Annotated in this window: 56 protein-coding genes (1 of these 56 cut by a window edge); 29 read left to right on the plus strand and 27 right to left on the minus strand. The window is 71.8% G+C overall.

All coding sequences use genetic code 11. The annotated features are described in order from the left end of the window. Positions 1-290: 290 nt before the first annotated feature. From hisS to VP06_RS21715, 3 genes are all read right to left on the minus strand, one after another. Positions 291-1,826 carry a histidine--tRNA ligase gene (gene hisS / locus VP06_RS21705; protein WP_048465871.1) on the minus strand — a complete coding sequence of 512 codons (1,536 nt, stop codon included), beginning with the start codon at positions 1,824-1,826 and terminating at the stop codon, positions 291-293. A gap of 129 nt (positions 1,827-1,955) precedes the next feature. Then, positions 1,956-3,191, minus strand: a complete 1,236-nt coding sequence (locus tag VP06_RS21710) for an O-antigen ligase family protein (RefSeq protein ID WP_048465872.1) — start codon at positions 3,189-3,191, stop codon at positions 1,956-1,958. Positions 3,192-3,489: 298 nt separating this feature from the next. After that, positions 3,490-4,524, minus strand: coding sequence for a bile acid:sodium symporter family protein (locus tag VP06_RS21715; protein ID WP_048465918.1), 1,035 nt, complete (start codon positions 4,522-4,524; stop codon positions 3,490-3,492). Positions 4,525-4,672: 148 nt separating this feature from the next. On the opposite strand from VP06_RS21715, the gene VP06_RS21720 reads away from it, so the two are divergent. Next, complete coding sequence (locus VP06_RS21720) at positions 4,673-5,524, plus strand: LysR family transcriptional regulator (protein ID WP_156295709.1); 852 nt, start codon at positions 4,673-4,675, stop codon at positions 5,522-5,524. Positions 5,525-5,546: 22 nt separating this feature from the next. Here the strand turns inward: VP06_RS21720 and VP06_RS21725 are convergent, their stop codons facing one another. Continuing rightward, positions 5,547-5,861, minus strand: coding sequence for a hypothetical protein (locus VP06_RS21725; protein WP_425350938.1), 315 nt, complete (start codon positions 5,859-5,861; stop codon positions 5,547-5,549). A gap of 422 nt (positions 5,862-6,283) precedes the next feature. Between VP06_RS21725 and VP06_RS21730 the strand changes: the two genes are divergently transcribed. From VP06_RS21730 to VP06_RS21745, 4 genes are all read left to right on the plus strand, one after another. After that, positions 6,284-6,733, plus strand: coding sequence for a DUF2948 family protein (locus tag VP06_RS21730; RefSeq protein ID WP_048465875.1), 450 nt, complete (start codon positions 6,284-6,286; stop codon positions 6,731-6,733). 79 nt (positions 6,734-6,812) lie between these two features. Beyond that, the gene (gene hisD, locus VP06_RS21735) at positions 6,813-8,102 is read left to right on the plus strand and encodes a histidinol dehydrogenase (RefSeq protein WP_048465876.1); all 1,290 of its coding nucleotides are present in this window, start codon (positions 6,813-6,815) and stop codon (positions 8,100-8,102) included. Between the two features lie 105 nt (positions 8,103-8,207). Further along, complete coding sequence (locus tag VP06_RS21740; RefSeq protein ID WP_048465877.1) at positions 8,208-8,696, plus strand: UPF0262 family protein; 489 nt, start codon at positions 8,208-8,210, stop codon at positions 8,694-8,696. 88 nt (positions 8,697-8,784) lie between these two features. Further along, complete coding sequence (locus tag VP06_RS21745; RefSeq protein WP_048465878.1) at positions 8,785-9,207, plus strand: arsenate-mycothiol transferase ArsC; 423 nt, start codon at positions 8,785-8,787, stop codon at positions 9,205-9,207. A gap of 114 nt (positions 9,208-9,321) precedes the next feature. Here the strand turns inward: VP06_RS21745 and VP06_RS36550 are convergent, their stop codons facing one another. The 4 genes from VP06_RS36550 to VP06_RS21765 all read right to left on the minus strand — a co-directional run bounded on the left by VP06_RS36550 (position 9,322) and on the right by VP06_RS21765 (position 11,170). Next, complete coding sequence (locus VP06_RS36550) at positions 9,322-9,459, minus strand: hypothetical protein (RefSeq protein WP_156295710.1); 138 nt, start codon at positions 9,457-9,459, stop codon at positions 9,322-9,324. Between the two features lie 176 nt (positions 9,460-9,635). After that, entirely contained in the window at positions 9,636-9,956 is a 321-nt protein-coding gene (locus VP06_RS21755; protein WP_053081977.1) for an AzlD family protein, read from the minus strand. After that, positions 9,953-10,669, minus strand: a complete 717-nt coding sequence (locus VP06_RS21760; RefSeq protein ID WP_048465880.1) for an AzlC family ABC transporter permease — start codon at positions 10,667-10,669, stop codon at positions 9,953-9,955. The genes VP06_RS21755 and VP06_RS21760 overlap by 4 nt, the downstream gene beginning before the upstream one ends. Positions 10,670-10,783: 114 nt before the next feature. Beyond that, complete coding sequence (locus VP06_RS21765) at positions 10,784-11,170, minus strand: hypothetical protein (RefSeq protein ID WP_048465881.1); 387 nt, start codon at positions 11,168-11,170, stop codon at positions 10,784-10,786. Between the two features lie 485 nt (positions 11,171-11,655). Here VP06_RS21765 and VP06_RS21770 point away from each other — a divergent pair, with 485 nt between their 5' ends. Both VP06_RS21770 and VP06_RS21775 read left to right on the plus strand, forming a co-directional pair. Next, entirely contained in the window at positions 11,656-11,922 is a 267-nt protein-coding gene (locus tag VP06_RS21770) for a hypothetical protein (RefSeq protein ID WP_156295711.1), read from the plus strand. Between the two features lie 6 nt (positions 11,923-11,928). Next, a complete protein-coding gene (locus VP06_RS21775) occupies positions 11,929-12,204 on the plus strand; it encodes a hypothetical protein (protein ID WP_048465883.1) in 276 nt (91 codons plus the stop codon). A gap of 129 nt (positions 12,205-12,333) precedes the next feature. Here VP06_RS21775 and VP06_RS21780 read toward each other — a convergent pair whose 3' ends face one another. From VP06_RS21780 to VP06_RS21790, 3 genes are all read right to left on the minus strand, one after another. Beyond that, on the minus strand, positions 12,334-12,594 hold the full coding sequence (locus VP06_RS21780; RefSeq protein ID WP_048465884.1) for a hypothetical protein: 261 nt from the start codon (positions 12,592-12,594) through the stop codon (positions 12,334-12,336). Between the two features lie 99 nt (positions 12,595-12,693). Further along, positions 12,694-13,443 carry a hypothetical protein gene (locus tag VP06_RS21785; protein ID WP_048465885.1) on the minus strand — a complete coding sequence of 250 codons (750 nt, stop codon included), beginning with the start codon at positions 13,441-13,443 and terminating at the stop codon, positions 12,694-12,696. Further along, entirely contained in the window at positions 13,440-13,802 is a 363-nt protein-coding gene (locus tag VP06_RS21790; RefSeq protein ID WP_156295712.1) for a hypothetical protein, read from the minus strand. Before VP06_RS21790 ends, VP06_RS21785 begins: the two co-directional genes overlap by 4 nt. Before the next feature lie 374 nt (positions 13,803-14,176). On the opposite strand from VP06_RS21790, the gene VP06_RS21795 reads away from it, so the two are divergent. Then, positions 14,177-16,999 carry a phosphoenolpyruvate carboxylase gene (locus VP06_RS21795; RefSeq protein ID WP_048465887.1) on the plus strand — a complete coding sequence of 941 codons (2,823 nt, stop codon included), beginning with the start codon at positions 14,177-14,179 and terminating at the stop codon, positions 16,997-16,999. A gap of 56 nt (positions 17,000-17,055) precedes the next feature. On the opposite strand, the gene VP06_RS21800 is transcribed toward VP06_RS21795, so the two are convergent. Then, the gene (locus VP06_RS21800; protein ID WP_048465888.1) at positions 17,056-17,397 is read right to left on the minus strand and encodes a hypothetical protein; all 342 of its coding nucleotides are present in this window, start codon (positions 17,395-17,397) and stop codon (positions 17,056-17,058) included. A 172-nt stretch (positions 17,398-17,569) separates the two neighbouring features. Next, complete coding sequence (locus VP06_RS21805; RefSeq protein WP_156295713.1) at positions 17,570-17,905, minus strand: hypothetical protein; 336 nt, start codon at positions 17,903-17,905, stop codon at positions 17,570-17,572. Between the two features lie 331 nt (positions 17,906-18,236). Here VP06_RS21805 and VP06_RS21810 point away from each other — a divergent pair, with 331 nt between their 5' ends. Next, complete coding sequence (locus VP06_RS21810) at positions 18,237-19,319, plus strand: helix-turn-helix transcriptional regulator (protein ID WP_048465890.1); 1,083 nt, start codon at positions 18,237-18,239, stop codon at positions 19,317-19,319. 10 nt (positions 19,320-19,329) lie between these two features. Here the strand turns inward: VP06_RS21810 and VP06_RS21815 are convergent, their stop codons facing one another. Further along, positions 19,330-20,454, minus strand: coding sequence for a thermonuclease family protein (locus VP06_RS21815; RefSeq protein ID WP_048465891.1), 1,125 nt, complete (start codon positions 20,452-20,454; stop codon positions 19,330-19,332). A gap of 126 nt (positions 20,455-20,580) precedes the next feature. Further along, positions 20,581-21,402: a hypothetical protein gene (locus tag VP06_RS21820; RefSeq protein ID WP_048465892.1), complete on the minus strand. Its 822-nt coding sequence runs from the start codon at positions 21,400-21,402 to the stop codon at positions 20,581-20,583. A 421-nt stretch (positions 21,403-21,823) separates the two neighbouring features. On the opposite strand from VP06_RS21820, the gene VP06_RS21825 reads away from it, so the two are divergent. Both VP06_RS21825 and VP06_RS21830 read left to right on the plus strand, forming a co-directional pair. Further along, positions 21,824-22,798: a lipid kinase gene (locus tag VP06_RS21825; RefSeq protein ID WP_082167543.1), complete on the plus strand. Its 975-nt coding sequence runs from the start codon at positions 21,824-21,826 to the stop codon at positions 22,796-22,798. A gap of 16 nt (positions 22,799-22,814) precedes the next feature. Next, positions 22,815-23,555 carry a TerC family protein gene (locus tag VP06_RS21830; protein ID WP_048465893.1) on the plus strand — a complete coding sequence of 247 codons (741 nt, stop codon included), beginning with the start codon at positions 22,815-22,817 and terminating at the stop codon, positions 23,553-23,555. Positions 23,556-24,078: 523 nt separating this feature from the next. Here the strand turns inward: VP06_RS21830 and VP06_RS33840 are convergent. The 9 genes from VP06_RS33840 to hemE all read right to left on the minus strand — a co-directional run bounded on the left by VP06_RS33840 (position 24,079) and on the right by hemE (position 32,554). Further along, entirely contained in the window at positions 24,079-24,927 is an 849-nt protein-coding gene (locus tag VP06_RS33840; RefSeq protein WP_425350939.1) for a sensor histidine kinase, read from the minus strand. A gap of 266 nt (positions 24,928-25,193) precedes the next feature. Continuing rightward, positions 25,194-25,718 (minus strand): Rab family GTPase, encoded by a 525-nt coding sequence (locus VP06_RS21840; RefSeq protein ID WP_156295714.1) that lies wholly within the window; start codon positions 25,716-25,718, stop codon positions 25,194-25,196. A 4-nt stretch (positions 25,719-25,722) separates the two neighbouring features. Next, on the minus strand, positions 25,723-27,960 hold the full coding sequence (locus VP06_RS21845; RefSeq protein WP_048465894.1) for an OmpA family protein: 2,238 nt from the start codon (positions 27,958-27,960) through the stop codon (positions 25,723-25,725). Positions 27,961-27,979: 19 nt separating this feature from the next. After that, entirely contained in the window at positions 27,980-28,315 is a 336-nt protein-coding gene (locus tag VP06_RS21850) for a hypothetical protein (RefSeq protein WP_048465895.1), read from the minus strand. Then, complete coding sequence (locus VP06_RS21855) at positions 28,312-28,815, minus strand: response regulator (protein ID WP_048465896.1); 504 nt, start codon at positions 28,813-28,815, stop codon at positions 28,312-28,314. Before VP06_RS21855 ends, VP06_RS21850 begins: the two co-directional genes overlap by 4 nt. A gap of 293 nt (positions 28,816-29,108) precedes the next feature. Continuing rightward, entirely contained in the window at positions 29,109-29,858 is a 750-nt protein-coding gene (locus VP06_RS21860) for an acid phosphatase (RefSeq protein WP_048465897.1), read from the minus strand. Positions 29,859-29,862: 4 nt separating this feature from the next. Further along, positions 29,863-30,741 carry an alpha/beta fold hydrolase gene (locus VP06_RS21865; RefSeq protein WP_197093251.1) on the minus strand — a complete coding sequence of 293 codons (879 nt, stop codon included), beginning with the start codon at positions 30,739-30,741 and terminating at the stop codon, positions 29,863-29,865. A 28-nt stretch (positions 30,742-30,769) separates the two neighbouring features. Further along, the gene (gene hemJ / locus VP06_RS21870) at positions 30,770-31,192 is read right to left on the minus strand and encodes a protoporphyrinogen oxidase HemJ (protein ID WP_082167544.1); all 423 of its coding nucleotides are present in this window, start codon (positions 31,190-31,192) and stop codon (positions 30,770-30,772) included. A 273-nt stretch (positions 31,193-31,465) separates the two neighbouring features. After that, a complete protein-coding gene (gene hemE, locus VP06_RS21875; RefSeq protein WP_048465898.1) occupies positions 31,466-32,554 on the minus strand; it encodes a uroporphyrinogen decarboxylase in 1,089 nt (362 codons plus the stop codon). 532 nt (positions 32,555-33,086) lie between these two features. Between hemE and VP06_RS21880 the strand changes: the two genes are divergently transcribed. From VP06_RS21880 to VP06_RS21910, 7 genes are read left to right on the plus strand one after another with little or no spacing between them, the layout of a single operon-like run. Beyond that, the gene (locus tag VP06_RS21880) at positions 33,087-33,917 is read left to right on the plus strand and encodes a pyruvate, water dikinase regulatory protein (RefSeq protein ID WP_048465899.1); all 831 of its coding nucleotides are present in this window, start codon (positions 33,087-33,089) and stop codon (positions 33,915-33,917) included. A 5-nt stretch (positions 33,918-33,922) separates the two neighbouring features. Further along, positions 33,923-34,546, plus strand: coding sequence for a Maf family protein (locus VP06_RS21885; protein ID WP_048465900.1), 624 nt, complete (start codon positions 33,923-33,925; stop codon positions 34,544-34,546). A gap of 12 nt (positions 34,547-34,558) precedes the next feature. Continuing rightward, positions 34,559-35,422 carry a shikimate dehydrogenase gene (locus VP06_RS21890; RefSeq protein ID WP_048465901.1) on the plus strand — a complete coding sequence of 288 codons (864 nt, stop codon included), beginning with the start codon at positions 34,559-34,561 and terminating at the stop codon, positions 35,420-35,422. Then, positions 35,419-36,024: a dephospho-CoA kinase gene (coaE, locus tag VP06_RS21895; protein WP_048465902.1), complete on the plus strand. Its 606-nt coding sequence runs from the start codon at positions 35,419-35,421 to the stop codon at positions 36,022-36,024. Before VP06_RS21890 ends, coaE begins: the two co-directional genes overlap by 4 nt. Positions 36,025-36,072: 48 nt before the next feature. Further along, positions 36,073-36,792, plus strand: a complete 720-nt coding sequence (dnaQ, locus tag VP06_RS21900; RefSeq protein WP_048465903.1) for a DNA polymerase III subunit epsilon — start codon at positions 36,073-36,075, stop codon at positions 36,790-36,792. Between the two features lie 57 nt (positions 36,793-36,849). Further along, a complete protein-coding gene (locus tag VP06_RS21905; RefSeq protein ID WP_048465904.1) occupies positions 36,850-37,179 on the plus strand; it encodes a type II toxin-antitoxin system RelE/ParE family toxin in 330 nt (109 codons plus the stop codon). Next, a complete protein-coding gene (locus VP06_RS21910; protein WP_048465905.1) occupies positions 37,176-37,457 on the plus strand; it encodes a helix-turn-helix domain-containing protein in 282 nt (93 codons plus the stop codon). The genes VP06_RS21905 and VP06_RS21910 overlap by 4 nt, the downstream gene beginning before the upstream one ends. 46 nt (positions 37,458-37,503) lie before the next feature. On the opposite strand, the gene gcvP is transcribed toward VP06_RS21910, so the two are convergent. The 3 genes from gcvP to gcvT all read right to left on the minus strand — a co-directional run bounded on the left by gcvP (position 37,504) and on the right by gcvT (position 42,177). Then, positions 37,504-40,353, minus strand: a complete 2,850-nt coding sequence (gcvP, locus tag VP06_RS21915; protein ID WP_048465906.1) for an aminomethyl-transferring glycine dehydrogenase — start codon at positions 40,351-40,353, stop codon at positions 37,504-37,506. Between the two features lie 282 nt (positions 40,354-40,635). Continuing rightward, positions 40,636-40,998 carry a glycine cleavage system protein GcvH gene (gcvH, locus tag VP06_RS21920; RefSeq protein ID WP_048465925.1) on the minus strand — a complete coding sequence of 121 codons (363 nt, stop codon included), beginning with the start codon at positions 40,996-40,998 and terminating at the stop codon, positions 40,636-40,638. A 15-nt stretch (positions 40,999-41,013) separates the two neighbouring features. Further along, positions 41,014-42,177: a glycine cleavage system aminomethyltransferase GcvT gene (gene gcvT, locus VP06_RS21925; RefSeq protein WP_048465907.1), complete on the minus strand. Its 1,164-nt coding sequence runs from the start codon at positions 42,175-42,177 to the stop codon at positions 41,014-41,016. 351 nt (positions 42,178-42,528) lie between these two features. Here gcvT and mdeB point away from each other — a divergent pair, with 351 nt between their 5' ends. The 11 genes from mdeB to VP06_RS21980 form a co-directional block, all read left to right on the plus strand. Beyond that, positions 42,529-45,261: an alpha-ketoglutarate dehydrogenase gene (mdeB, locus tag VP06_RS21930; protein ID WP_048465908.1), complete on the plus strand. Its 2,733-nt coding sequence runs from the start codon at positions 42,529-42,531 to the stop codon at positions 45,259-45,261. Positions 45,262-45,780: 519 nt separating this feature from the next. Next, complete coding sequence (locus VP06_RS21935; RefSeq protein ID WP_048465909.1) at positions 45,781-46,803, plus strand: AAA family ATPase; 1,023 nt, start codon at positions 45,781-45,783, stop codon at positions 46,801-46,803. A 99-nt stretch (positions 46,804-46,902) separates the two neighbouring features. After that, positions 46,903-47,748 (plus strand): DUF58 domain-containing protein, encoded by an 846-nt coding sequence (locus VP06_RS21940; RefSeq protein ID WP_082167546.1) that lies wholly within the window; start codon positions 46,903-46,905, stop codon positions 47,746-47,748. Next, a complete protein-coding gene (locus VP06_RS21945) occupies positions 47,735-48,169 on the plus strand; it encodes a DUF4381 family protein (RefSeq protein WP_048465911.1) in 435 nt (144 codons plus the stop codon). Before VP06_RS21940 ends, VP06_RS21945 begins: the two co-directional genes overlap by 14 nt. Positions 48,170-48,175: 6 nt before the next feature. Next, complete coding sequence (locus VP06_RS21950; protein WP_048465912.1) at positions 48,176-49,144, plus strand: VWA domain-containing protein; 969 nt, start codon at positions 48,176-48,178, stop codon at positions 49,142-49,144. After that, on the plus strand, positions 49,141-50,061 hold the full coding sequence (locus VP06_RS21955) for a vWA domain-containing protein (RefSeq protein ID WP_048465913.1): 921 nt from the start codon (positions 49,141-49,143) through the stop codon (positions 50,059-50,061). The genes VP06_RS21950 and VP06_RS21955 overlap by 4 nt, the downstream gene beginning before the upstream one ends. Beyond that, positions 50,061-50,885 (plus strand): tetratricopeptide repeat protein, encoded by an 825-nt coding sequence (locus VP06_RS21960; protein ID WP_048465914.1) that lies wholly within the window; start codon positions 50,061-50,063, stop codon positions 50,883-50,885. Before VP06_RS21955 ends, VP06_RS21960 begins: the two co-directional genes overlap by 1 nt. Further along, positions 50,879-52,234: a BatD family protein gene (locus VP06_RS21965; RefSeq protein ID WP_082167545.1), complete on the plus strand. Its 1,356-nt coding sequence runs from the start codon at positions 50,879-50,881 to the stop codon at positions 52,232-52,234. The genes VP06_RS21960 and VP06_RS21965 overlap by 7 nt, the downstream gene beginning before the upstream one ends. An 89-nt stretch (positions 52,235-52,323) precedes the next feature. Continuing rightward, positions 52,324-53,568, plus strand: a complete 1,245-nt coding sequence (locus tag VP06_RS21970) for an allantoate amidohydrolase (RefSeq protein ID WP_048465915.1) — start codon at positions 52,324-52,326, stop codon at positions 53,566-53,568. A gap of 133 nt (positions 53,569-53,701) precedes the next feature. After that, the gene (locus VP06_RS21975; RefSeq protein WP_048465916.1) at positions 53,702-54,976 is read left to right on the plus strand and encodes an NAD(P)/FAD-dependent oxidoreductase; all 1,275 of its coding nucleotides are present in this window, start codon (positions 53,702-53,704) and stop codon (positions 54,974-54,976) included. A gap of 64 nt (positions 54,977-55,040) precedes the next feature. Continuing rightward, positions 55,041-55,150 carry part of the coding region annotated (locus VP06_RS21980; protein WP_048465917.1) for a DUF429 domain-containing protein on the plus strand (this coding region is incomplete at its 3' end). 196 nt of the annotated region lie beyond the right edge of the window, so 110 of the 306 annotated nt are shown.

Consider the following 55,150-nt stretch of genomic DNA (forward strand, 5'->3'; position numbering starts at 1 on the left):
CGGGTTCTCTCCTCTCCCCGCGGGCGGGGAGAGGGATGGGTCCCCGTTCAGGGGACACATCGAGCCCGAAGGGCGGGGGGTGAGGGGGCATCTCCGGTTGTGGCTCCTCCGGACCCACCCCCTCACCCTCGCTCCGGCTTTCGCCTGCGCTTGCCGCATCCCCGACAAGGGGGATGCGGCCCTCTCCCCGCCCGCGGGGAGAGGGGAGAGGCCGCGCCATTCATTTTTTTTCCCGGACAGCCCTACGCCCGGGTAGAGGCGATACGATGGGTTGCGGCCGGGAAAGGCCCTCACCCAGCATAATGCCGCCCCAGCACCTCGCGCACCCGCGCCACCATCTCGTCCACCGGCACCGAGAACTGGGCCGGGCGGGCGGCCTTCCACTCGGCATTGCTGCCGATGGCATCCGCCGCCTTGGCGCCTTCGATCAGGTCCTTGATCTGGACTTCGCCCTTCTCCCGCTCGTCGCTGCCCTGGATGACGACGCAAGGCGCGCCGCGGCGGTCGGCGTACTTCATCTGGGCCTTCATGCCGGAGGCGCCGAGATACAGCTCCGAGCGGATGCCGGCCTGGCGCAGACCCGCCACCAGCGCCTGGTAGGCGGCGGTCTCCTCGCGGTCGAGCACCAGCACCACCACCGGACCGGGGGCGGCCTGGCCCGACACGATCGGGCTGCGGACCACCTGGAGGGCGGAGAACAGGCGCGAGACGCCGACCGAGAACCCGGTCGCCGGGACCGGCTCGGAGCGGAAGCGGCCGACGAGGCCGTCATAGCGCCCGCCGCCGGCCACCGAGCCGAAGCGCACGGTCTGGCCGTCCTCGTTGACGACCGGGAAGGTCAGCTCGGCCTCGAAGACCGGGCCGGTATAGTATTCGAGGCCGCGCACCACCGAGGGATCGGCCCGCACCCGGTCGTGGCCGTAGCCCGCCGCCTCGCACAGCGTCATGATGGTGTGCAGCTCGGCGATGCCCTGGCGCCCGGTCTCGGACGCCCCGACGACCTCGCTCCAGCCGCCGAAGAAGTTTTCCCAGAAGGCGAGGCGGTCGCCGCCCTCGGTGGGGCTCGCCTGGAACGAGACGTAGCGCAGGATGCGCTCGATCGCCTCATCCGAGAGGCCGGCGCCCTTGGTGAAGTCGCCGCTCTCGTCCTTGCGGCCGGGGCCGAGCAGCAGGCTCACGCCGTCGGCACCCAGGCGGTCGAGCTTGTCGATCGCCCGCAGCACGGTGAGGCGCCGGCCGGCCTGGTCGTCGCCGCCGAGCCCGATCGCCTCCATCACGCCGTCGAGGACCTTGCGGTTGTTGACCTTCACCACGTAGTCGCCGCGGCCGATGCCGACCTTCTCCAGGGTGTCGGCGGCCATCATGCAGATCTCGGCATCCGCCGCGACGGTCGGGGCGCCGACGATGTCGGCGTCGAACTGCATGAACTGGCGGAAGCGGCCCGGGCCCGGCTTCTCGTTGCGGAAGACGTAGCCGGCGCGGTAGCTGCGATAGGGTTTGGGCAAGGCGTCGAAATGCTCGGCGACGTAGCGGGCGAGCGGCGCCGTCAGGTCGTAGCGCAGGGACAGCCAGGACTCGTCGTCGTCCTGGAACGAGAACACGCCCTCGTTCGGCCGGTCGAGGTCGGGCAGGAACTTGCCGAGCGCCTCGGTGTACTCGATGAACGGGGTCTCCACCGCCTCGAAGCCGTAGAGTTCGAAGCTCTCGCGGATCTTGTCCAGCATCCGGTTGGTGGCGGCGATCTCGGCCGGCCCGCGGTCGACGAGGCCGCGCGGCAGGCGGGGCTTGAGGGTGGCGGCCTTCTCGGCCTTCGCGGACTTGGACATCGGGTCTCGCAAGGACAGGAACGGGTCCGGCGCGGCCAGCTCCGTCACGGGGACGGGCACGGCGGGACGCGGACGCAGGTTTCGCCGGGCTCTAGCCCATTTGCCGGCGGCTGCAAACCGATGCCTGCCTCACGCCTCCCGGGTCGCCAGCCAGCGCACCCGCGCCGCCTCCAGCCCCCACACGATGCCGAGCATCATGTAGACGTGGCGCCACTTCTCGATGTCGATCTGCACCGCCTGGAGAAAGAACATCAGCAGGGCCGGAAACACGATCTGGGCGTGGCGCCGGTAGGGCGTGTCCTGGCTCATCAGCCTAAAACCCACCCGGCTCGTCATCAGCACCAGGAACACGAAGGTGACGCCGCCGATCCAGCCGCCATTGGAGAAGGCGCCGATATAGGAATTGTGCGGCTCGAGGTTGAAGGTCCGGCGCCAGCGCAGCGGGCCCATGCCGAGGGGGTCCTCGATCAGCATGCCGATGCCGCGCAGCTGGTTGCCGAAGCGGCCGGTCTCGCCCTCGTCGTAATCCTGGGTGACGGCGGCGCGCTTGGCGAAGGTCTCGCCGACGCTGCCGACGGAGAGGAGCCCGACCAGGGCCACCGCGCCGAACCCCGCCGTGAGGGCGGCGAGCAGCACGATGCGGCGGCGTAAGCGCGGGGCGCTGGTGCGGTAGAGCATCAGCACCATCAGGCCGCTCACCACCAGGGTGCCGCCCCAGGAGCCGCGGGAGAACGACAGGAACACGCCGGCGAGCAGGATGAACAGGCCGAGGCCCGACAGGAGCGGGCGCCGGGCGCGGCCGGTGAGCAGGTTGTGCATCAGGTAGAGCGCGCCGAGGGTCAGAAACGACCCGAACACGTTCGGATCCTGGAACGTGCCCGAGGCGCGGCCATACATGCTGAACAGCTTCTCGTTGCCGATCAGCTCGAGGTAGCCGCCGATGCCGAGGATGGCGCAGAACAGCGTGCTGGCGGTGTAGACCTTGAGGGCGGCCTCGACCCGGCGGTCGCTGTCGTCGGAGAAGAACAGCGTGAAGAAGATGCCCGTGACCGCGAGGTAGCCGAGTTGCACCGTCCAGACCGCCGGCAGGTCCTCGTCGAGATAGGGGATCAGCGCGACCACCGTCGCCGCGACGAAGGCGAGGAGAATGATGACGACGGGGATCGCGCCCCGGTACAGCCGCACGCCGAGCAGGACCCAGAGCACGATCGTCGGGATCGCCACGATGTCGTAGGGCGAGGTGTCCGAGAAGGCGAAGCAGGCGAAGAAGATGAACGCCGCCATCAGGACATGGCCGAAGCCGCGCAGCAGATGGAGGAACGGCACCGCCGCGAGGTCGCGGCGCGGCAGGACGAACGTGGCCATCGGGCGCCTCTTCGGGTGACGACGCCCGGGAGATTAGCGGCGGATGGTGTGCGCGGGCTGAAGCGACATGGTGAACGAAGTCGAAACGGACTGATCGGATCGTATCACCAAAGTGCCCGGCCCGTCCGGGGCCTGGACCGGCTGCGTCACCATGCTGTCGATCGGGCAGGCCCCAAAACAGCGCGGCCCCGCCGCGGAACGCACGACGGGGCCGGATACTCGGGAGAGCCGGTACGCAACTTGGCTCCCCAGGAGAATGGCGCGACGACATGAATCCTTCGTCAACGCCGCCGGCGGATCAGCGTGCCGCCAGCTTCGCGGCGGGCGCGAGGCCGGTCCTGGCCGTCCCCTCCCCGTCGGCGGGCCGCGCCGGGGGGCGGGCGGCGTAGCGGCGGGCAAGCGCGGCGCAGGCCATGAGCTGAACCTGGTGGAACAGCATCAGGGGCAGCAGGATGCCGCCGACATCCTGGCCGTCGAAGATCACGTTCGCCATCGGCACGCCCGAGGCCAGGCTCTTCTTCGAGCCGCAGAACACGATGGTGATCTCGTCCTCCTTCGCGAAGCCGAGGAGGCGGCTCGCCGCGGTCGTGATCGACAGCACGGTGGCGAGGAGCACGAGGTCGACGACCAGCATGGTGGCCAAAGCCGGCAGGGGCGTGCGGCTCCACAATCCTGTCGTCACCGCATGGCTGAAGGCGATGTAGACGATGAGCAGGATCGAGCCGCGATCGACCACCATGGTCAGGGGCTTGTGCCGGCTCAGCCACGGGCCGAGGCGCGGTTGCAGCAGCTGGCCGACCGCGAAGGGCAGCAGCAGCTGGGCCATGATCTTGCCGACCGCCCCCCAGTCGAAGCCGTGATGCTGGCCCTGCGTGCTGAGCAGCACCGTGAGGAGCAGCGGCGTGATGAACATGCCGAGGATGTTCGAGGCCGAGGCCGAGCAGATCGCCGCCGGCACGTTGCCGCCCGCCACCGACGTGAAGGCGATGGAGGATTGCACGGTCGAGGGCAGCACGCAGAGGAAGAGGACGCCCGCGGCGAGCGCCGGGGTCAGCAGGGCCGGGCTGAGCAGGCCGGCGGCGAGGCCGAGGATCGGGAACAGCACGAAGGTCGAGGCGAAGACCACGAGGTGCAGGCGCCAATGCACCAGGCCGGCGAGCGCCGTCTGCCGGTCGATGCGGGCGCCGTGCAGGAAGAACAGGAGCGCGATCATGCCGTCGGCGAAGACGCCGAGCCACTCGGCCGCCCGGTCCTGGACCGGCAGGACGCTGCCGAGGATCAGGGCGCCGACGATCATCAGCGTGAAGGTGTCGGGTCGGAAGCGGGAGAGCATGGCGGGCCGGAGGGTCTGCAAGGGTCTCTGGAAGGGTCCGGTCTCCCTAACCGGCCGGCGCCCGGATGGGTACGCAAGGCGCCAGGATTACAGTTATCGTGAAATGCGATAGCCTGATCATCGCTCATGCAGGATGCGGAGGGCCGGAGTGACACGCCTGATCGATCCCGTGCTGCTGCGCACCCTGGCGGCGGTGGTGCGCAGCCGCAGCTTCAGCCGGGCGGCCGAGCAGCTCGGCCTCGGCCAGTCGACGGTGAGCCAGCACATCCAGCGCCTGGAGGCGCAGACCGGCCATCGGCTCGTGGCCCGGGACACCCATTCGGTGGCGCTGACCCCGGAGGGCGAGACGGTCCTAGGGTTCGCCCGCACGGTGCTCGACGCGCATGAGCGGCTGGAGCGGGCGCTGTCCGGCGGCCCGGTGCGGGGCAAGGTGCGGTTCGGCGCCTCGGAGGATTTCGTGCAGAGCCGGCTGTCGGAGGTCTTACGCGATTTCCGCGAGTCCTATCCGTCGGTGGACCTGGAACTGAGCGTGGCGCTCACGGGCTTCCTCCACGACGCGCTGGCGCGGGGCGAACTCGACCTCGTGCTCGGCAAGCGCCATGTCGGCGAGACGCAAGGGATGCTGGTGCGGCGCGACCGGCTGGTCTGGGTCGGGCTCCCCACCGCCCTGCCGGAGCGGGGCGAGCCGGTGGCGCTGGCGAGCTTCCCGGCCCCCAGCATCACCCGGGCGGTGGCGCTGGCGGCGCTGACGCAGGAGGGCCGGGCCTTCCGCATCACCTGCACTTGCGCCAGCCTCAGCGGCCTGCGGGCCGCGGCTTTGGCCGGCGTCGGCCTGATGGCGCAGCCCCGCAGCCTGATCCCGGACGGGTTGCAGGAACTGGCGCATCCCGACCTGCCGCGGCTGGCCGATGTCGAGTTCGTGCTGTCCGGCCCGGGGCTCCACCGGGAGCCGAGCCGGGCGCTGGCGCACCAGATCCTGAACGCGGACATCTGGGATTGATGCCGTGCCCGGATGATGGGGGTCAGTACCCGATGGCGCCGCGCTTGAAGCCGAAGCCCGGGATCTCGCAGCCGCAGGAGCTGTTGAGGGGAGCCGGCCGGGTCGGGCAGTTGCCGCGGGCGGTGACGCAGACCCGGCCGATGCGGCCGCCATACTCGCGGTAGCCCGGCCGGTCGTAATCGTGGCGGCGGGACCGCGGGCGCTCGTCGTCGTAGCGCTCCTCGTAGCGGCGGCGCGGGCGCTCGTCGTCATAGCCGTAGCCGTACTGCGCGAAGGCGGGCGCGACGCCGAGGCCGAGGGTCAGGGCGGCCAGGGCCGCGGTCATCACGGTTCTCACGAATCTCTCCGTCGTTTCGGACGATGTGCCGGATCATTTCCGCCGGTCACGCTAGGCGTCCGCACATGAACGCCGGCTGAGGCGCTGCGGTGCCGTTGCGGCATATCGGAAATGCTGGGGAAATCCGACCCTGCCCGCGATCCTCGCGGCGATCCTCGGGGCGATCCCGGCCGCGCGACGGTTGCCGTCGGCGGGGAGCGTCGCCACTTATACCAACGGCCGAAGATGCTGACGCATCCGGCCGTTGGCTCAATCTCGAATTTTCGATGCCAAGCCAGAGGCTTGGCGAAAATTCGAGAACGGCACCAAAGGTCGTTTCCAACGACCGTTGGTATTACGCCCAGTATCCATCCGACAGCGCGGGCCGGCCGCTCGACGGACCGGCCCCAAGCACAGGGACGCCGACAGTGAAGGACGCGGAGATGGAGCTGCTGAAGCTCGCTGCCCTCGACGCCGACGATCTCGCGGTCATCTCGACTCACCTCCAGGATGCGGTCCTTCGGACCGGAGACCTCGCCTACCTGCCCCGGGAGCGCCGCTTCGCTCTGGTGGCGCGGCGCTTCGACTGGGAATGCCCCGACGGTGCCCCGCCACGGCGGCGGCTGACCGGCCTGCATTTCGAGCGGGTGCTCGCCGTGCGCTGCCGCAACATTTCTCGCGACGAGCCCGATGCGCCGCTCGAACTCCTCGCCATCACCTTCGAGCCGGGCGAGGCGCCCTCCGGCACCGCCACCCTGGTCTTCTCCGGCGGCGGCGCGATCCGGCTCGACCTCGAATGCATCGAGGCGGCGATGAAGGACCTGGGTCCGGTCTGGCAGGCCGAGAGCAAGCCGGTTCATGCCGCCCTGGACTTGCCCCTCGACGCGGCGTGAATTTTTTGGCAGTCGGCGGGCCTCGGATCGCTCCCTGAGATCGACCCTCCGTTCCGCCGACCACGAGACCGGACACAGCATGCAGCGCCTCGATTCCCGCGACCCCGATTTCGAGGCCCGGTTCACCCGCCTGCTTTCGGTCAAGCGCGAGGTGGCGGAGGATGTCGACACGGCGGTGCGCGACATCATCCGGGACGTGGTGGAGCGCGGCGACGCGGCGCTGATCGACTTCACGACGCGCTTCGACCGGCTCGCCCTCACCCCCGACACCATCCGGGTCTCGCCCGACGAGATCGACGCCGCGACCGCCGCCTGCTCGGGCGAAGCCCTCGACGCCCTGGTGCTGGCGAAGGAGCGGATTGAGACCTATCACCGCGCCCAGGTGCCGGCGGACCACCGCGAGACCGATGCCCTCGGGGTGACGCTGGGCTGGCGCTGGACCGCGCTCGAATCGGTCGGGCTCTACGTGCCCGGGGGCACCGCGAGCTATCCCTCCTCGGTGCTGATGAACGCGGTGCCGGCCAAGGTGGCGGGCGTGCCGCGGATCGCCATGGTGGTGCCGACGCCGGACGGGGTCACCAACCCGCTGGTGCTGGCCGCCGCGAAGCTCGCCGGCATCGACGAGGTGTTCCGGGTCGGCGGCGCGCAAGGAGTGGCGGCTCTCGCCTACGGCACGGCGACGATCAGGCCGGTCGCCAAGATCGTCGGGCCGGGCAACGCCTATGTGGCGGCGGCCAAGCGCCGGGTCTTCGGCCAGGTCGGCATCGACATGATCGCCGGCCCGTCCGAGGTGCTGATCCTGGCGGACGCCTGCGCCAACCCCGACTGGGTCGCCGCGGACCTGCTCGCCCAGGCCGAGCACGACACGGCCGCGCAAGCCATCCTGGTCACCGACAGCGATGCGCTGGCGGATGCCGTTGCGGCAGCTGTCGAGGGGCAGCTCAGGACCCTGCCGCGCACCGCGATCGCCACGGCGAGCTGGCGCGATTACGGCGCGATCGTGCGGGTCGAGCGGCTCGCCGACGCGATCCCGCTCGTCGACCGCCTCGCCCCCGAGCACCTGGAGATCGAATCGGCCGACGCCGAGGATCTGGCGGCGCGGGTGCGCAATGCCGGGGCGATCTTCCTCGGCGCCCACACGCCGGAGGCGATCGGCGACTATGTCGGCGGCCCCAACCACGTCCTGCCGACCGCCCGCTCGGCCCGGTTCTCCTCCGGCCTCGGCGTGCTCGACTTCATGAAGCGGACCTCGCTCCTCTCCTGCACGCCGGAAGCCCTGCGGGCCTTGGGGCCCGCCGCGATCGCGCTCGGCCGCTCGGAGGGGCTGGACGGGCATGCCCGCTCGGTGGCGATCCGCCTGAACCTTTAACCGATCCGAGTCACCCTGCCCTAGGTCCGGCTTGCGCGCGTGGCCGCGCTCGCCTCTGCTGCACGTCCTGTAAACGTCCGCGAGACGACTCGGGGAGGAGATCCGATGGCGAGCGAGGCTCCCGATCCGCGACAGCGCCTGGCGGCGGTGACGCTCGACGAGGATTCGATCGGGCGCGGCAACCCCGACCAGGAGCACGAGCGCGCCATCGCGATCTACGACATCCTGGAATCGAACCGCTTTCGCGTGGCCAATCACGAGGGCGGGCCCTACGCGCTGGCGCTCGGCCTCGTCGAGAACAAGCTGTCCTTCGCGATCTCGACCGCCGACGGCCAGCCGGTGATGACCCATCTCCTGTCGCTGACGCCATTCCGAGGCGTGATCCGCGACTACGAGATGATCTGCGACAGCTACTTCAAGGCGATCCGCACCGCCTCGCCGAGCCAGATCGAGGCGATCGACATGGGCCGGCGCGGGGTCCACAACGAGGCGTCGGATCTGCTGCGCCAGCGCCTGGAGGGCAAGGTCGAGATCGACCACGACACCGCCCGCCGGCTGTTCACCCTGATCTTTGCCCTCCACTGGAAGGGCTGACCCGGTGTCCGGAAGCCCCCTTCCGGACAGCGCCGCTCCCGCCGGGGCCGGCCCTTCGAAGCCGGACCCGGCGAAACCGGGCCGGCGGGTGCAGTCGGTGCTGTTCGTCTGCAACTTCAACGCCGTGCGCTCGGCCTGCGCCGAGGCGCTGGCCCGGCACTATTTCGGCAAGTCGGTCTACGTGCAGTCCGCCGGCGTCCGCAGCGGCGAGCCCACCGACCCGTTCATGATTTCCGCCCTCGACGAGATCGGCATCGACGCCTCGCGCCACCGCCCCCGCACCCTGGAGGAGCTGGAGGAATGGGAGGGCCTGAACTTCGATCTGATCGTCTCGCTCTCGCCGGAGGCGCACCACGCCGCCCTCGAGCTGACCCGGACGGTGGCCGCCGATGTCGAGTACTGGCCGACGCCGGACCCGACCGTGTCGCAGGGCTCGCGCGAGCAGCGCCTCGACGCCTATCGCGACGTGCGGGACGGGCTGGGGTTTCGCATCCGGCAGCGGTTGCGCTGACAAGACTTGATCGTCAACCGGAGGCCGGTACGTCCGCGTTGCTGGATTTTCCTTTCGGAAGGCCCGACTATCCCCCGAGACGGGGCATGAGCCCACGCGGGATGCCTTGGGGAATCAGGTGATGCCGTTACGGAATTTACGGGTGGTGATCCTCGGCGCGACGGTCTTTGGCATGGCGGTCCTTGGCGCGACGGGCGAGGCCCGCGCCCAGGCCAGGCTGTGCGGGCCATACTGCCAGATCTGCGTGGACATGCTGCGCATTCCCCGCGGCCCGAGCGGCGAGCCCTTGTTTCGACAATCGCCGGTGAGCAAGGCCACGTTCCGGGAGTGTATCGTCCGCTCGCAGCCGAATGGCGGCGTTGCTCGCACCGGTAACGGGAAGAGGACGGTCGCGCCGCCGTAACGGCGATTCCGGCGGGCGTTTCCCGTCAGAGGCCCAGCGCCCGCCCCAAAGCCACCACCCCCATCCCGGCCAGCACCGCCGCCAGCTCGAACCGGGTCAGCGCCATCACGCCGGCGGCGGTGACGAGGCCGAGGAGCCCCGGCAAGCCGGCCGACAGGCCGGTGGGGAGGGCGGTGGCCACCACGATCGAGCCCGGCAGGGCGCGCAACCCCCGCTCGACCCGAGGGGTGAGGCGCACGCGGCTCATCAGCACCACGCCGGAGGCCCGGCACAGATAGGTGACAAGGGCGAGCGCCAGGATGGCGATCCAGGGCCCGGCCGGCCCGGCGAGGACCGCGTCGATCATCGCGCCGCCCCGTCGTCGACGAGGAGGCCGGTGACGAGGCCGGCCGCCGCGCCCGCCGCGATGAAGGCGTAGCCCGGCACCAGCCGCTGCACCAGGAGCGCCACCACGCCCGAGGCGAGCCAGGGCAGGGCCGGCCGCATGCCGCGCCAGAGCGGCGCCAGCATGGCGGCGAAGAACACCGGCAGGATCATGTCGAGGGCATAGGCCCGGGGCTGGGTCACCAGGGCGCCGGCGAGGTGTCCGGCCGCCGTCGAGGCGACCCAGAGCGGCCACAGGCCGATGCCGGACCCGAACAGCACGCCGAGGTCGCGGCCGCCCTCGGACCGGTGGCGCACGCCGATCAGCCAGCTCGCATCGACGAGCACGAACAGCGTCATCGCGGTGCGCCAGAGCGGGGTGCCGCGCATCCAGGGCTGGATCGTGGCGCCCATCAGGATCATCCGGGCGTTGATGAGCCCTGTCACCGTCATGGCGGCCAGGAGCGCGCTCACCGTCCAGGGCTGGCCCCAGACTTCGAGGGTCACCATCTGGGCCGAGCCGGCATAGACGAGGGCGCTGGCGCCGACGGCTTCCGCTAGGCTCACGCCGCGCTGGGCCGCCGCGGCCCCGAACGCGGCCCCGAACACCGCGATGCTGGGCCAGAGCGGCAGGCTGAGCCGGATGCCCGTGAGGATGCCGGCCCGGGTGAACGGCGCGGCGGACGCATGGGACATGAGAGAAGGGGGTATCGGGAGCGGGAGGCTCGTCTGTTGCTCTCCCTCCCGGCGGGCGTCAATCCGCGGCCGGGCCTGCCTGGGTTGCGGGATCCGCACCCATGGCCGCCGACATCATGGTTGACGAATCGTGACCGGATGGCATTGACGAAGCGTTTCCACGTGAAACAGCACCGTTTGCCTCGTCAGGGCGGGAGCGGCTGCATGATGCTCACCCGAGGCTCGCAGGCCCGCCTCGCTCACAAGGGTGACGGCGCGCAGATCGTCGGTGAGCCTCCGCGCCAGCGTCTCGCGGCTCAGGGACACTGAGCCGTCGGCCGGTGCCTTCTGCCGCACGCGCCATATCAGGGCGGGATGGGTCGCCGTCACGGTCCAGGTCGTGATGCTGCGGCCGTTGCCGTCGAGAACGGCGCTCGGCACCCGTTCGTCGTGCGGACTGACCCAGATCCCGCGGCCGAGCAGGTTCGACGGCCAGACGAGAGGCGGAACGGTCGTGATCATCCGGCGCGAACTCCTCCCCTCTCCTTCCGGCACCGGCCTCGGAACGGTGAGCCTCACACGTCATTGGAATGATGATGTCGTCTAGCGCGCCGCCTGATCGAGCGCAAGCTTGTCTTCACTGGACGAGCTTGTGAAATGCTTGAGCTTGCGAGCGAGACAATCAGCAATTGCGCTGCTATCGACCCTCGTTCCATCTATCACATTGATCTTCATATTCCTCAAAAAAAACTTTAACGCAATCGAGACGACCCATCGTCACGAGACATTGTTATTATTTTCATGATGGTGGTGGAGGCTCCGGCCTGGATCCGCGATCGGGGTCTCGGGCGAGGCGGCGGGCGGCGGGATCAGTGTTGCGGTCTCACAACATGAGGGGCGGAAGTGGAAGCTCGGCCGCAGAGCGGGGATTGTGATCCGTGCCGGGATCGGCAGTTTTGGTGGCGAGGGCGGCTCCCGACCATGAGGCTGCGATGATGTCACGGGCGATGCACGATCGACCCGGCGGGCCGACACCCGCCATCCGGCCGCAGGGCCGGCCGGCCGACGACGCGGGCCGCATGGCCGCGTTCCTGGCGCCTGGCCTCCGGGCCACGTTCGACGGCTGCCTGACCGAGGCGCTGCCGGCGGATCTCGCCGGTCCTCTTGCCGATCTCCTGGGACGGCTCGACCGTCCCCGAGGCGCGCGGAGGCCGGGCGACCGCGATGCGGCCCTGCGCTGCCCCCGCACACCCGATTCCTTCCAGCGTTCGTAGAGTCCGATGAGCGACATTGCCGCCGAAACCAACCGCATCGTGGCCTTCCCGCAGGCCGTGGCCGCGGCCCCCGTCGACGAGAACACCGCCTCGATGATCGAGGTGTTGCAGGAGCAGTTGCGCCTCGCCCGCGAGGGCAAGCTGCGCTCGGTCGCGGTGGTGTCGGTCTCCTCGGATGGCGGGGCGATCGGCACGCAATGGTCCTGCACCCACGGCGACATCACCAGCCTGATCGGCAAGCTGACGGTGCTCACCCACGACATGATGGCGGCCCGCAAGTAATCGCCATCCACCCCTGACCACCGTTCCCATGCGATCACCGCTCGTGGTGACGGCGGCCCGGGTCGACGGGTTCGGGGCGGGAGCGGCAATCCCCGCCGGTGTTCCGACGGGAGGAGGCGCCGCGCGCCTTCAGCCGCGGCTGAGCCTCCGGGCGTTGGCCTGCACCTTGCGGCGATAATCCCGCACCACCCGCTCGGGCGTGCCACCGGAGGCGAGGGTCATCGCGGCCTCCGCCGCGGCCTCCACCTTCTCCGTGACCATGCGCTGCGCCTCCACCTGGGCGGCCGTGCCGCCAAGCGAGAGCTTGGCCAGCCGCAGGGCGACGACCGTCTGGGCTTCCAGCCCGAGGCGAACGGTGTCGAAGCCGAGGCGCAGCCAGGAATCATACATTGCAAGATGTCTCCGTGAGCGGATCATGAGAGGGAGCAGCCGCCCGGCGGACGAACGCCGGAACGGCTCAGGTGTTTCAGGCCGATGCGCCGGATGCACTCAGGGAATCGCACCCTGCGGCAACAGGAGCCCGCCGGGGGTCCGGGCGGGCGCGGCGTCGGGGGATGCGGCCTTCTCACGCTTTGGCTTTGCGACCCGTTTGGGGGACGGCTTGGGCGCATCGGCGGCGGGATCGGCCGGGTCCGCTCCTGCGCCGTCCGGCTTGGTCGCATCCGCCTTGGTCGACGCGGCATCGAGCGAGCCGGCCTTGGATGACCCGGCTTTGGGTGACCCGGCCTTCGCCGCCTTCGTCCCCCCCTTGCGGGCGGTGGGGACGGGTTTCGGCTGAGCCACCTTCGGGGCATCGCCGCAGCTCTGGAACGTCAGCTCGGCCAGGACCTGCCCGTCATCCTCGGCCAGGATGCGCAGGGTCCGCGGCAGGGCGTCCGGGTTGTCGGCCCACTGGATCGGCGCGCCGTTCTGCGCTTCGAGGGCGGCCGGCGAAGGACCGCGGCGCAGGCCCGACAGGTCGGGGCCGTAGGCGGTCGCGATCCTGTTGCGGATCACCACCTGCAACACCTGCACGGTCTCGGGCGAGAGCGGCCGCAGTGGATTGCTCCAGGTCATGCTCCCCTGCCGGGTGACCCAGAGGCGAAAGCCCGTCCCGCCCGCGAACTCGGCCGCCTGCGGCGCTGGGCAGGCGGGCGCCGTCTCGGCGGGGAGCGCGCGGGCCGGACCGGCCGCGGACAGAGCCAAGGGAGCAGCCGTCAAGCCGGCCAGAAGCAGGGCCTGCACCGCGGCATGGGTCACCGGACATCTCCGTCGCGTTTGGCAGGGGCGATGGTGGAGGGATCGGCCATGCGGCCACCGGCCTCGGGCAGGCCGGGCTCCGCCGGATCGTGATCGATGGTCATGCCGCCGAGCGGGCGGGATCGCGGCGCGTCGGGCGCGGCCAGCCGCGCGGGATAGGCGCGCGGCACCTCCGGATGCAGGGCCGCCTCCTCGAGCAGGCCGGCGAGGTCCTGGTCGAAATCGCGGAACAGCTCGTCGCCCCGGTCCTCCAGCTCCTGCTCGTGCGGGAGCCGCAGAGACGGATTGCGGGCGCGGCCATGCGCGAAGACGAGCACCAGGCCGGCAAATACCAGGGCTGCCACGGCAGCCAGAATCACGATCATCTCCATCGTGAGGCCAGCCTTAGAGCATTTCCCGCGGCCTGTCCGGTCGCAAGAGCCGGCCCCGATACGATCGGAGGCCGACCTCACGCGCACAACGCCCCCCGCGCCGGGTACCACGCGGGCCGACAGGCCGCCCGCGCGCAGCAGGCCCGTGGGACGACCACCATTATGGCTTGCGCGGGAACGGCGTGCGGCGTCTCGCCACCCTGAAGCGCCCGGGCTAGAGCATGGCCGGCCGTGGCGCGGAACGCTCCTTGCGTCACGGCCCCCAGGCGCGAGCCCGCGCGCCACTCGATCCGGACGGTGATCCGGCCACAGGACGAAGCGACCCGATGGACAGGCTTCAAGGTTCCACCATCCCCGGTTCCATGCTCCCCACGACCGACCCGCAGGACGCCGCGGCCCTGGAGGCGGACTTGCTCGGGCTGGTCGAGGAGGCACGCCACCAGGCGAGCCAGGACCCGTTCCGCAACCCCGTCCTGACCGTCGCGCTGGCGATCAGCCGCCGGTTCGACCGGGGCGAGATCGGCGAGGAGCATTTGAGCGGCCTGTTCGTGCGCCTGCGCGCCCGGGCGCTGGAGGCGCGGGCGGCACGGCTGCGGGCCTATCTCGGCCTCGGGACGGAGGCGGATTCGCATGCCGCCACGCAGGCCGTCGCGGCGGCCGCCCTCGGCGACCCGGAGATGACGTTCGAGACCGCCCGCACCCGGGTCGAGCGGACGCGCTTTGCCGCCGTCTTCACCGCCCACCCGACTTTCGGGATGCCGAAGGCGGTGGCGAGGCTCCTCGCCGAGGCCGCCTCCGAGCCCGACCCGGCGGCGCGCCAGGCGCCGATTGCCGCCGCCGCCGCGCTCTCCGCCCGGGCCGACCCGGTCATCACCCTCAACGACGAGTTCGACCAGGCCCGGCACGCAGTCCAGCACGGCCGCGCCGCCCTCGACGGGCTGAACGAGGCGCTGCTGCGCGCCGCCCGCGAGCGCTGGCCCGATCGCTGGAGCGAACTCGTGCCCATGCCGGTGGTGCTGGCGTCCTGGGTCGGCTGCGACACGGACGGGCGCACCGATATCGGCTGGTACGACACCCTGCGCTACCGGCTCGAATCGAAGCGCACCCAGTTCGACCGGGTTCTGGCCCAGCTCCCTGACGATCCCGCCGCCGACCCCGCCCGCAGGCTCGCCCAGGAGGCAAGGGCAGCGGTCCTGCGCCAGCTCGCCGTGGCGCCCAAGCTCGGCGAGCAGCCGAGCCTCGAGGCGGTGCACCGCTTCGCGCTCGCCCTCATCATCGAGCGCGACCGGGCCCAGACCGAGGCCGGCCCGCTCCTGTCTCTCCTCGACCGGGCAGTGGCCGAGGCCGCCGACGACGAGGCGCGCCTGAGGCTCTGCATCTTACGGGCCGGCGTCGCCGCGCACGGGCTCCAGAACGGCCTGCCGCATTTCCGGCTCAATGCCAGCCAGGTCCACAACGCCGTGCGGCGGGAACTCGACCAGGACGGCGACCCGACCGATCCGGCCCAGCGCCGCTCGCATCTCGCCTCGATCAACGCGCTCCTCGCCGAGGTCGCGGCGGTGCCGGTGGATTTCGGGGCGCTCGCCGCCGAGCGGGCCTCCGCCGCCCGGCTGATGATGACGATCGCCCAGATCCTCAAGCATATCGACGGCACCCACCCGGTCCGCTTCCTGATCGCCGAGACCGAGACCGGCTACACCCTGCTCGCCGCGCTCTGGCTGGCGCAGCATTTCGGCATCGGCGACCGGGTCGAGATCACGCCCCTGTTCGAGACCGCCTCCGCCCTCGAACAGGGCGTGCACGTGATCGAGGATGCGTTGCGCTCGCCCCATTGGCGGGCCTATCTCAAGCGCATCGGCCGCCTGGTGGTGCAGTTCGGCTACTCGGATTCGGGCCGCTATGTCGGCCAGCTTGCCGCCACCTTCTGGATCGAGCGCCTGCGCTTCCGCCTCACCGAGCTGATGGCGGCGCACGACCTCACCGACATCGAGCTCGTGATCTTCGACACCCACGGCGAATCGATCGGGCGCGGCGCGCATCCGACGAGCCTCGCCGACCGGCTGGCCTATCTCGCTCCCGACCATGCGCGGCGGCGCAACCGCGAGGCGGGGATCCGCACCAGCCTCGAATCGAGCTTCCAGGGCAGCGACGGCTACCTGATGTTCGGCACGCAGACGCTGGCCGAGGCGACGGTCGCGCGCATCGGCGAGCACGTCTACAGCCGGCTCCAGCCGGCGCCCGACCCGATCTACGCCGAGGCCGACTTCGCCACCGAGTTCTTCACCGGCGTGCGCCAGGACATGGAGACGCTCGTCAACGATCCGGGCTACGCCGCCCTGCTCGGCACCTTCGGGCCGAACCTCATCGACCGCACCGGCTCGCGGCCGGTGGCGCGGCAATCGGATGCCGGGGGGCCCGTCGCCATCACCCATCCGCGCCAGATGCGGGCGATCCCCAACAACGCGATCCTCCAGCAGCTCGGCTTCCTGGCCAATTCCCTGCACGGCGTCGGGCGGGCGGCCGGCCGCGCGCCCGACCGGTTCGTCGAGATGCGCGAGCGCTCCGAGCGCTTCGCCCGCGCCTTCCGGCTGGTGCAGGAGGCCACCGCCGTCGGCGACCTCGACGTCCTGCGCGCCTATATCGACACCCTCGACCCCTCGGTCTGGCTGGAGCGGGCGCGGCGCGCCACCCGGGACGGGCGGCGGGAGGAGATCGTGGCGATCGCCGGCGCCCTCGACCGGCTCAACCTCGCGCCGCATCTGCGCCGCCTGTTCGGCCGGCTGACCCAGGACCACCTGATGCTGCACATGGTCGCCCCGGACCTGCCCGGGATGACGCCGCGTCTGGCGCTGCTGCACGCGCTGCGCCTCGCGCTCATCCACCGGATCTGGTTCCTGGCGGTGCATATCCCGGGCTTCCGGCCGCAGAACGGCATCACCCGCGAGGCTTTGATCGAGCGCATCCTGCGCCTCGACGTCGAGAGCTGCCTCAAGCTCCTCGACGACATCTTCCCGGTGACACCGGATCCGACCTTGGGCCTCAATTTCGGCGAGCCGGCCGGCCCCCGCGGCGTCGGCACCTACGAGGCCGAGCACCGCACCCTGTTCGCGCCGATCCGCCGCCTGTTCGGCCTCGTGCGCGAGATCAGCGGCATGATCCAGCACGAGGTCGGGGCGTTCGGGTAAGGGGAGCCGGGCCGGTCCTCCGCCGCGAGGATCGGCCTCGTCCCCCGGGACGCGCGTCAGCGCTCGGCCCAGCTCATGTCGAGGGCGGAGCGCATCGGCCGCCGCTCGGCCTGTCCGCCGGGCAGGACGCGGTATTTCAGGCGACGCTTCGGATCGACGATGATCGCCCCGGGCGCGAGGGGGCCGTCATACGGCACCGTGTCGCCCGACATGCGGGCGAGCGCCCGGGCGGGACCGGGGGAGGCCGGGACGGCGCCGGTCACCAGGAATTCGATGAAGCCGCCGCCCAGATCGGGCCGGCCCGTCGGCGCAGCGGGGCTCGCCGCGGCCGCAATCGTCGTGGCGCCCACGATCGCCGCAGCCGCAGCGATCCGCCCTGTTCCTCCGCCCACCGTCATGACGTCCCGTCCTCACCCGGCGGAACCCATGGTTCCGCGGCGTGAAGCCTAGCAGACGTGACCGCGACCGCGGGCCGGGACCTGACGTCAACCTTACCGGTTCCCGAACGTGAAAGACCGCCGGGACCGATGGTGGTGCCGGCGGTCCTCCGATGTGCCCGTGCCGTCCGGCTCAGCCGCGGGTGCGGGGCGGGCAGGCGGTGGGGCTGAGGGAGTAGTGCTCCGGCTCGACCACGCGCTGCGTCTCGACGTAGACGCCCGGATGGTAGGAGTTGCGAACCAGGCCGCCGCTCGCCTGGTAGTTGAGATCATAGGCCATCGAACGGGCCGGCGGACGCACGAGCCGGCCGCGGGTGTTCACCACCACACGCTCGGGCCGGTAGGTCGGCTGCCAGCAGACGTCGCGGTCGGGCGTCACCGAGATCTCGTACTCGAGCGCCTGAGCGCCAGTCACGCCGCCGACACAGATGACCATGGCCGCCAGAGCGGCAAAACGAAAGCGTGTCACGTTCGGTCTCCCTGCATGGCCCTGCAATTTCTGGGACCATTGCCGATGCATGAAGCCAAGTTTCAGCGCGATCAATAAGTATTTTCTGCTGAAGTTGCGGAAACCTGCCACTCGATCCACAAATCCATTGGAAATATACTTCTGGTATGAGTATGACGACCGTAGCATGCCTGAGAAGAGGCTGAAAGTCAAATGTCCTGATTGTCATCCCTCAAATGAGGTATGCGGCCTCATGACTTGCCCACCCAAATACACGAGAATGTTTCGGGGAGTGGAGCCTGGATGATCCGGCCCGGCCAATGATACAACTTTTCATGAGATGATTTCACCCATGGGTTTCATTGACGACACGCTCCGGCGCCTCGACGACAGCCTCGGCGAGGCGATCCTCGACCCGTCGCGCTGGGGCGCCGCGCTGGATCACGTCTCGGCCCTGGTCGACGGCGACGGCGTGATGCTGCTCCGGAGCCACAACCGGACGCCGGGCATCCCCTGCACCGCCAGCGTCGCCGAGCTGGTCGACGACTATTTCCGGCACGGCTGGCACGTGAACGACCTGCGCACCCGCGCGGTGCCACGGGTGATGCGGGGCGAGGTGGTCACCGACCACGGCATCCTGACCGCCGAGGAGATGGCCCGCGCCCCGTTCTACAACGACCTGCTGCTGCGCCACGGCTACCACTGGTTCGCCGTCGCCGGCTTCCATGCCGGCTCCGAGCACTGGGCCGTGTCGGTGCAGCGCAAGGCGCGCCGTGGCCCGTTCGAGGCGGTGCAGCCCCTTGCCGGCCTCGCCCAGCGCCTCGGCCGCGCCGCCACCCTGTCGGAAGCCCTCGGCCGTGCCGCCCTCGACGGCCATCTGCGCGGGCTCGAGCAGGTCGGCGAGGCAGCCCTCGCCCTCGACGGAGCCGGCCGGGTCGTCGGCGCCAATGCACGGGCGGACGCCCTGTTCGACGCCGCCTTCCGCGTGGTCGACGGCACCGTGCGGATCGCCGACACGCGGGCAAGGGAGGCACTGGCGGGCGTGGTCGGCGCGCTCCCGCATCGCAGCCCGCCGCCGGCCGGCCCGATCCTGGTTCCCCGGGGCGACCGCCGCCCTCTGATCCTGCGCGTCCTGCCGGTGATCGAGGCCGCCCGCTCCCCCTTCCTGGGCGCCCAGATGCTCCTCACCGTCACGGATCTCACGGCCGAGCAGCGGCCCGATCCGGCCGTGCTGGCGCAGGTCTTCGGCCTCACCGCCGCGGAGGCACGGCTCGCCGCGATCCTGGCCGGCGGCGCGTCCCTCGACGAGGCCGCCGGGACGCTCGGCATCGCGGTCGGCACCGTGCGCAGCCAGATCAAGGCGGTGTTCGCCAAGACCGGGACCGGGCGCCAGGGAGCCCTGGTGGCGCTTCTCGGCGCGGCAGGCCTGCGATGACGCGCGGACGTTACGGTTGCTTGGCCCAGATCCCGAGCTTGCCCGTGCGCGCGTGTCGCTCGGCCTCGACGAGGTCCGGCGTCGCATCGGCGCCGGCACGGCCGCCGCCGTTATAGAGCACCACCTCGGAGAGGTCGTGCCCGTCGACGGTGCAGATCCAGGCGGTCTTCGCGGGGCTCGGCTGGCAATTCACCGGGCGGCCGGCGAGATAGCCGGAGAGGTCGCTCGCCTGCGCGCCCTTCGCCCATTCGACGCCGTAGAGGCGGAGCGTCCGGCCGCCGAGCCGCAGGGTCGCGGTGTCGAGTACCTCGGCGACGCCGGCAAGCGGGCCGGCCGTCTCCGGCACCACGGCCCCGGTCTGGACCGGCTCGCGCTTCGTCTCGGCGGCCTTCGACGGCACCGCCGCCGGAGCGGGCTTCGTCTCGGCCGGTTTCGCCTCCGCGGGCCGCGCCTCGGGCCGCACGTCGGCGGCTTGGCTGGTCCTTGGGCCGGTCCCTTGAGCGGGCGCCGGCGCGACGATCGCCGCCTCCCGCGCCGGCTCCCCACCGTCGCGGAGCAGCGCGGAGCCGATGCCGAGCACGACGAGCCCACCCAGGACGGCATAGGCCCCGCGATGGGAAGACCACCGACCCAGCCGTCGTTGCGGCCGGGCGAGGCCGGGTTTCAGGCCCTCACCGGTCGGTCCGGCCGGAACCGGGACCGCCGCGGCGACGGGACCTTGCGGCGCAGGCGCCGGACGGCGCAGGCGGGCGGCGAGGCCGTCGAGAGCCTCCCGCAGGCGCGAGGGTCGGGCGGGCGGTCTGGGCGCCGCCGGGGCGGGCTTCACCACGATCCAGTCCCGCGGGGCCCCGCCCGAGGCCGCCGGCGGCGGGGCGGCGGGCTGCTGGAACATCGTCGGGTGCTGCCGGCGCAGCTCGTCGACGAGATCGCTCAGGCTCAGGGGCAGCGTCTCGCCACCGACGATGCGGGTGCGCGGCTGCCCGTCCCGGTCGACGATCTGGTAGCCCGGGGGCGCGTCGAGGCGGCGGGTCGCGGATTCCGCCAGGAGTTCGAGGGTGCGACGGGCCACGGCGACGGGGTGCTGCCGGTCGATCTCGGCCCGGATCAGCGCCTGCAACTGCTCACGCGAGGTCATGTCCGCATCGTGTCCCATCGCCCCCGGCCGCGGGGCCTGCTCGCGGGCCGCCAGCCGCTCCGGCGGGCGCCACGATCTCTCATCTAGGTCCTGATCGGCGCCCTGTCACAGGGCGTCCGCGTCCGGTCAGCGGCTCGCCACCGCCTCGCGGTGCACGACCCGGCTGGTCTCGGCGATGATGACCGGACGTGCGCCGGCCAGGCTCACCGCCAGTTCGACATCGACGGTGCCCTGCGAGCGCGCGCCGCGTTCGGGGCTGAAGGCGACGAAATCGACCGTGGCCCGGACCTGGCACACGGCGAGCCCGGCATTGCAGGCGGTGCGCAGGGAATCCGGCCGCGGCCGGTAGCGCCGCTCCGGCCAGCGCCGCACGAAGCGGCGCTTCTCGGCCATCACGCTGGCGACGCTCATCGACCGGCCGTGGAAGACCACCTGGCTGCCGTAGAAGCCCGGTGCCACCGCCAGCGTCGTGCCGTTGGGGCCCGAGATCGACGCGAGGTAGTCGCGGGCCAGGCGCTGCGAGGCGACCGCCCAGTCGCGCATCTGCGAATCCGAGACCGTGACGGGGGCGGGCGCCGGGATCTGGACCGGCAGCGGGCGCTCGGCCCGGGCGAGCCGGGCGGCACGGCGGGCGGCCGTCGCCGCATGGAGCCCGCTGCGGGCCGGGCGGCGCACCTCCTCGGCGACCCGGCGCGGGATGTGGGCCTTCGGCCCCTCGGCCCGGGGGGCCGGCGCGACGATGGGCGCTGCTGGAGCGGGCGCCGGCGCCGGGTCCTTGGCAGCCGGGATCTCGGCCGCGGGGCTCCGGCCGGCCCGCGCCGGCGGATCGACCCAGCCCTGCGCCAAGGCGCCGGAGGACAGGAGGGCGGCGAGACCGAGGCCGAGCAGGGCGGACGACGGCGTGGGGCGGCTTGGCCCGAGGGAACGGAGCCGGAGGGAAGGGAGCATGGGGGCGGCACCCGGGGAGAGGAGCGCGATCAGGCGAGGCGATCACGCAGGTGAATGCAGGTAAGGGAACGTTCGTGGCCGCGGTTACGGTTCCATTGCGGGCCCGTTGCCCTCCCCGCTACCCACGTTCCCCACATCCTCGCCCCACATCCTCACTCCCGCTCCCGACCCCGGACCTCAGGCCGCCAGCCTCGCAGCGAGGAAGCCCGGGATTGGCCTAAACCCCCCGGGACCTTGCCAAGCGCGGCCGCCACCCCACCTCATAGGCTCCCCGGGTCCGGGCCCCTCTGGCGGTTCGAGGCGTCGACCGCGATGTCGGACCCCTTCTCTGCCTTTGTGCTGACGCGGCACGATCGCACTGGAGGGCCCGCATTCTTGCGCGTCGTTCCCCTTTCTCCCCCTGCCATCGCGGGAGGCGCCGATGTCCGGCGCTGACACGCCCCGGCGGGCCCTGCTCGTCGTCAACAAGAAGGCCCGCAACGGCGGGCTCGACCTCGACGCCGTGAAGGGCGTCCTGCGCCGTGGCGGGATCGCGACGGTCGAGCCGCCCCCGGGCGAGACCGACTGCAAGGCGCTGATCCACGCCCATGTGGGCACCTGCGACATGGTGATCCTGGGCGGCGGCGACGGCACCCTGAACGCCGCCGCCCAGGCGCTCGCGGAAGCGCACCTGCCGCTCGGCATCCTGCCGCTCGGCACCGCCAACGATCTCGCCCGCAGCCTCGGCCTGCCCGCCGATCCCCTGGCGGCGGCGGAGGTGATCGCCACGGCGCCGGCCCGGCCGATCGATCTCGGCTGCGTCAACGGCCATTACTTCTTCAACGTCGCCAGCATCGGCTTCTCGGCCGATCTCGCCGGCGAGCTGACGGCCGACCTCAAGCGCCGCCTCGGCACGATCGGCTATGCGGTCGCGGCGTTCCGGTTGCTTCGCCGGGCGCGGCCGTTCACGGTCTCGATCGAGCATGACGGCACGGTGGAGACCGTCCGGACCATCCAGGTCTCGGTCGGCAACGGCCGCCATTACGGCGGCGGCATGACGGTGGAGGAGAACGCCACCGTCGATGACGGGCTGCTCAACTTCTACAGCCTGGAGGTCGCCCATTGGTGGCGGCTGCTGGCCCTGCTGCCGGCCCTGCGGCGGGGCACGCAAGGGAAAGCCGCCGACGTGCGCGCCTTCCAGACCACCGAGGTGGTGCTGCGCACCAAGAAGCCGCGCCCGGTCAACACCGACGGCGAATTGACGACCTACACCCCCGCCCATGTGCGGGTGCTGCCGCGGGCCGTCCAAGTCCATGCTCCGGACTTCCCTGCCCCGAACTTCCCTGCGCCGGATGTCCCTGCGCCGGATTTCCCCGCCCCGAGCCAGGCGCGGGGCCGCCCCTCGATCTTCCCCTAAAGAGGACCGTTTCGTCGTGGACTCCCTCGTTCAACTCGCCGCCGACCCGACGGCCTGGGCCGCCCTCGCGACCCTGGTCGTCATGGAGGTCGTGCTCGGCATCGACAACCTGATCTTCATCTCGATCATCACCAACAAGCTGCCGGCCGAGCAGCAGTCGCGGGCCCGGCGCATCGGCATCGGGCTCGCGCTGATCCTGCGCATCGGCCTGCTCGGGACCGTGGCCTACATCGTCCACCTGACCCAGCCGGTCTTCGAGATCTTCGGCAAGGGGCTGTCCTGGCGCGACATGATCCTGATCGCCGGCGGCCTGTTCCTGCTCTGGAAGGCCACCAAGGAGATCCACCACAGCCTCGACCCCGACCCGGAGGAGAAGGCCGGCGGATCCGGCTCGCTGGGCTTCACCGCGGCGATCGGCCAGATCCTCATCCTCGATCTGGTCTTCTCGATCGACAGCATCATCACGGCGGTCGGCATGACCGAGCACGTGCCGATCATGGTGATCGCGGTCCTGGCCGCGGTGACCGTGATGCTGCTCGCCGCCGATCCGCTGTCGCGCTTCATCGCCGCCAACCCGACGGTGGTGATGCTGGCGCTGGGCTTCCTCATCATGATCGGCATGACGCTGATCGCGGAGGGCTTCGGCGCCCATGTGCCGAAGGGCTACGTCTACACGGCCATGGCCTTCTCGGCCGGCGTCGAGGTGCTCAACATCCTCGGCCGGCGCTCGCGGAAGGGAAAGCGCAAGGCGGCGTGACGCCGGTCAGCCTGGTGCTGTGACGGCAGCGCCCGATCGCGATGCGGTCGGGCGCTGTTTTCGTTTGAACCCGAGACGGTAATACCATCGGCCCAAGATGCTGACGCATCGGGCCGATGAACCATCTCAAATTTTCGATGCCAAGCCAGAGGCTTGACGAAAATTCGCGAACGGAACCAAAGGTCGTTTCCAACGACCGTTGGTATAACCGCCGACACCGGGCTTGATGCTCATTCGCGGACTTCGCGGACATGACGCAGGGGAGAGGCATCGACCGTCACCAGTGCCGCGAACGGCTGCTGAAACTCGACCATGAAGGCTTCGTGGTCGCCAAGGATCTCGACCACGGTTCCCCGGCTTCCTTCCGGCACCGTCTCGCCACGCCGCGTCTCGGCAGCGCGCAGACGCTCGACCCGCTCATCCTGCTCGGGCGGGCGCGAGAGGAACCGGCTGCCTGCGCGATGGCAAATGAGGGACGAACACCGCGAACCAACCATTGACCACGCGCTTCATCGGACGATCCCTACCCCAGATCGATCCGGAAGCACGCCCCCGGCCCCTCCTCCGCCACCACGCCGATGCGCCAGCCATGCAGCTCGGCGATCCGCCGGCAGATGCTCAATCCCAGTCCGACGCCGTTCGGGGCCCGCCCGTTCGGCACCCGGGCGAAGGTCTCGAAGATCGCCTCGTGGAAGGCCGGCGGCACGCCGATGCCGGTGTCGCGCACGGTGATCCGGCCCGGCTCCCCGGGCCAGGCCCGGATCTCGATCGCCAAGGGCCGCTCCGGCGCGCGGTAGCGGATGCTGTTGGCGACGAGGTTCTGGAACAGGTTGGTCAGGAGCGCCGGCACGCCGTTCACGGTCGGCAGCGGCCCGACGACGAGGTCGGCGGAGGCGGCGCGCAGGTCGAGGTCGAGGTTGCGGGTCGCGTCCTGAACGACCCGGCCGAGATCGACCGGCTCGAAGGTGTGACTCTCGGCACTGAGCCGGGCGTAGTCGAGGAGGCCGGTGGTCATCCGGTTGAGCCGGGCGGCGCAGCCCTCGATCGTGTCGAGGCTGTCGCGGACGACCGGGCCGGCCTCCGCCCCGAGGGTGGTGCGCAGGATGCCGGTGAAGGCCACGATCTGGCGCAGGGGCGCCCGAAGGTCGTGCGCGGCCACGGAGGCAAAGTCGCGCAGGTTGCGGTTCATCCGCTCCAGCTCGCGCGAGGCGGCGATGATCTTCTCCTCCAGCAGGCGCTGCTCGCGGCGCTGCTGGAGCACCCAGTGGTCGATCGGCCGGTCGACCTGATCGACGGTGGTGAGGACGGCATGCTCGCCTCGTCCCACCTCCCAGGAGATCGCGATGTCGCAGCGCGGGGCGCCGCTCACCATGGCGAGACGGATTCCGGGCAGCACGATCGGCTCGGGGGCCGCCCGCTGCTGGGCGCGCAGGTCCTCCTCGAGGCCCGACAGGATCGGGCTGTCGAAGGCGGAGCGCCCGGGCTCGGGCAGCCAATCGCTCAACGAGCCGGTGCGGGCGAGGACGCGGCCATCGGGACCGAGGGCCGCGACGCCAACGAGGCCGGCCTCGAGGAGATGGGTCAGGGTGCGGGAGAGGTCCGCTCCGGCCGGGAGTGCGACAGCGGCGCGCATGGCGCTTACAGGCTCCGGCGCTCGATCGTGGTGGCCAGCTCGGCGAAGAGGCCGGCGACCCCGTGCCCGGTGCGGGCGCTCGCGAGCGCGACGACGTCGGCACCCCGGGCCCGGGCGAGGAGATCGGGCGGCGCGCCCGAGCCGGGCTCGCCGGAATCTCCGGCGACGAGGTCGCTCTTGTTGAGCACCGCGGCGCAGGGGCGGCCCGGCAGCGCCTCGCGAAAGCCCGCGATCAGCGCCGCCATCTGGTCGAGGGAGGCGGGGCGGGTCACGTCGGCGACGATGAGCGCCCCGCTCGCGCCCTTGAGGTAGACGGTACGGAAGATGCTGAGGCCGAAATCGCCGTCGGTGTCCCACAGGACCAGCGGCATCGCCTTGGCCCCACCCGGCAGCGGGGCGGTGGTGGTGTAGATGTCGACCCCGATCGTCGCCTTGTAGCTGGTCTCGAACCGGCCGAAGGCGAGCCGGTTGGCGAGCGAGGTCTTGCCGACGCCGATCGCCCCCAGGATCATGATCTTGCGCGCCGCCACCCGATTACTCCGCGCTGTAGGCGAGCTCGAACACGACGCGCCGGTTGCCGGTCACCCGCTCGTCCGTGATCTGGAGCGGCGGGCGCGAATTGACGACGACGAGGCGCGCCCGCGGGATGCCGCGGCGCTCCAGGTCGGCGGTGATGCGCTCGGCGCGCAACCGCGCCGCTTCGAGGTTGGCCCGGGCCGTCCCCGCGCCGTCGGAATAGCCGACGATGCGCAGGCGCGCATCGGCCACCGCCGCGAGGGCCGAGGCGAGCACCGAGAGATCGCGCTCGGCCCGCTCCGGATCGCGATAGGTGGCGTCGGGGCCGAAGAAGATCGCGGTGCGCGCGACCGCGTCCTCGAGCTGCTTGAGCGGCGTGTCGATGCGGGCTTCGAGCCGCGCCACCGCGTCGCGTGAGGCGAGGCCCGGGACCGCAGACTCGACGGCGGCGGTGCGGGCCTCGAGCGGGCCGAGGCGCGCCTGGGTCTCGCCCACCGTCGCCTCGGTCCCGTCGACGCGCTGCGCGAGGGACTCGGTCCGGGTTTCGAGCCGCGCCACCGCCTCGCGCGGCGCAAGGCCCGGGATTGCCGCCGCGACGGCGGCGGTCCGGGCCTCGAGCGGGCCGAGGCGCGCCTGGGTCTCGCCCACCGTCGCCTCGGTCCCGTCGACGCGCTGCGCGAGCGTGTCGGTCCGAGTTTCGAGCCGGGTCACCGCCTCGCGCGGCGCAAGGCCCGGGATCGCCGCCGCGACGGCGGCGGTCCGGGCCTCGAGCGGGCCGAGACGCGCCTGGGTCTCGCCCACCGTCGCGTCGGATGCGGTCGCGCGCTGCGCGAGCGCGTCGGTCCGGGCCTCGAGCCGGGTCACCGCCTCGCGCGGCGCAAGGCCCGGGATCGCCGCCGCGACGGCGGCGGTGCGGGTTTCGAGCGGGCCGAGGCGCGCTTCGAGCGGACCGAGACGCGCCTGGGCCTCGCCCAGCTTCGCCTCGGCCCCGTCGAGACGCTGCGCGAGGGTGTCGGCGCGCCGGTCGAGGGTCGCGGCGGCGATGCGCGCGGAATCCGGATCGGACGTGACGGCGATCCGGACGGCGACCGGCCAGCCCGGAAACTCCGCGGCGAGGCGCTCGCGCAGGGACGCGGCGGCCTCGCGGGTCGGCAGGACACCGGTCGCCCGGATCACGCCGGCCTCACGGTCGAAGGCGAGGTGGAGCGGAGAGTCGCGCAGGTCGGGAGCCGCCTCGATCCGCGCGAGCGCGGCGGTCTCGGCGGCGCGCTGCCGGGCCGACAGGACGGCACTGGTCGCCCAGGCGGCAAGGGCCACCGCCGCCAGCGCGCCGGCGACCGCCACCGGCCGCACCCGCGGGCGCGGCGGGACGAGGCGCGCGGCGATCGCCCGGTGAAGCGCGGCAAGCGGCGCGGAATGGTCGGCCCCGTCATTCGTCTCATCCTGCTGCCGGACCGCGTCGAGGAAGGACAGGAACTCGGCATCGACCACGCCGGCAAGCCGCCCGGCACCGCGGCCGGCCTCGGTGAGGCCCGCCACGATCAGCAGGGGCGAGGCACGCAGCAGCACCGTGCGGCCACCAAAATCGAGGGAGCGCAACTCGCCGTTGACATCGCTCAGCGCCTGGCCGGCGAATTCCACGATGGCGGTGACGAGGCCGCCGATCAGGTGGAGCTGGCCGTCCGGATCGGCATCGGGCTGCCCGTCGCGATCGGTGGTGGCGAGAACCGCGCCGGTGCTGCGGTCGATCAGGATCAGGCGTTCGAGCCGCCCCCGCGCCAGCTCGGCCAGCACCAGGGCGGCGTAGGACTGGCCCGTCAGCACGGCCTTCGCCCGCAGCCAGGCCCGGCGCGGCGAGCGGCTGAGGGTCTCGTTGATCTCCTCGGAGAGCTGGCGGAAGGCCGCGGCGATCGCCGCCGTCACCATCCGGCCGGCGATCGGGTAGAGCGTCTCCACCATCAGGTCGCGGGATTCGGCGATCTCGCGCCGGATGCCGGCGACGACGAGCGGCGCGATCACCTCGGTCAGCGCCCGGTGGTTCTCGACCTCGACGACCTTGAGGGCAACCACCAGGCTGTCGGCCACCGCCCGGCTGAACCGGTCCTCGGACCCGACCCGCAGATCGAGCCGCGCCAGCTCGGCCCGCAGGCCGGCGAGGTCACGGTGCTCGTCGCGCAGCAGCAGCAGCTTCAGGTCGCGGAAGGCAGGATCCTCGATCGGATTCCGCGCTGAATCCTGCGCTACCGCCGCTCTCATCCCGGATCAGGCCCGACGCTTACGGATTGCGGTCGGCCAGGGCGGAGATCTGCCGGCCCATCTCGGTCACCGCGCTGCCGATCGCCCGCACGGAATTGCTCTGCTCCATCCGCAGCGACAGGGCGAGGGCGTCGATCGACTTCTGGATGTCGTTGAAGCGCTGGACCATGCGCTGCTCGAGATCGGTCACCGCCTCGCGCAGGTCGTCGTGCCGGCGCTCCTGCGACCGCATCGCGTCGCCGTAGAGCAGCTCGCGGACCTTGTCGATGGTGTTCGCGGCGTCGGCCGGGGCCGGTTCCGTCGCGGCGTACTCGTTGCCCGATCCGGCGTTGAGATAGGTGATCTGGCCGTTCATCGGTCGTATCTCTCGTTCTGGATGACGGTGAGGCCGGGCCGCCCGTATCGGATCGGCTCGGCGGGGGCAGAGCGGAAGGCGCGCGGGCCCAGCACCCCGAGGATCGCAGCCTCGAACGCCTCGCCGGTGAGGCTGGCCTTGTCGAGGAAGCACACGGCACCGGCGCTCGCGCACATCTCGCGCACGTCCGGCATGCTGAGCCCGGTGAGCACGATGGCCGGCAGGCCAGGGAGCCGGGCATTGAGCTCCGCCAGGAAGCGCAGGCTCGATTCGCAGCCGAGCCAGAAATCGAGGATCGCGAGGTCGATCCGCTCGGCCTCGACATGCTCGCGTGCCTCGGCGGTGGAGCGGGCCCGCAGCACCCGCATGTCGATCATCCGGAAACCGGCTGCCTGAAGGGCGATCAGCTTGGCATCGACGTCGTCGTCTTCGAGAAGAAGCACGCTGATCGTGCGCGCCTGGGCGAAGCCGCTTCCGCCATCATGTCGGACAGCACGCATGGAATGATCATCCAACCCGGCAGACCGGATCTAAAGTCTTGAAAAAGCAGATCCGGTCACCCGATCGGCACTGCATCAAGTGATAATGATTCGGTCCTGAAAATCAACGACTCGTTATCGCCACGGTAACGCATCGTCAATCACTGACGCATCGAATTGCGGGCGATTTATCCACTTTAGGTTGAATGTCCCGCCGTCAGGATGAGGCGACATCGGACCCGCAGGCGCCGCAATGGTCTGACCCAGCAGGGGTATTTCGGATGGACATTCCGGCCGCCGCGCGGGCTGTGGCCTCACGGCAACGCCGCCGCCTCGCGGGCGCAGGCCGCCGGTTCCGGCGCCGGACCCGCCGGCGCGGCGGCGATGTCGCGGCGGGCACGGTCGAGGTCGGCCCGGAAGGCAGGATCGCCGACCAGGGCGGCAAACAGCGCGCTGCCGGCGAGACGGCCGGCCTCGACATCGCTCGCCCAATGCACCCCGCAGACGATCCGGCTCTCGCCATAGATCCGGCCCCGGCGCAGGATGGCTGCGGCGCGCTCCGGCATCAGGGCGGCGAGGACGAGGGCGACGGTCCAGCCCTCGGTGGCGTGACCGGACGGGTAGGCGAAGCTCCGGTCGAGGGCCTCGGTGCGGTCGACGCAGAGAGAGGCGTCGTTGCCGAGATGCGGCCGGGGACGGGCGAAGCGCACCTTGGCGTCGCGCACGACCGCCCCGACGTCGCGGCGGGTGCGGGCGAGGAGCCCGGCGAGGGCCGGCAGCCGGGCCGGATCGAGGCGCCGGCCGGCGGCGCAGGAAAAGTCGTCGAGAAGGGCGGCGATGCCCGAGGCGACATCGGCGGTGGCAAGCGACCAGCGCGGCGAACCGGCGAGGCGCCGCGTCGCCGCATAGGCTGCCGCATCGGCCGCGTGCGCGGCGCTGCCGGGCTTCGGCGGCGGAAGCAGGATCGCGGCGGCGTCGAGGGCGCCCGCTTTCAGGTAGGGCGCCGGCTCCGCCGCGGCGGCACCCGCGGCGAGACCCAGGCACAGGGCGAGCGCGACCCGCACGGTTTCAGGCTTCCGCTTCCGCGGAGAGGATCGCGGCCGCGACCGCTTCGGGGCATTCCTCGTGGGCGGCGAGCGCCCCCGGGACCGCGACGCTGCGGACGAGGCCGGCCTCGGCGAGCGCGGTCATCTCGGCGCCGGAGCGGCGCGGCGCGCCCCGGGGCTGCACCATCAGGACCGGCGGCAGGCCGGGGGCGAACAGGGCGTGGAAATCCTCGCGCGTCCAGACCGGATCGAGGCCGCCGGTGACGAAGGCCGCCGTGCCGAAACGCGCGCGGGGCTGGTGCGTCACCCGCCGTTTGTCGGCGAGCACCGCGGGGGTGACCCGGGCCGGATCGGCATAGACGTGGGCCTGCATCATCCGCGACACGACCGGCGCGCTGACATTGAGGCGGTAGAGCAGGTTGCCGAGGACCGGCACCTCGACCGCACGGCGCAGGGTGCCGAAGAGCGGCCGGCGCTCCTCGCCCATCGCGGTCGGCAGCGGACCGCGCCAGGTCGGCGCCACCAGGACCAGCCGCGCGAAGGCGTCGGGGTGCCGGGAGGCCGCGGCGACGAGGTAGCCGGCGGCGTGTCCCGCCGCGACCCCGAGGGCGTAGGGGCCGGGCGCCTGCGCCAGGAGCGCGTCGAGGAAGGCGTGGAGGGTGTCGGGAGCGAGGGGCACCCGCGCCCGGGGTTGCGCGCCGAAGCCGGGCCAGTCCGGCACCAGGCAGCGATGGCGGGTGGACAGCCGCATGGCCAGGGACCGCATCTCCTCGCGGGTGGAGATCGAGGACAGGGCCGGCAGCAGCAGGGCCGGCGGTCCCTCGCCGATCCGGTCAGCCGGCAGGTTCAGGCTGTGCCCGGCGAGGGTGAGGGAGAAAGTCTGCGTCTCGATGCCGGCCATGACGTTCCCTTGCGACAAGACGGTGTGTTCAAAACGGCTTCACCACCACCAGGATCACGATGAGGATCATCAGGAGCGTCGGCACCTCGTTGAGCACCCGGTAGAATTTGGGGCTGCGGGTGTTCCGGTCGGCGGCGAAGTCCTTGACCATCCGCGACAGCCAGCCGTGGATGCCGCTCATCGCCAGGACCAGGGCGACCTTGGCGTGCAGCCACCCTTGCGTATAGACGCCGCTCATCACCGCCAGCGCGATGCCGAAGATCCAGGTGGCGATCAGGCCCGGCAGCATGATCGCCTTGGCGAGCCGCCGTTCCATCACCTTGAAGGTCTCGCCCTGGGGCGACCCGGCCGGCAAGCCGGCGTGATAGACGAACAGCCGCGGCAGGTAGAGCATCGCCGCCATCCAGGCGATGAGCGAGATGATGTGAGCGGCCTTGATCCAGAGATACACGGCGGGATGATTCCTGTGGGGGGATATTAAACGACGGAGATCACCACACCGACGGATCTGACACGCTCTGCGTCATCCCGGGTCGGCGAAGCGGAGCCCGGGATCGAGAACCGCAGGTGTTGTCCGAAGAGATCGGTTCGCGTTCCGCTTCATCCTGTACGCAAGCGGTTCTGGATCCCGGGCTCTCGCCTGCGGCGAGCCCCGGGGTGACGCGGAGGGTGGCAGGCCCGTCGCAAGGCAGGCCCGTCGCAAGGAACGAGCCGCCCCCTCCCCTCAGCCCCGCAACCGCGCCAGCATCCGCTCGACATGGGCGATCGGCGTCTGCGGGGTGATGCCGTGGCCAAGGTTGAAGATGTGGGGCGTGCCGGCGGTGGCCTCCCGGATCGCGTCCACCGCCGCGTCCAGAGCCTCGCCGCCGGCGATCAGGGTCTCGGGGTGGAGATTGCCCTGCGTGACCACCGAGGCCGGCAGGCGGGCGCGCAGCGCCTTCAGGTCCACCGCCCAATCGACCCCGATCGCGTCGGCGCCGGTCTCCGCCGCCACAAGGGCATGGCCGTCGAGCCCCGAACCACGGGCGAAGACGATGATCTTCGCGTCCGGCACCCGGGCGCGGATGCCCGACACCATCCGGGCGATCGGCTGGAAGCTCCAGCGCGACAGCGCATCTCCCGCCTCTCCGGCGGGCACGTCCGGCAGGGCGCCGGCATGGCTCTCGAAGATCTGCACCGCGTCGGCGCCGGCCTCGAACTGGCGCACCAGGTACTCGGTCGAGACCGCGACCAGCCGGTCGATCAGGGCGTCGAGGAGGGCGGGGTCGCGGGCCGCGAGGTCCCGGGCCGGGGCGAGATCCGGCGTGCCTCGTCCGCCGATCATGTAGCTCGCCACCGTCCAGGGCGCGCCGCAGAAGCCGAGGAGCGTGGTCTCGGCCGGCAGCTCCGCCCGCAGGCGCCCGACGGTCTCGAAGACGGGAGCCAGATGCTGCATCACCCGCGGGTCGCCCGCCTCGATCAGCGCTGCGAAGTCGGGCCGGCCGGCGAGCGGGTCGAGGCGGGGCCCCTCCCCTTCCACGAACCGCACGTCCTGGCCGAGCGCGTGGGGCACCACCAGGATGTCGGAAAACAGGATCGCCGCCTCGAAGCCGAAGCGGCGGATCGGCTGGAGGGTGACCTCGGTGGCGAAATCGGGGTTGTAGCAGAGGTCGAGGAAGGAGCCGGCCTCGGCCCGCACCGCCCGGTACTCGGGCAGGTAGCGCCCGGCCTGCCGCATCATCCAGGCCGGCGGGGGCGACAAAGCCTCCCCGTTCAGCACCCGCAGGAGCGGCCGCTCCGCACCCGTCCGTCCGGCTCCCGCGGTCCCGCCCATGCCCTGCCCCCCGACAACCGTTTGCCGCCACGCTGGCGGATCGCTTCCCTATGCCGAGAACCGCGCCCCCGCGCCAGCCCGACGCATGGTCGCGACCACGGCCGATCGCCATCCCCACCCAGGCCCCTGAAAAGAAAAGAGAGATTCTAGGAGTCTGTTTTTTCTTCTGGGGGCAGGCATCGTGGGCCTCCAGCCCCGTCCACAGCCCGTCCCCACCGCCGGTGCGTTAAGAGCCCTTTAACAGATTTGCTCCATTGTCGAAGGATCACGAGAGTCGCGAGGGGCTTGGCCGCCTCCCGGCTCGGATCGGCGGCGTCACGTCCCGGATTCTCCCACGGGCGGCCCGCCACGAGTGTTAACGGGCCGCCTGTTGAGGCGTCGAGCCGTTAACCCACAGGCCCCGCGCCTGGACCTCCCTTCGTCGGCGCATTATCCACACTGATCGACTCCGCGCGGCCGATCGGTGCATGACGCACCGGGCACCGGAGCCGCTTCGTGTCTGCCGCGCCCGCGGCGAGCCCGGGGAGCCCGCGTGGTCCGCAGCTACTTCCACCTCCACCTCGTGTCGGATTCCACCGGCGAGACCCTGATCAATGTCGGCCGCGCGGCGGCGGCGCAGTACGAGGGGGTCTCGGCGATCGAGCACGTCTATCCCCTCGTGCGCTCGGGCACCCAGCTCGAACGGGTGATCAACGAGATCGAGCAGGCCCCCGGCATCGTGCTCTACACCCTGGTCGGGCGCGACCTGACCGAGCGGCTGGAGGAGGCGTGCCGGGCCACCGGCTCGCCGGTCCTGTCGGTGCTGGAGCCGGTGCACCGGATGCTGCAAGGCTATCTCGGCACCCACTCCACGGCGCGGCCGGGCGCGCAGCACATGCTGAACGCCGAGTACTTCAAGCGCATCGACGCGATGAACTTCACCCTCGCCCACGACGACGGCAACCTGCCGCTCGATCTCAACGAGGCGGACGTGATCCTGCTCGGGGTGAGCCGCACCTCGAAGACGCCGACGGCGATCTACCTCGCCAATCGCGGCCTGAAGACCACCAACATCCCGCTGATCCCCGGCGTGCCGCCGCCGGCGGTGCTGGAGACCCTGCGCCAGCCCCTCATCGTCGGGCTGATCGCCTCGCCGGAACGGATCGTGCAGATCCGCCAGAACCGCCTGCTCAGCCTCAAGGCCGACGATTCCTCGTCCTACGTCGACCGCGACGCGGTGGCGAACGAGATCGCGACCTCGCGCCGGCTCTTCGCCCGCAATCGCTGGCCGGTGATCGACGTCACGCGGCGCTCGATCGAGGAGACCGCGGCGGCGATCGTCGATCTCCACCGCGAGCACCGGCTGAAGTTCATCGCCGACTGACGCCGATGCCGCACGACGCTTCGTCCCTCTGGCGCGGACCTGCGCCGCTCCTCCTCGCCTCGACCAGCCCGACCCGGCGGGCGCTCCTCGCTTCCGCCGGGCTCACCGTGGAGACCCGGGCCCCGGGCGTCGACGAGCGCGCCGTGGAGGCGGAGGCGGCGGGCCTCTCGCCGGCGCGCCTCGCCGAGCGCCTGGCCGCCGCCAAGGCCGCCGCGGTCGCGTCGGTCGCGCCCGACCGGGTGGTGATCGGCGCCGACCAGGTGCTCGATCTCGACGGCACGCTGTTCCACAAACCCGCCGACCGGGCGGGGGCCGCCGCCCATCTCGCCCGCCTCCAGGGGCGCCTCCATGCGCTCCATTCCGCCGTGGCTGTCGCCGTCGACGGCGCGGTGGCCGACATCTTCGTCGTCACCGCGCGGCTCACGATGCGGTCCCTCGATGAGGCGGCGATCACAGCCTATCTCGACGCCGCCGGGCCCGCCGTCACCGGCAGCGTCGGCGCCTACCAGCTCGAGGGCGCCGGCATCAACCTGTTCGACCGCATCGAGGGCGACCACTCGACCATCCTGGGCCTGCCGCTGCTGCCGTTGCTCGCGCGGTTGCGCGGGCGGGGCCTGCTGGCGTTCTGAGACGATTTCGCGATGACGACCCCGCACCCCCGAGCCTTCGTGGTGGGCCACCCGATCGCCCATTCCCGCTCGCCGCTGATCCACGGCCACTGGCTCGCCGAGCACGGCCTGCCCGGAACCTACGAGCGCGTCGACGTCCGTCCCGACGCCTTTCCGGATTTCGTCCGGTCCTTGCGCGAGGCGGGCTTCGTCGGCGGCAACGTCACGATCCCCCACAAGGAGGCGGCGTTCCGCCTCGTCGACGGGCTGACCCCCCGGGCGGAGCGGATCGGCGCCGTCAACACGCTGTGGTTCGAGGACGGGCGCCTGCACGGCGACAACACCGACGCGCCGGGCTTCCTCGCCCATCTCGATGCCAGCCTGGGCGCCGGCTGGCCAGAGGCGACGGGCATCGCCCATGGCCGCGCCGCCCTGGTGCTCGGGGCCGGCGGGGCAGCCCGCGCCATCCTGGTCGGCCTCCTCGACCGCGGCCTGGAGCGCCTGATCGTGGCGAACCGCAGCGCCGAGCGGGCCGAGAGCCTGACCGCCCTCGATCCCGCCCGGATCAGCGCCATTCCGTGGGATGCGGTGCCGTCGCGTCTCCCGGAGACCGGGCTCCTCATCAACACCACCGCCCTCGGCATGGCCGGGCAGGACCCGCTCACCCTCGACCTCGCGCCCCTGCCGGGCGGGGCGGCGGTGGCCGACGTCGTCTACGTGCCGCTCGAAACCCCCCTGCTGGCCGCCGCCCGCGCCCGGGACCTGCCGGCGGTGGACGGGCTCGGCATGCTGCTGCACCAGGCGGTGCCGGGCTTCCGCCACTGGTTCGGCCGCACGCCCGTGGTGACGCCGTCGCTGCGCGCCCGCATCGTCGCCGATCTCGGGAGCCACGGATGAGCCGGCCCTTCGTCCTCGGCCTCACCGGTTCGATCGGCATGGGCAAGAGCGCCACGGCGGCGATGTTCCGGGCGCGCGGCGTGCCGGTCCACGATGCCGATGCCTGCGTGCACGCCCTCTACGGGCCGGGCGGCGCCGCCGCGGCGGCGATCGGCGACGCCTTCCCCGGCACGCTCAGCCCCGACGGCGCGGTCGACCGCGCCGCCCTGCGCACGGCCGTGCTCGGCGAGCCTGAGCGCCTGCGCCGCCTCGAATCCCTGGTGCATCCCCTGGTGGGCCGAGCCCGGGACGATTTCCTTGCCGCCCACGCCGCCGCGCCGCTCGTGGTGCTCGACGTGCCGCTGCTGTTCGAGACCGGGGGCGAGGCGGGCTGCGACGCCGTCGCGGTGGTCACCGCCCCGGCCGAGGTGCAGCGGGCCCGGGTGCTGGCCCGGCCGGGCATGACCGAGGAGGCTTTCGCGCAGATCCTCGCCAAGCAGATGGCGGATGCCGAGAAGCGCCGGCGCGCCGACTTCCTGATCGAGACCGATCGCGGCTTCCCGCAGGCCGAGGCGCAGGTCGAGGCGGCGATCGCCGCCGTGGCGGCGCGGCGGGCCGGTTAACGCTTCCTCGCTACACCGGTCGAGACCAGATCACAGGGGAACCGCACGATGCTGCGCGAGATCGTCCTCGACACCGAGACCACCGGCACCGAGGCCAAGACCGACCGGCTGATCGAGATCGGCGGCATCGAGCTTCTCAACCACATCCCGTCCGGCCGCGAGTTCCACCGCTACATCAACCCGCAGCGGCCGGTCTCCGAGGGTGCGTTCCGGGTCCACGGCCTGTCGGATGCGTTCCTCTCCGACAAGCCGCTCTTCGCGCAGATCCTGCCCGACTTCCTGGATTTCTGCGGCGACGCCACCCTGGTGATCCACAACGCCGCCTTCGACGTCGGCTTCCTCAACGCCGAATATGCCCGACTCGGCGACAAGGCCCCGCCGGCGATCCAACTCGCCTCGGTCGTCGACACCCTGGCGCTCGCCCGCCGCAAGCATCCGGGTGCGGCCAACAACCTCGATGCGCTCTGCTCGCGCTACGGCATCGACAATTCCCGCCGCACCAAGCACGGCGCGCTCCTCGACGCGCAGATCCTGGCGGAAGTCTATATCGAGCTGCTCGGCGGCAAGCAGACGACCCTCGGGCTGACGGTGGAGCGCCATGCCGGCCCGGCCGGTCCGAGCTTGCGCGCCGCGCCGATCGAGCACGGCCCCCGCCCGACCCGCAGCCGCCTCACCGAGGCCGAGCTGGCGGCGCATGCCGCCTTCACGGCGGGGTTGGGGGAGAAGGCGATCTGGCGGGATTACCTGGGTGAGGGATCGGTCGTGTGAGACGGGCTACGTGGACCGGGCGGGCGGCAAGTGTAAAGGTTCTCGCAGGTTCGTCGCATGAAGGTGCTCAAGTTTCACGGCAGCGCCCTCAGCGATCTGCGCGCCTTTCCGCATGCGGCGCGGCGTGAAGCGGGTTACCAACTCGATAAGGTCCAGAGCGGGCTGATGCCAAGTGACTGGAAGCCGATGCCCACGATCGGGATCGGCGTTCAGGAAATCAGGATACGGGATGAGGCTGGCGCATTTCGAGTGGTCTATGTCGCCAAGTTCGCTAACGCGGTCCACGTGCTACACTGTTTCCAGAAAAAGACGCAAAAAACGAGCAGCGCAGATCTGGAGTTGGCAAAGAAGCGCTATGCCGATCTCGCCAAGGAGCTAGGCCGATGAGCGACGACGGTTTCGCGAGCGTGTGGGACGCCATCGAAGACACGCCTGCGGATGTGCAGACGATGAAGATGCGCTCTGCGCTCATGATGGCATTGCAGCGTCACATCCAGGCGAAGGAATGGACGAACGCCGAAGCGGCACTCAGACTCGGCGTGACGGAGTCTCGCGTCGAGAACCTTTTGCGCGGCAAGATCAATACGTTTTCCCTCGACGATCTCATCGCCCTGCTGGCAGCGGTCGGGCTGCGGGTCGAGATCCACATTCCGGACGCCGCCTGAGCAGGGCAGCGCCCGACCCTGGTGTAGGGCGGGCGCCGCGGGCGTCCTACTCCGCCGCCTTCATGTAGCTCTCCACCGGCGGGCAGGCGCAGACCAGGTTCCGGTCGCCATAGGCGTTGTCGACCCGGTTGACCGGGGGCCAGTACTTGTCGACCCGGAAGGCGCCGGCCGGGAAGCAGGCGGCCTCGCGGGAATAGGGCCGCTCCCAGGCGCCGATCAGGTCCTCCACCGTGTGGGGCGCGTTCTTGAGCGGGTTGTCGGTCCGGTCCATCCGGCCCTCCTCGATCGCCCGGATCTCCTCGCGGATCGCCAGCATGGCGTCGCAGAAGCGGTCGATCTCGCCCTTGGTCTCGGATTCGGTCGGCTCGATCATCAGCGTGCCGGCGACCGGCCAGCTCATCGTCGGCGGGTGGAAGCCGCAATCGATCAGGCGCTTGGCGATGTCCTCGACGCTGACGCCCGCGCTCTTCATCAGCGGTCGGGCGTCGATGATGCATTCATGCGCCACGCGGCCGTGGGTGCCGGTGTAGAGCACGTCGTAGGCGCCGGCGAGGCGCCGGGCGATGTAGTTGGCGTTGAGGATCGCGATGCGGGTCGCCTGCGTCAGCCCGCGCCCGCCCATCAGCAGGCAGTAGCTCCAGGAGATCGGCAGGATCGCCGCGGAGCCGAAAGGAGCGGCCGAGACCGAGAACTCGCGCCCGTCGGTCTCGACATGGCCGGGCAGGAACGGGATCAGGTGCGCCTTGACGCCGATCGGCCCCATGCCGGGCCCGCCGCCGCCATGCGGGATGCAGAAGGTCTTGTGCAGGTTGATGTGGCTGACATCGGCCCCGATGTCCCCCGGCCGGGCGAGGCCGACGAGGGCATTGAGGTTGGCGCCGTCGAGATAGACCTGGCCGCCATGGGCTTGGGTGATGTCGCAGATCTCCCGCACCGCCTCCTCGAACACCCCGTGGGTGGACGGGTAGGTGATCATGCAGGCGGCGAGGGTGTTTCCGTGCTGCTCCGCCTTGGCGCGGAAATCGGCCACGTCGACGTTGCCGTTGCGGTCGGCGCCGACCACCACCACGGTCATGCCGCACATCTGCGCCGAGGCCGGGTTGGTGCCGTGGGCCGAGGACGGGATCAGGCAGACCGTCCGGTGCCCCTCCCCGCGGGACAGGTGATAGGCGCGGATCGCCAACAGGCCCGCATATTCGCCCTGCGCGCCGGAATTCGGCTGCATCGAGATCGCCGCGTAGCCGGTGATGTCGGCGAGTTTCTGCGAGAGATCGGCGATCATCTCGGCATAGCCCTCGGCCTGGTCCTTCGGCGCGAAGGGATGCAGCTCCGAGAATTCCGGCCACGAGATCGGCAGCATCTCCGCCGTGGCATTGAGCTTCATCGTGCAGGACCCGAGCGGGATCATCGCCCGGTCGAGGGCGAGGTCGCGGTCGGCGAGGCGGCGCATGTAGCGCGTCATCTCGCTCTCGGCCCGGTTCATGTGGAAGATCGGATGGGTCAGGTACTGCGACGTCCGCATCAGGCCGGCCGGCAGGCGCGGCGCGGGCCAGGCTTCGTCGTAAGCCAGCGCGTCGCCCCCGAAGGCGCGCCACACCGCCTCGATGATGTCGGGCCGGGTGCGCTCGTCGACCGTGATGCCGATCCGGTCGGTGCCCACTTTCCGCAGGTTGATCCCGTTGGCGACGGCGTTCTTCAGGATCACGCCCTGGAACGGCCCGACCGTCACGGTGATCGTGTCGAAGAAGGCGTCCGGATGCGTCTCGAAGCCGAGCTGGTTCAGGCCCGCGGCGAGCCGGGTCGCGTCGCGGTGGATCCGCATCGCGATCGCCTTCAGCCCGCGCGGCCCGTGGAACACCGCGTACATCGAGGCGATGATCGCCAGCAGCACCTGGCTGGTGCAGATGTTCGAGGTCGCCTTCTCGCGCCGGATGTGCTGCTCGCGGGTCTGGAGCGAGAGCCGGTAGGCGCGGTTGCCGCGGGAATCGACCGAGACGCCGACGATGCGCCCGGGCAAAGCCCGCTTGTGGGCGTCCCGCGTCGCCATGTAGGCGGCGTGCGGGCCGCCGTAACCCATCGGCACGCCGAAGCGCTGCATCGAGCCGACCGCGATGTCGGCCCCCATCTCGCCCGGGGGTTTGAGCACCGTGAGCGCCAGGGGATCGGCCGCCACCACGGCGATGGCCCCGGCCTCGTGGAGCGTCGCGATCACGTCGGTGAAGTCGTGGGCCGCGCCCTCGACGCCCGGATACTGGAAAATCGCGCCGAACACCGTCGCGGGGTCGAGATCGGTGAAGGGATCGCCGACGACGATGCGCCAGCCGAACGGCTCGGCCCGGGTCTTCAGCACCGCGATGGTCTGCGGCAGGCACTGCGCGTCGACGAAGAAGGTGTCGGGCTTTGCCGTCGCGATGCGGCGTGCCATGCCCATCGCCTCGGCGGCGGCGGTCGCCTCGTCGAGGAGCGAGGCATTGGCGATGTCGAGCCCGGTCAGGTCGCTGACGCAGGTCTGGAAGTTGAGCAGGGCCTCGAGCCGGCCCTGGCTGATCTCGGGCTGGTAGGGCGAATAGGCCGTGTACCAGGCCGGGTTCTCGAAGATGTTGCGCTGGATCGCCGGCGGCATCGTGGTGCCGTGGTAGCCCTGGCCGATCAGCGAGGTCAGGAGCTTGTTCTTGTTGGCGGTGGCGCGCAGGCGCTCGATCGCCCGGCGCTCCGACAGGGCGGCGCCGAACTCGGTCGCTTCGGTCTGGCGGATGCCGGCCGGCAGGGTCTCGTCGATCAGCGCGTCGAGGCTCTCAGAACCGACCACCTCCAGCATGCGGGCGATCTCGTCCACCGACGGCCCGATATGGCGGCGGTTGGCGAAGTCGTAGGGATCGTACTTGTCCATCGGCATGAGGGGTGCCCCGGTCGGAGCCGTTGCGAGGCGGCTCGAAAGGTTGGGCGCGTCTCCCCTCTCCAGGCGATCCGAGGCTTGCCCCGGATCGCTGCAAGGTGTGGGAGAGGGGTCGGGGGTGAGGGTGGCTCGGCTTCAGGCGTGAACTCTGATCGCTGAGCGGAGCAGCGGAACGGTCCGAACTCAATTCGGCACCGTCTCCACCCTCGCCCCTCCTCCTCTCCGGAGAGGGATCCCGCGCTATACTGGTGTTGGAACAGATCAGGCGGACATCACAACGGTTCAGCCGACGAAGGCGCGGTAGGCCGCCTCGTCCATCAATCCGTCGAGCTGCGACGGGTCGCTGAGGCGCACGCGGTAGAGCCAGCCGGCGCCCTGGGGATCGGTGCCGACGCTCTCGGGGTTCGCCACCGCGTCCTCGTTGACCTCGGTCACCTCGCCATCGACCGGCGCGTAGACGTCGGAGGCCGCCTTGACCGATTCCACCACCGCGGCGGCGGCGCCCTTGGTCAGCGTGGCGCCGACCTTCGGCAATTCGACGAAGACGAGGTCGCCGAGCTGCTCGGCGGCGTGGTCGGTGATCCCCACCGTCGCCACGTCGCCCTCCAGGCGCAGCCACTCGTGCTCGTCGGTATATTTCAGCATGAACATTCCCCTTCGTCAGGACCGTTTGAAGCCGGCGGGGCGGAACGGCAGCGGCACCACCGCGCAGGGCAGGCGCTGGCCGCGCACCTCGGCGAAGACCTGCCTGCCCGGGACGGCCAGGGCGCTCGGCAGCACCCCCATGGCGATCGGCCCGTCCAGGCTCGGCCCGAAGCCGCCGGAGGTCACCCGGCCGGCGGCCTCGGCCGCCTCGGCGGCCTGGTAGAGCGCCGCACCGGCCCGCACCGGGGTGCGTCCCTCCGGCCTCAATCCCACCCGCAGGTGCGCCGGCCCCTCCGCGAGTTCCGCCAGGATGCGCTCGGCGCCGGGAAAGCCGCCGGCCCGGTCGCCGCCCCGGCGCCGCACCTTCGGGATCGCCCAGGACAGGCCGGCCTCGACCGGCGAGGTCTCGCGGTCGATGTCCGAGCCGTGCAGGCACAGCCCCGCTTCGAGGCGCAGCGAATCGCGGGCGCCGAGGCCGATCGGCTTCACCTCCGGATCGGCGAGCAGCGCGCGGGCAAGCGCCAAGGCGGATTCGGCCGGCAGCGCGATCTCGAACCCGTCCTCCCCGGTATAGCCGGAGCGGACGGCAACACCCTCTTGCACGCCCTCCTCTCCCGCGAAGGTGACCGGCCGCGCATCCATGAACCGCATCTCGGCGGCGACGGGCAGGTGGCGGGCGAGCGCCGCTTCCGCTCCCGGGCCCTGGAGCGCGATCAGGGCCCGGTCGATCGGCTCCACCGTGCAATCGGTGCCGATCGCGTCGAGCAGATGGGCGAGGTCGGCGGCCTTGTTGGCGGCGTTGACGACCAGCAGGTAATGGTCGCTCAGGTTCGCGAGCATCAGGTCGTCGAGGATGCCGCCGCCCTGCGTCGTGAAGAATCCGTAACGCTGGCGCCCGGGCTTGAGCCCGAGAACGTCGATCGGCAGCACCGTCTCCAGGGCGCGGGCGGCGTCGGCGAGGTCGCCGGAGCGAGCCCGCACGGCAATCTGGCCCATATGCGACACGTCGAACAGGCCGGCCGCCTTGCGGGTGTGCAGGTGCTCCTTGAGCAGCCCGAGCGGATAGTGCAGCGGCATCAGATAGCCGGCAAACGGCACCATCCGGGCGCCGACCTCCTGGTGCAGCGCGTGCAACGGGGTCTGGAGCAGGGTGAGGCCGGAGGCCGGATCGGCGGTCATCGTGAGGCGGTGTCCCGAGGCATGGCGGACACGCGCGGGCAGCCGACCCCGCACCCTCTTGCCGAAGCGGCCTCGACGAGGAGAGAGCGACGGGAAGGCCGGCCCTGCACGGCCCGACTCGGGGCGACCTTAGGACAAAGGTGCCATTGACGCTACCCGTCGAACGGTGCGGGACGCGCGACCTCCGGCGCGCCGGCACGGGCGCGAGGGCAGCGGAATGCGGCAAGAACGACCGACTTCATCCCCTCTCACGAAAATGTTTTTCACTTGAGAGCGGCTCGGCGGCAAACGAAGCAGCTTCTGCCGCGACCGGGGACTTATCCTGGCGCCATCGATGGGAGATACGACGCCATGAGCGCGAGCGCCAAGCCGGTCCCGGCCCAGCCGGTCAACGAGAACGACCGCCCCAGCCATCAGGCGATCCTGGGTCCGCGCGGCGTGGCCGATCCGGATCCGGCCGAGACCGCGGACTGGCTCGCCTCGCTCGAATCGGTGCTCCGCCACGGCGGGGCCGCCCGGGCCCGCTTCCTGCTCGACCGGCTGGAGCAGAAGGCGCGGGAGATCGGAATCGTCGAGGAGGCGCCGCCCTACTCGCCCTACCGCAACACGATTCCGCTCGAGAAGCAGCCGCCCTATCCGGGCGACCTCGCGGTCGAGGAGCGCCTGACCTCGATCATGCGCTGGAACGCGCTCGCCATGGTGGTGCGGGCCAACATGGCCTATGGCGAGCTCGGCGGCCACGTCGCCTCCTACGCCTCGGCCGCCGAGATCTTCGAACTCGGCTTCAACCACTTCTTCCAGGCCGGCGACGCCTCCGGGGCCGGCGCCGATCTCGTGTTCTTCCAGCCGCATTCGGCGCCCGGCGTCTATGCCCGCGCCTTCCTGGAGGGGCGGCTCTCCGAGACCAACCTCACGCATTACCGCCAGGAGATCGCCGGCGAGGGCCTGTGCTCCTATCCCCATCCCTGGCTGATGCCGGACTTCTGGCAGGTGCCGACCGGCTCGATGGGCATCGGGCCGATGAATGCGATCTACCAGGCGCGTTTCATGCGCTACCTGAGCGACCGGGGGTTGGCCGACACCGCCGGCCAGCACGTCTGGGGCGTGTTCGGCGACGGCGAGATGGACGAGCCGGAATCGATCGGCGCCCTGACGCTGGCGGCGCGCGAGAAGCTCGACAACGTCACCTTCGTCATCAACTGCAACCTCCAGCGCCTCGACGGGCCGGTGCGCGGCAACGGCCAGATCATCCAGGAGCTGGAGAGCGTTTTTCGCGGGGCCGGCTGGAACGTCGTCAAGGTGCTGTGGGGCTCGGAATGGGACGCGATCTTCGCCCGCGACACCAACCACGCCCTCCTTCGCCGCTTCGCCGCCACGGTGGACGGCAAGTACCAGACGCTGGGGGCCAAGGACGGCGCCTACAACCTCGCCCACTTCTTCGGTGAAGACGACGAGGTGAAGGCGCTGGTCTCCCACATGTCGGATGCCGACGTCGACAAGCTCAAGCGCGGCGGCCACGATTTCCGCAAGCTCTTTGCTGCCTTCGCGGCTGCCAAGGCGACCAAGGGCCGCCCGACCGTGATCCTGGCCAAGACCAAGAAAGGCTACGGCATGGGCGGCGCGGGCGAATCGCGCATGACCGCCCACCAGGCGAAGAAGCTCGACACCGATGCGCTGAAGGCATTCCGCGATCGCTTCGCCCTGCCGCTCACCGACGCGCAGGTCGAGCGACTGGACTTCTACAAGCCCGACGAGAACAGCCGCGAATTGCGCTACCTGCGCGAGCGCCGCGAAAAGCTCGGCGGTTTCCTGCCGAAGCGCCGCCGCACGGCAGCCCACGTCGCGGTGCCGGACCTTTCGACTTATGCCGGCTTCGCGCTGGAGGCCGACGGCAAGGAGATGTCGACCACCACCGCGGCGGTGCGGCTGTTCAGCAGCCTGATCAAGCACAAGGAACTCGGGCCCCGGGTGGTGCCGATCGTCGCCGACGAGGCGCGCACCTTCGGCATGGCCAACCTGTTCCGGCAGGTCGGCATCTACTCGCCGCTCGGCCAGCTCTACGAGCCGGAGGATGCCGGCTCGATGCTCTATTATAAGGAGTCCCGCGACGGGCAGCTCCTGGAGGAGGGCATCACGGAAGCCGGCGCGATCTCGTCCTGGGCCGCAGCCGCGACGTCGTACAGCGTCCATGGCCTCGCGATGCTGCCGTTCTACATCTACTACTCGATGTTCGGCTTCCAGCGCGTCGGCGACCTGATCTGGGCAGCGGCCGACCAGCGCGCCCGCGGCTTCCTGATCGGCGCCACCGCCGGCCGCACCACGCTGGGCGGCGAAGGCCTGCAGCACCAGGATGGATCGAGCCACCTCGTTGCCGCGACGATCCCGAATTGCCGCGCCTACGACCCGGCCTTCGCCTACGAGATGGCGGTGATCCTCGATCACGGCGCCCGCGACATGATGGAGCGCGACATCGACGCCTTCTACTACGTCACGGCGATGAACGAGAACTACGCCCAGCCGTCGATGCCCGAGGGTGTGCGCGACGGGATCATCCGCGGGATGTATCGGTTTGCCGGCTATGGAGATGGTGAGCCGGCTATCCGCCTCCTTGGCTCCGGCGCGATCCTGCCGGAAGTCGTCGCGGCAGCAAAGCTTCTCGCCTCGGAATGGGGCATCGCCGCCGAGGTTCATAGTGTCACGAGCTTCAGCGAACTCGCCCGCGAGGCCCGCGAGGTCGAACGGTCGAACCGCCTGAACCCCGGTTTGCCGGCAAAACGCAGCCTGGTGGAGGAGGCGCTGTCCGGCTCCGCGCCGGTCGTCGCTGCCACCGATTACGTCCGGGCCTATCCGCAACTGATCGCGACCGCGATTCAGGCCCGCTACGTGACGCTCGGCACCGACGGTTTCGGCCGCAGCGACACCCGCAGTGCCCTGCGCGCCTTCTTCGAGGTCGACCGGCACCACGTCGCCGTGGCGGCGCTGGCGGCGCTCGCCGACGAGGGCACGCTCGACCGGTCCACGGTGGCGGAAGCGGTGGCCCGCTACGGGATCGGCCCGAACCGGCCGGCGCCCTGGACGGTGTGAGGCACCTCGCACCGTGAGGCGAGGCGCTCCTTTCGGGGAGCGCTCTCCCGTCTCCCGAGTGGGAGAGGGGCCGGGGGATCGAAGATCCCACGTGCGGGTGTTCCGGTTCCGAGTCCAGCACCAAGCGTCGAGCGGCCAGCACGACGCTCTGAGCTTCACACTGACGCATACGCATCGATTCGATCTCGGGCAGGCCCGAGATCGACGCGGCCGTTGCGCCATCTCGACTTGTCGATGCCAAGCCCAGATGTCCGGGATTTTGGGCTTGGCGACATTTCGCGAACGGCACCAAATGTCGTTTCCAACGACCGTCGGTATCACCCGTGCCCCTGTCCCTCTCCCAACCGCGAGAGGGGATCCCGTGGTCGTCATTAAGCCGGGAGAGGCGGGCGCCTTAATCCTCGCCGCGGACTTAAGCACACCCCGCCCCTCCCACGCACGGGATTGACGCACCGGGGAAGACGCGGCCTGATCCCCCAACGCCGGCACGAAGCACCGGTCCGAGGGGAGACGCACGGGATGGCGCGAGGCGCTGAGCAGACCGCGGTGCGGGGCATCGTGGGAGCCGACTCCAGGGCGTCCGACGATCCGGTGCGCACGCGGCTCCACGCCTTGCGGACCGGCCTCGAAGCGGGCCTCATCGGCGCCTCCGGCCTCGTCGAGCGGCTGCTGATCGGGCTCCTCACCGGCGGCCACCTGCTGATCGAGGGCGCGCCGGGCCTCGCCAAGACCCGGGCGGTCAAGCGCCTCGCCGATGGGCTCGATACCGGCTTTGCCCGCATCCAGTGCACCCCCGACCTGATGCCCGCCGACCTCACCGGCACCACGGTCTGGCGGCCCGATGGCGGCCGGTTCGAGTTCCTGGCCGGGCCCCTGTTCCACTCGCTGGTGCTGGTCGACGAGGTCAACCGCGCGCCGCCCAAGGTCCAGTCCGCCCTGCTGGAGGCGATGGCCGAGGGCCAGGTGACGGTGGCCGGCATCACCCACCCGCTGCCCGATCCGTTCATGGTGGTGGCGACCCAGAACCCGATCGAACATGCCGGCACCTTCCCGCTGCCGGAAGCACAGCTCGACCGGTTCCTGCTCCACGTCGTGGTCGAGATGCCGGACGAGGCGTCCGAGCGCCGCATCCTCGACCTCGTCGAGGGCGAGATGACCGAGGAGGCCACGCCGATGCCGGTGCGCCTCACCGTCGAGGAGTTGCGCGCCGCCCGTGCCGCCGCACTCAAGACCCATGTCTCGCCGGCCCTGAAGGATTTTCTGGTCCGCCTCGTCGCCGCCACCCGGGGGGGGCCGGCGGCAGCGGATCTGCGCGGCGCCATCGAGCATCCGGTCTCGCCCCGGGGCACCCTGGCCTTGATGCTCGCTGGCAAGGCCAGGGCCTACCTGCACGGGCGCGACCACGTGGTGCCGGACGATGTCATGGCGCTCGCCGGCGACGCGCTTGCCCACCGTCTCGCCCTCACCTGGCGCGCTGCCGCCGAGGGCCAGACCGCCCGCGCCGTGGTGGCCGGCCTGCTCGACCGGGTGCACCCCCTCTGAGGATCCTGCGCTCTGAGGATTGTCCCCACCGTGGCACGGCCGCTCCCCAGCACGGACCCGCTCGCACAAGCAGGCATCGCCCTGGATGCCGGGATGCTGATGGGGCTGCGCCACCTCGCCCGCCGCGGCGCCGGTGCGACCACGAAGGCGCGCTCGGGCCTGCCCGGCGGCATCGTCACGCGGCGGCGCGGCCGCGGCAGCGAGCCGGACGACGTGCGGCCATGGGCCGAGGGCGACGACGTGCGCCACATCGACCGCAACGCCACCGCCCGCACCGGCACGCTGCACGTGCGTACCCACCACGAGGAGCGCGACCGTGCCGTGGTGGTGCTGGCGGATTTCCGGCCCTCGATGCTGTTCGGCACCCGCCGCTCCTTACGCTCGGTCGCGGCGGCGGAGGCCCTGGTGCTGCTCGGCTGGCGCATCGCCGGCGATGGCGGACGGGTCGGCCTCTGCGCCGCTGCCCCCGAGCCGGTGGCCCTGCCGCCGCGGGCCGGCGGGCGCGGCATGGCGGCCCTGTGCCAGGGCCTCGCCCGGGCGCATGACAGCGCGCTGGCCGCCTCCCCCCACCCTGATCCCCCCTTGGGCCTGACCCTGGAACGGGCCCGCGCGCTGCTGCCGGCGGGTGGGCATCTGGTTCTGGCGAGCGCCCTCGACGCTCCAGGCGAGGGCTTTTCGGAGAGCGTGGCGGCCTTGGCCGAGCGGGTCTCCCTCAGCCTGATCCTGGTGAGCGACGCCTTCGAGCGCACCGCGCCCCCCGGCCTCTACCCCTATGCCACCCCGGACGGGCGCCACGGCACCGCCCGGATCGGAAAGGCGCGGCCGGCCCCCGAGGATCGTCTCGCGGCCTATGCCCGGCTCGGCCTCGCGGGTCTGCGCCTCGACACCGAGCTGGGCCCGGAAGGGTTCGCCCCTCTGATGGAGCGGCTCGATGCCATGCTGTGAGGGAGCACCGGCGGTGCTGGCGGGCCTTCGCGGTCTGCACGTCCCGCCCGATCCGGGATGGATCCGGCCCGAGATCCTGGCCGCCGTCGCGGCCGGGCTGGCGCTCGCGGGCCTCGCCGCCTGGCTCGCGCCGCGCTGGCGCGCCCGCCCGATCCGCCGGGCGGCTCTGGCCGAACTCGCCGCCGCCCGCGCCCTGCCGCCGCCCGAGCGCCGCGTGGCTTTGGCGCGGTTGAGCCGGCGGCTCGCCCGCAGCCTCGGGGTCGAGGGGCCGGCGGGGCTCGATGCCGTCTTGCGCACCGATTTCTTCGGCAGCGGCCCCGGCCGGGCACTCGCCCAGGATCTCTACGCCCCGGGCCCCATGCCCGATCTCGCCGCCGCGGAAGCCGGTCTCGCCCGGCTCCTCGCCCGCCTGCGGGCTTAGAACACGATGGCCGGTCTCGCCTCCCTCGATGTCGCGGCGCCGCTTGCCGGCCTGCTCCTGCCGCTGCCGCTGCTGGCCGCCCGCTTCCTGCCGCCGCGGCCGGGCGGCAGCGGGGCGCTGGCGGTGCCGCCCTCCCTGGTCGCCGGGCTCGATCGCGGCGGGCCCCTCACCGTCGGCGTGCGCGGGCGCGCGGCGCTCACCTGGCTGCTCTGGGTCTCCCTGGTCGCGGCGCTTGCCGGCCCGCGCCTGGTCCTGCCCGGCGCGGCACTCCCGGCCTCGGGCAGGGACATCGTGCTCGCCCTCGACCTGTCGGGCAGCATGGAGCGGATCGACTTTGCCCTCGACGGCCGCACCACCTCGCGGCTCGCGGCGGTCAAGCGCGTCGGGGCGGAGTTCATCCGCCGCCGGGCCGGCGACCGGGTCGGCCTCGTGATCTTCGCCGACCAGGCCGACGTGGCCGCCGCCCCCTCCTTCGACACGCGGGCGGTCGCCCGGGCGCTGGAAGAGGCGCAGATCGGCCTCGTCGGCCGCTCGACCGGCATCGGCGACGGGCTCGGCCTCGCCCTGAAGCGCCTGAACGCCCTGCCGGGCCCGTCCAAGGTGGTGGTGCTGCTCTCCGACGGCGCCAACAATGCCGGCCAGACCACGCCGCGGGACGTGGCGGTGCTCGCCCACGAGCTGGGCATCCGGGTCCACACCATCGCGCTCGGCCCCCGCGACCTCGCCGACGCCAATGGCGAGCAGGACGTGGTCGATTCGGAGGCGCTGCGCGACGTCGCGGCGACGAGCGGCGGCCGGTTCTTCCGGGTCCGCACCACCGAGGACCTCCAGGGTGTGGCCGACAGCATCGATGCCCTCGAAGGCGGGCGCGACCGGGCCCCGCCGGTGCCCCTGCGCCGTGACCTCTGGCCGTGGCCGGGCGGGGTCGCGCTTCTCTCGGCGCTCGTTCTCCTGCTCACCCGGAGGGGGGCGTGACCGAAGCCTTCACCCTGCTCCGCCCGTGGTGGCTCCTCGCCCTGCCGCTTCTCGGGCTGCTGGCCTGGCGCGCCGCCCACCGGTCCGCGCCCCTCGGCGACTGGGCGAAGGCGGTGGAGCCGCACCTGATGGCGGCGCTGCAAGCGCGCGGCGCGGTGCGGCCGGGACGGCGCGTCGGGCAGGGATTGCTGGTTCTGGCGGCCGCGCTCCTTTCTCTCGGCCTCGCCGGCCCGGCGCGGGAGCGCCGCGACGTGGCGGGGTTCCGCAACCTCGACGCCACGATCATCGCCCTCGACCTGTCGCGCTCGGTCGCCGAGGGCGGGCGCCTCGGCGAGGCGCGGGCGCTGGCGCAAGGCGTGGCGGAGGCCGCCGGCACCAAGGCGGTCGCGGTCATCGCCTATGCGGGCGACGCCTATCTCGTGGCGACGCCGACCACCGACCGCGAGTCCTTGAGCACCATCCTGTTTGCCCTCGACGGCGCCACCGTGCCGGATCGCGGCAGCCACCCGGCCCGCGCCCTGGCGCTCGCCCGCCGGACGCTGGCCGAGGCCGCGGTGGTGACCGGCGATGTGGTGCTGGTGACGGATGGCGGCGGCCTCGACGACGCCACCTCTCGCGAGGCGTCGGCGCTCCGGGACGAGGGCCACCGGCTGCACACCGTGCTGGTGCCGGATCCCGCCCTGCCGCCGGAGGCGCCGCGGCCGGATGGCAGCGGCCTGTCCCGTCTCGCGACCCTCGGCGGCGGCAGCGCCGGCAGCCTCGACGCCCCGGGCCCGGTCCTGGCGGCCATCTCCGAGACGGTCGCCCGCCACCTCACGGAGGGCGGCTACACGGTGCTGGCCTGGCAGGATCTCGGCCGCTGGCTCGCCGGCCTCGCGCTGCTGCCGGTCCTGCTGCTTTTCCGGCGGAGCGCCTGATGCGACCCCTCCTCCTCGCCGCCGGTGCGGTGGCGCTCATGGGGCTCGCGGTGGAGCCCGCCACCCTCGCCCGCCTGCTCATCGGGGCCGGGATGCCGGGATTGGCGGCGCGGGTCAGCGACGATCCGGCCTGGCGCGGCACCGCCCTCTATGCCGCCGGGCGCTATGCCGAGGCGGCTGAGGCGTTTTCCGCCTCTCCCTACAACCGCGGCAACGCGCTGGCGCTCGCCGGGGACCTGAAAGGGGCGCTCGCCGCCTACGAGGCGGCGCTCGCCCGCGACCCGTCGGACGAGGACGCCAAGGCCAACCGCGAACTCGTCGCGCGCCTCCTCGACACGCCCGACGCCCCCGGCGGCCGCACCGCCGGCCAGGCGAACGCAAAGGCCGACGCCGCCACCCGCTACGCCACCAAGACCGAATCCGACGCCAACGACCCCGGCACCGCCTCGACCGGCGATGGCCTCGCCGGCCACCGCGAGGCGTCCTCGGCGGCCGATTCGCCGGGCAATTCCAAGGCGGCGCGCACCGGCCGGGCCGAGCAGCGGTCGGTCGATCCCGGCCGCGGCCAGGCGCGCGGCTCGGCCAGCGATGCCGAGGGCGGCGGGCGCCAGGGCGGCGGCAATGCCAGCGTGTCCGAGGTGATCGAGCGCGAGGCGCGCCGGGTCTCGAAGAGCTTCGAGGCGCGGGAGATCCGCCCGGACCGGCACTGGCTCGCGACCCTGACCGACGATCCCGGCCGCTTCGTGCGCCTGCGCGTCCTCGCCGAGCAGACCCGCCGGCGCGAGGCCGGCACCGCCGTCCAGCCCGGAAGCAACCCATGGTAAGGCCATTCATTCTGAGACGGTTTCCGGACGATCCGTCCGGACACCGTCTCAGCAAGCCCGCGCGGCGCCTGAGCGAGGCCGGTTTCCGCATCGCGAAGCGATCAATCGGAAACCGGAGGAGAGGGCGTCTCGCCGCCGCCCTGCTGTTCGCCGCGACGCCGGCTTTCGCCCTGGAGGACGGCGATCTCGGCCTGACCGTCACCGCCGAGGTGCCGGGCGGCGCAGCCCCATACCCGCGCGAGATGGTGCTGCTGCGCATCCGCGGCACCTACCGGGCGCAGATCGCCCTGGAGGATTTGCGCCAGCCGAGCCTGCCGCATTTCGGCTGGACCCAGCTCGGCCGCGACCACTGGTCCCGCGTGACGATCCAGGGCCAGGAGGCGCGCGGCTTCGAGCGCACGGTCGCGGTGTTTCCGCAGGGGCCCGGCCGCTTCGTCATCGATCCCTTCGTGCACCGCCTGACCATCGTCGATGGCGGCGAGCGCCGGGTGGTCGAGGTGCGCTCCGCCCCCCTGCCCCTGGAGGTCGCGGCTTGGCAGGGACCTGGCGGTCCGGATGCCCCCGAGCCCTGGTGGCTGGCGGCGCAGGACGTGACGGTGACCGACCAGTGGGAGCCCGAGCCCGAGACCCTCAAGCTCGGCGAGCCGGCCCGCCGCACCGTGACGCTCGACGCCCGCGGCGTCACCGCCGATGCCCTGCCGCCGCGGCCGGTCTTGCGCACCCGCGGCGTCCTCACCTTCGCCGGGCCGGTCGAGCGTCAGACCCGCATCACCCCGGCGGGCCCGGTGGCCCGGGTGACCTATCGCTGGGACGTGCGCCCCGGCGTGCCGGAGCCGATCACGCTCTCGGCGATCGCCATCCCGTGGTTCGACACAAGGGCGCGGGTGATGCGCGAGGCCGAGATCCCCGCCCGCATCATCGGCGGCCGGGCCGCCAAGGTTGCCGAGGAAGCGCCCCCGCCCCCGGCCTCGCCCTGGCGGGCGCTCGCCGCGGGTCTCGCCGCCTTCGGGCTGGCCTTGAGCGCCTGGGGCCTCTCCCGCCATCGCGCGGCCCCGGCGGCCCCCGCCCTGCGGCGCCTCGCCCGGGCCGCCCGGCGGCGCGACGCGCGGTCCTTCCACGCCGCCCTCACCGATGCCGGTCGCCGTGACCCGGCCCTCGCGGCGGCGTGGCGGGCCGATCCCGGCCTCGGCCCGCGCCTTGCCGCCCTCGATGCCGCCCTGTTCGGCAAGGGCGACGTCCCGGTGCCGGCCCTTGACGGCCTCGTCCGGGACCTGAGAGCGATCCGGGCGCCCGCCGCGCCTGCGGACAGCCTCGCCCCCCTCGACGGCCCGCGCCCGGCGAAGGTCTGAGATTCCGCGGGCCCGGCCCGAGGCCGGTTGCCTTCTCGGGCACCGACCCTGCATACCGCCGGCTCGAAGCCCGCAGGGTCGCGTTTGCCATGACCGAAACCACCCCCCGCCTCGGCGCCCGCGTGATGGCGCTGATCGACGACCTCGCCCGCCACACCGACGAGCCCGGACGGCTGACCCGGCTCTACCTCTCGCCGGCCCACCGGGCGACCGCCGAGGCGGTGCTCGGCCTGATGCGGGATGCGGGGCTGAGCGCGCGGATCGACGCCGCCGGCAGCGTGGTCGGGCGGATCGAGGGACGGGAACCGGGGCTGCCCGCCCTGGTGCTCGGCTCGCACATCGACAGCGTGGTCGATGCCGGGCGCTACGACGGTCCCCTCGGGGTGGTGACGGGACTGGTCGTGGCGGAGGAGATCCGCGCCCGCGGCCTCGTCCTGCCCTTCGCCCTGGAGGTGGTCGCCTTCGGCGACGAGGAGAACGTCCGCTTCCCGACCTCGCTCTCGACCTCGAAAGCCTGGGCCGGGCAGTACAGGATGGAGTGGCTGGAGGGCCGCGACGCGGCCGGCACCTCCCTGCGCGAGGCGCTGACGCAGTTCGGCGGCGACCCCGACGGCATCCCGGCCCTGGCCCGGGCGCGCGAGGCGATCGCCGGCTATCTCGAGGTCCATATCGAGCAGGGCCCGGCCCTGGAGGCGGCGGTGCAGCCGGTGGGCGTGGTCTCGGCCATTGCCGGCCTGACCCGGGCGCGCTGCACCGTGACCGGCGAGGCGAACCATGCCGGCACGGTGCCGATGGGGATGCGCCGGGACGCCCTCGCGGCGGTCGCCGAGATGGCGCTTGCGGTCGAGCGCCTGAGCGAAGGCGTGGCCGGCACCGTCGCGACGGTGGGGTCGCTCACCGTGGTGCCGGGGGCCGTCAACGTGATCCCGGGCCAGGTCGATTTCAGCCTCGACGTGCGCGCGCCGGTGGAGGCCGATCGCCACGGGCTCTTCGCCGCGATCCAGGCCGCGTGCCGCGCGATCGCGCAGCGCCGCGGGGTCGGCTTCGCGAGCGAGACCTACATGGACAATGCCGCGGTCGCGCTCGATCTCGGCCTGCAAGCCGCTCTCGACCGGTCGGCGCAGCGCCTCGGCTTCGCCCCCCTGCGGCTGCCCTCCGGCGCCACCCACGACGCGGTGGCGATGGCGGCGATCGGGCCGTCCGCGATGCTGTTTGTGCGCTGCCGCGGCGGCATCAGCCACAATCCGGCCGAATCGATCACCCTGGAGGATGCCGACGCGGCGACGCGGGTGCTTCTGGGCACGGTGCTCGATCTTGCGGGGCTGCCGCAGTGACGCGGCCGGTCCTGTCCGCGAAGGCAGGATCACGGAAGCCTCTCGTCTCCCACGCGCGACCTCAGGATGAGGGTGTGGGTCGGGCGGGGCGTCGAACAATCGCGCAAGCCCCGGGTAGCGAAAGAGTTCTTCCATGCAACAGGACGAGCAGACGGCCGACATCGTGGTGGTCGGCGGCGGCATGGTGGGCCTGTCCTGCGCCATCGCCCTGAAGGATCGCGGGCAGGACGTGGTCCTGTGCGATCCCGGCGAGGCCCGGGCGCGGACCTCCTACGGCAATGCCGGCGTGGTCAGCCGCGGCTCGATCTTCCCGATGGCGAGCCCTGCCCTGTGGGGCAAGCTGCCGGCCTATCTGCGCAACGCCGATCCGGGCCTGCGGCTGCGCCACCTCCACTTGCTGCGGGTGATGCCCTGGGCGGTGCACTTTCTGGCGAGTGCCCGCACCTCGGCCTGGCGCCGGGCCGCCGACGCGCTGGCGCCCCTCACCAACGCCGCCTATCCGGAGCATCGGCGCCTCGCCGACCGGGCCGGCGTTCCTCACCTGCTGCGCGAATGCGGCTGGGTGAAGCTCTACCGGACGGATACTGCCTTCGCGGGTGCGGCCCTGGAGCGCGAGATCCTGACGCAGCACGGCGTGCCGTTCGAGATCCTGGACGGGCCGGCGGTTCAGGCGCTGGAGCCGGCGCTGATCCGCCCCTTCGCCCGGGCGATGCTGCTGCCGGAGACCGGCGCTGTCGGCGATCCCGGCGGCCTCGTCGAGGCCGCCGAGCGGCTGTTCGCCGGCCTCGGCGGCCGGTCGCTGCGCACCACCGTGAGCCGCCTCGAACCCAGATCGGAGGGCTGGCGCGTCGTCCATCCGGGCGGCACCGTCCGGGCGCGGCAGGTGGTGCTGGCGACCGGGGCGGCGGCGCACGAGCTGTCGCGGCCCCTCGGCTACCGTTTCGCCTTCGCGGCCGAGCGCGGCTATCACCGCCACTACGCCCTGCACCCCGACAGCCCGGTCCTCACCCGCCCGATCTACGACACCGGCGCCGCCTCGATCCTGTCGCCGATGGGCGAGGGCCGGGTGCGGGTGCTCTCCGGCGTCGAGGTCGCGGACCGTCACGCGGAGCCGGATGACCGCCAGATCGAGGCGGCGGCCCGCGAGGCGGCCGGTACGGTGCGGCTCGGCCCACCCCTCGACAACCGGCCCTGGCTCGGCTCGCGCCCCTCGACCCCGGACGGCCTGCCGGTGATCGGGCCCGCGCCGCGCCATCCCGGCCTGATCTTCGCCTTCGGCCACGGCCATATCGGCCTTTCGACCGGCCCGATCACCGGCCAGCTCGTCGCCGATCTCGCCACCGGCCGCATGCCGGCGGTGCCGGTGGCGCCGTTCGCGCCGGGGCGGCTGCTCGGATGGCCGTGGTGAGAGGCCGGCGCGCGACCATGGCGCGTGCCGCCGGCGATCCCGGTCCGAGCGGGGAAACGGCAGCATGACCTGGGTCGCGGGCGTGGACGGATGCCCGGGCGGCTGGGTCGCGGTGTTCGGGCCGCGCGACGGCCGGCCCGACCCCATCCGCGCCCGGGTGCTGCCGAGCCTGGC

The organism is Methylobacterium aquaticum (assembly GCF_001043915.1).
In the GTDB taxonomy this organism is placed as follows: Bacteria; Pseudomonadota; Alphaproteobacteria; order Rhizobiales; family Beijerinckiaceae; genus Methylobacterium; species Methylobacterium aquaticum.

What these genes read in the sequence shown, in the direction of transcription:
- VP06_RS21825 (WP_082167543.1), top strand. Translation starts at nt 21,824, where the DNA reads ATGTCCGGCGCTGACACGCCCCGGCGGGCCCTGCTCGTCGTCAACAAG.
- VP06_RS21710 (WP_048465872.1), bottom strand. Translation starts at nt 3,191, where the DNA reads ATGGCCACGTTCGTCCTGCCGCGCCGCGACCTCGCGGCGGTGCCGTTC.
- VP06_RS21795 (WP_048465887.1), top strand. Translation starts at nt 14,177, where the DNA reads ATGCTCCCCACGACCGACCCGCAGGACGCCGCGGCCCTGGAGGCGGAC.
- VP06_RS21730 (WP_048465875.1), top strand. Translation starts at nt 6,284, where the DNA reads ATGGAGCTGCTGAAGCTCGCTGCCCTCGACGCCGACGATCTCGCGGTC.
- gcvT (WP_048465907.1), bottom strand. Translation starts at nt 42,177, where the DNA reads ATGACCGCCGATCCGGCCTCCGGCCTCACCCTGCTCCAGACCCCGTTG.
- VP06_RS21715 (WP_048465918.1), bottom strand. Translation starts at nt 4,524, where the DNA reads ATGCTCTCCCGCTTCCGACCCGACACCTTCACGCTGATGATCGTCGGC.
- VP06_RS21865 (WP_197093251.1), bottom strand. Translation starts at nt 30,741, where the DNA reads ATGGCCGGCATCGAGACGCAGACTTTCTCCCTCACCCTCGCCGGGCAC.
- VP06_RS21965 (WP_082167545.1), top strand. Translation starts at nt 50,879, where the DNA reads ATGGTAAGGCCATTCATTCTGAGACGGTTTCCGGACGATCCGTCCGGA.
- hisS (WP_048465871.1), bottom strand. Translation starts at nt 1,826, where the DNA reads ATGTCCAAGTCCGCGAAGGCCGAGAAGGCCGCCACCCTCAAGCCCCGC.
- VP06_RS33840 (WP_425350939.1), bottom strand. Translation starts at nt 24,927, where the DNA reads ATGGTGAGCGGCGCCCCGCGCTGCGACATCGCGATCTCCTGGGAGGTG.
- VP06_RS21855 (WP_048465896.1), bottom strand. Translation starts at nt 28,815, where the DNA reads ATGCGTGCTGTCCGACATGATGGCGGAAGCGGCTTCGCCCAGGCGCGC.
- VP06_RS21910 (WP_048465905.1), top strand. Translation starts at nt 37,176, where the DNA reads ATGAGCGACGACGGTTTCGCGAGCGTGTGGGACGCCATCGAAGACACG.
- VP06_RS21800 (WP_048465888.1), bottom strand. Translation starts at nt 17,397, where the DNA reads ATGACGGTGGGCGGAGGAACAGGGCGGATCGCTGCGGCTGCGGCGATC.
- VP06_RS21775 (WP_048465883.1), top strand. Translation starts at nt 11,929, where the DNA reads ATGAGCGACATTGCCGCCGAAACCAACCGCATCGTGGCCTTCCCGCAG.
- VP06_RS21770 (WP_156295711.1), top strand. Translation starts at nt 11,656, where the DNA reads ATGCACGATCGACCCGGCGGGCCGACACCCGCCATCCGGCCGCAGGGC.
- VP06_RS21740 (WP_048465877.1), top strand. Translation starts at nt 8,208, where the DNA reads ATGGCGAGCGAGGCTCCCGATCCGCGACAGCGCCTGGCGGCGGTGACG.
- mdeB (WP_048465908.1), top strand. Translation starts at nt 42,529, where the DNA reads ATGAGCGCGAGCGCCAAGCCGGTCCCGGCCCAGCCGGTCAACGAGAAC.
- VP06_RS21905 (WP_048465904.1), top strand. Translation starts at nt 36,850, where the DNA reads ATGAAGGTGCTCAAGTTTCACGGCAGCGCCCTCAGCGATCTGCGCGCC.
- VP06_RS21940 (WP_082167546.1), top strand. Translation starts at nt 46,903, where the DNA reads ATGGGGCTGCGCCACCTCGCCCGCCGCGGCGCCGGTGCGACCACGAAG.
- VP06_RS21765 (WP_048465881.1), bottom strand. Translation starts at nt 11,170, where the DNA reads ATGATCACGACCGTTCCGCCTCTCGTCTGGCCGTCGAACCTGCTCGGC.
- coaE (WP_048465902.1), top strand. Translation starts at nt 35,419, where the DNA reads ATGAGCCGGCCCTTCGTCCTCGGCCTCACCGGTTCGATCGGCATGGGC.
- VP06_RS21970 (WP_048465915.1), top strand. Translation starts at nt 52,324, where the DNA reads ATGACCGAAACCACCCCCCGCCTCGGCGCCCGCGTGATGGCGCTGATC.
- VP06_RS21780 (WP_048465884.1), bottom strand. Translation starts at nt 12,594, where the DNA reads ATGTATGATTCCTGGCTGCGCCTCGGCTTCGACACCGTTCGCCTCGGG.
- VP06_RS21845 (WP_048465894.1), bottom strand. Translation starts at nt 27,960, where the DNA reads ATGAGAGCGGCGGTAGCGCAGGATTCAGCGCGGAATCCGATCGAGGAT.
- VP06_RS21810 (WP_048465890.1), top strand. Translation starts at nt 18,237, where the DNA reads ATGGGTTTCATTGACGACACGCTCCGGCGCCTCGACGACAGCCTCGGC.
- VP06_RS21885 (WP_048465900.1), top strand. Translation starts at nt 33,923, where the DNA reads ATGCCGCACGACGCTTCGTCCCTCTGGCGCGGACCTGCGCCGCTCCTC.
- VP06_RS36550 (WP_156295710.1), bottom strand. Translation starts at nt 9,459, where the DNA reads ATGTCCACGCAGATCTGGCAGTATGGCCCGCACAGCCTGGCCTGGGCG.
- hisD (WP_048465876.1), top strand. Translation starts at nt 6,813, where the DNA reads ATGCAGCGCCTCGATTCCCGCGACCCCGATTTCGAGGCCCGGTTCACC.
- hemE (WP_048465898.1), bottom strand. Translation starts at nt 32,554, where the DNA reads ATGGGCGGGACCGCGGGAGCCGGACGGACGGGTGCGGAGCGGCCGCTC.
- VP06_RS21975 (WP_048465916.1), top strand. Translation starts at nt 53,702, where the DNA reads ATGCAACAGGACGAGCAGACGGCCGACATCGTGGTGGTCGGCGGCGGC.
- VP06_RS21760 (WP_048465880.1), bottom strand. Translation starts at nt 10,669, where the DNA reads ATGTCCCATGCGTCCGCCGCGCCGTTCACCCGGGCCGGCATCCTCACG.
- VP06_RS21950 (WP_048465912.1), top strand. Translation starts at nt 48,176, where the DNA reads ATGGCCGGTCTCGCCTCCCTCGATGTCGCGGCGCCGCTTGCCGGCCTG.
- VP06_RS21850 (WP_048465895.1), bottom strand. Translation starts at nt 28,315, where the DNA reads ATGAACGGCCAGATCACCTATCTCAACGCCGGATCGGGCAACGAGTAC.
- VP06_RS21755 (WP_053081977.1), bottom strand. Translation starts at nt 9,956, where the DNA reads ATGATCGACGCGGTCCTCGCCGGGCCGGCCGGGCCCTGGATCGCCATC.
- VP06_RS21945 (WP_048465911.1), top strand. Translation starts at nt 47,735, where the DNA reads ATGCCATGCTGTGAGGGAGCACCGGCGGTGCTGGCGGGCCTTCGCGGT.
- VP06_RS21935 (WP_048465909.1), top strand. Translation starts at nt 45,781, where the DNA reads ATGGCGCGAGGCGCTGAGCAGACCGCGGTGCGGGGCATCGTGGGAGCC.
- VP06_RS21820 (WP_048465892.1), bottom strand. Translation starts at nt 21,402, where the DNA reads ATGCTCCCTTCCCTCCGGCTCCGTTCCCTCGGGCCAAGCCGCCCCACG.
- gcvH (WP_048465925.1), bottom strand. Translation starts at nt 40,998, where the DNA reads ATGCTGAAATATACCGACGAGCACGAGTGGCTGCGCCTGGAGGGCGAC.
- VP06_RS21960 (WP_048465914.1), top strand. Translation starts at nt 50,061, where the DNA reads ATGCGACCCCTCCTCCTCGCCGCCGGTGCGGTGGCGCTCATGGGGCTC.
- dnaQ (WP_048465903.1), top strand. Translation starts at nt 36,073, where the DNA reads ATGCTGCGCGAGATCGTCCTCGACACCGAGACCACCGGCACCGAGGCC.
- gcvP (WP_048465906.1), bottom strand. Translation starts at nt 40,353, where the DNA reads ATGCCGATGGACAAGTACGATCCCTACGACTTCGCCAACCGCCGCCAT.
- VP06_RS21890 (WP_048465901.1), top strand. Translation starts at nt 34,559, where the DNA reads ATGACGACCCCGCACCCCCGAGCCTTCGTGGTGGGCCACCCGATCGCC.
- VP06_RS21815 (WP_048465891.1), bottom strand. Translation starts at nt 20,454, where the DNA reads ATGACCTCGCGTGAGCAGTTGCAGGCGCTGATCCGGGCCGAGATCGAC.